The organism is Kitasatospora hibisci (assembly GCF_043950205.1).
Taxonomy (GTDB): Bacteria; Actinomycetota; Actinomycetes; order Streptomycetales; family Streptomycetaceae; genus Kitasatospora; species Kitasatospora hibisci.
In genome coordinates, this window is sequence record NZ_CP171642.1 from 7,637,774 (window position 1) to 7,693,855 (window position 56,082).

Consider the following 56,082-nt stretch of genomic DNA (forward strand, 5'->3'; position numbering starts at 1 on the left):
CCTTGAGGGCCTTCTCGGCGGCTTCGCGGACGCCGCGGCCGGTCTCCTTGTCGGCGAGGATGCGCTCGATCTCGGCGCGGTCCTGGTCCTCGGCGCGGGCGGTGTACTGGCCCTCCTTGAGGAAGCGGACGACATCCGCGTAGGTGCCGTCGAGCGCCTTGCTCGCCGCTCGCTGGACGGCAGGGCCGCCCTGGGCCATGATCCGGGAGAGCCTGACGCGGTCGTCGTCCTGCTGGGCCCTCTGCATCTCAACCGTCAGGAACTGCCGCAGGTCGGCGGCGGTGCCCTTGAGGGCCTTCTCGGCGGCTTCGCGGACGCCGCGGCCGGTCTCCTTGTCGGCGAGGATGCGCTCGATCTCGGCGCGATCGCTCTTCTCCTGGGCGGTGACGTGATCGTCGGCGGCGTCGGACATGGTGTCGGGGCCGGTGACGCCGGCGGGCTGCGGGTTGTCGGCGGCGGAGGCCGGCGACTGGAGCAGAACGGGCGCCAGCACGGCAGCCGCGATGACCGCCGAGACCTTGGGCAACTTCATGCGCGAAACCTGCTTCATGTGGAGCGATCGTGAACGCACGTCAGCATAGATCGTTTGACACTGTCGTCATACCGACGAGTTCTGTGACAGGCGGGCGCCGAGGAGCTCTTGGAGCGCGGCGGTTGCCCCCCGAGATCCGGCGGACGGAGTACGGCGTTCCGCACATCCGGGCGCGCGACTCCGGCGGCCGCGGGTACTTGAGAGGCGTTCGCGCAGGACAACCTGGGCCAGCCGGCCGACCCCGTGGTGTGGCTGCCGGACCACCTGCCCCGGCATCCCGCCCTCACAGGGATCCAGCACTGATAGGAGTCTGTGATCTTGGAAATGTGAAGGCGCTTGGCGCCGCGCGACTGGTGCGGAACCAGGCTTCGCCCTGGCCTCCGTCGCCGGGCTCCCGGCCCCCCTCGTCGGGTCGGGGTTGGGAACGGGGTTCTGAACTGACTGTTGACCACGACTGGCACTGGTGCGAGTCCGCTTCTGGCGCGAGGCCGGTTCGGCCTGAGGTGCTGGTGAGGTCGCGTATTCAACCGTCGCCAGTTCTCCGTGGAACGGACTTCGCCGGTGGTCGTGTGCGGTCGCCGGGGGCGTACGTCTCATGGGCGAGCTGAACCCGGCGGGGCCGCACCGGGGCTGCTGACCGCGGGCGTGGGCAGTCGGTTTCGTATTCTCGTGCCGCCGGAGAGGAATCCGGGGACCGGGAGGGGAAGCTGATGGCGTTCGGAAGGAACAGGCGGGACGAGCCTTTCGAGGCGGTGCACTGGGACGAGATCACCCAGTTCACGGTGGGCAGGATGACGAGACACACGGTCCGCAAGTCGAAGCGGGGCGAAGGCGCCCACGCGGTCCGGTTCATGAGGAAGCGCGGGGGCGACGAGTACATGGTCCCCGGCGTCTACATCGTCCCCGTGGAGCCTGCCGGACCGCTGTCAAAGGGTGGTTTCCGGCTCTTCGAGGGCGAGGGCAACCGGCAGCTGCTGTGCACGGTGCTCCCGGACCGCTCCGACCGCTACCCGGTGACGGATGCCACCGGCCGGGAGTTCGGCGCGGTCCGTCGCACCCCGGTCGCGAAGCGGCTCGCCCAGCACGGCCTGTGGATGGAACAGCATGGGCATCCGGCCGTCGTGGCGCCCCGCAACTGGGCGAGGGGCGGCCCGGGGGCGGCCTTGGGGCGCGGGGTGGGCCATGTCCTCGACGGGGTCGTCGACTCCCTGCTGTCCTTCGGGTCCGATGAAGCATCGGACTCCGGGGCGAACCTCAAGCCGGTCGTCTGGGCGGTGGGCGCCGAGGCGGAGGAGGCGGACAGGGAGTACGGGGAAGCGGTGCTGACCTTCCCGCGCAGCACCGACAGCCGGCGCTGGTACTTCGTCGAGCGGGATGGCTGGCTGGACAAGCGCCTCGCCTTCGCGCTGGCGGTACTGCGCGAGAGCGAGACCTTCGGTGCCGACCGCCGCTGAGCGGTACCCGGGCGTGGCCGGCGCGGTGGATGCGCGCGGGTAGCCTTGTCCGTATCACCGACGATCACCTGTTCCGAGCCTCCATGCAGGCCCCACACCGGATGCCGCGAAGACCTGCAGGCGTTAGCACAAGTCGCCCAGGCAGTGAGAACCGTTCTCGTAGCGTGGCTCGCCGTCGTGGACGAGGCCGCGGCCGACCAACGACCCGGTCGGCGATTGAGGTTGGGGCGTGCCGGCCACTCGGGTCGGCTGACGGGTGATCAGTAGGTCGCCTGTCGGGCGAGCGCCAGTTCGGTGCTCGGCCTGCGGCGGGTCGGCCCGGCGGGCTGCGCGGTCGGAGACCGGCGAGGCGATCGCGCGGTGGGTCATGCCGGGCCCGGTTCGAGCGTGAGCTGGCGCCCTCCGCGGCGGCCCCGGGCACGGGCGGCGGCGCGTCCGCCGCTCGCGGTGAGCGCGATCGGCTCACGCCGGAGTTCGGCAAGCACGGACAGGACTGCGGGCACGCTCGCGACTGACGCCGGTTGCCGTGCGGACGATCGCCGGATTTAATGAATGAACGGGCATTTATTAATGAGGGAGTGGCGGTGGCCGGACGTCCCCGAGGGGTCGAGGATGTAGTGATCTTGCGTGCGGCGGCCGAGGTGATCGGCCGGGTGGGTCCTGCAGGGCTGACGCTGGCTGCCGTGGCTCGCGAGGTCGGGCTGGTGCCCGGCACCCTCGTGCAGCGGTTCGGATCCAAGCGCGGCCTGCTGGTGGCACTCGCCGAGCAGTCCGCGAAGGATGCGGACGTGCTCCACGGGCGGGTGCGGGAGGAACACGAATCGGTGCTCGGGGCGCTGGCTGCGCTGGTGGTGGAGTCCATGGTTCCGATGGCCACGCCTGAGAGCTTCGCGAACCACCTGGCGTTCCTGTGTACGGACCTCGCGGATCCGCAGCTCCACGAGCACGCCTTGGCCGTTCACCAGGCCCAGGGCCGGGTGATCCGGTCACTGCTGGCGGAGGCCGTCTCCGCACGCGAGCTCCGACCCGGGACGGACGTCGCAGCGTTGGCCGGGTCCGTCCAGGCGATCACCGCCGGCGCGGGCCTCACGTGGGCGCTCGATCGCCAAGGCACCCTCGCGCGGCGGCTCCGGCAAGAGCTCGACAACGTACTGGCCCCGCACATCCCGCCCCGCCGCAGTCACGACCTGGAGGAATCATGATGACCGCCACACGGCCGTTGGCAGGGAAGGTGGCCCTGGTCGCCGGCGGTACCCGAGGCGGCGGGCGGGGTATCGCCGGTGAGCTCGGGGCAGCCGGCGCGACGGTGTACGTCACCGGCCGCAGCACCATGGCCGCACGCTCCGACCTGGACCGCCCGGAAACCATCGAGGAGACCGCCGAGAAGGTCACCGCTGCCGGCGGCCTCGGCATCCCCGTCCGCACCGACCACAGCCGCCCGGAGGAAGTCCGTGCCCTGGTCGACCGGATCGCGACCGAACAGGACGGGCGGCTCGACGTCCTGGTCAACTCCGTGTGGGGCGGGGACCGGCTGACGGACTGGACGCACCCGTTGTGGGAACAGGACCTCGATACCGGACTCCGGCTGCTGCGACGGGCGGTGGAGACCCACGTGATCACCAGCCGGTTCGCACTTCCGTTGATGGTCGCCCGCAGGAGCGGTCTGGTCGTGGAGGTCACCGACGGAAACACCGCCCGCTACCGGGGCTCGTTCTTCTACGACCTCGCGAAGTCCGCGGTGATCCGCCTCGCCGTCGCGCAGGCCGCCGAGTTGAAGGCGCACGAGATCGCGGCCGTTGCGATCACACCGGGCTTCCTGCGCTCGGAGGCCATGCTGGAGCACTTCGGAGTGACCGAGGCCAACTGGCGGGACGGTGCGGCCAAGGACCCGGACTTCGCCCATTCCGAGACCCCCGCCTACCTGGGCCGTGCGGTTGCCGCGCTGGCCGCCGACCCTGACGTCATGGCCAAGAGCGGGCGGGCCCTGGCCACCTGGGACCTTTACAAGGAATACGGGTTCACCGACGCCGACGGCACACAGCCGGACTTCGCCGCCCACTGGGCCGACTCCTTGGAGCAGGATCACGGGCCGCTGGGAGACCCTCTGTGACACCGCAGCGCAACGCGCCAGCGTGATCCTGTACCGAAGTCCCCTACCGGCGCCCGGCCGCTCTTCGCCGTCTTCTCCGCGCCGCGGCCGGCCACCACGCCCTCCGGCAGCTCCACGGCCCGCCGCACGAAGTCGACCACCGTCTCCGTGACCCCTCCCACCGCGGAACGCACCCCCATCCGTCGGCAGGACTTCAGCACCAGCAGCGCGAGCCGGTGCCCGTCCGAGTCCGTCCGGGCCGCCGCCCACTCCATCTCCTGCCGGTTCGTCGCGAAGAACAGGAGCTCACGCACGGTGATCAGCCGCTTGAATCGCGGATACGCGGTCCGCTCGACCGAGGCCATCCCGAAGCCCTGCAACCCGATACCGGGGACAGGTGGCGGCTGGCAGTGGTAGGTGTCCGGCGGGCCGGATCGGGGCTTCGAGATCACGTCATGGACCCCTTCTGCACGTACCTTGGCCGGACCCCTTACACCTCCGAGGGCCGCCTCCGCAGCTCGGCGGCGCGCTGTCCGGGGCAGCGGGTAACCTCGCTGGGTCGGACGGAGGGGCAGGCATGGGCACAGGGCAGCAGACGGGCGGCGGGTGGATCTCCACCGGGTTGCAGTGGCGGGACGGGCGGCCGCTGCTCGGCGCCGTGCACGGGCGCCGGGCGCACGAGCGGGTGGCTGAGCCGGGCACGGTGGTCGGCTGGCTGCTCGGCGGGCCCCGGCGCTGCACCGGGGCCTGGCTGTCCGGTGCGACGGAGCGCACACCCTGCCCGCACCATGCCGAGATCGAGCCCGACGGCGGCGCCGTCCAGTGCGCCGCCTGCCAGAGCGTGGACCGGGGCCTCGCGCTGGCCCGGGACCAGATCCTCGACGACGGGCGCACCTACCGCCTCTACCTCGCCTGGTTCGGCGACGGTCTGCTGAAGGTGGGCCTGACCGCCGAGCAGCGCGGCACCAGCCGGCTGCTCGAACAGGGCGCGCTGGCCTGGACGTTCGCCGCCCGTGGCGCGCTGCCCGCCGTCCGCCGGGCCGAACTCACGATCGCGGCCTCGGGGCTGGCCCGGGAGCGGTTCAACGCCCGGACGAAGCCGGACCACTGGTGGGCGCCCGGCGACGCCGCGCACCGCCGGACGCTGCTGCTGGACGCCCGTGACGCGGCGCACCGGCTGCTGGCCGGCCACGCGGTCGAGCTGCTGGCCGACCACCCGGTCACCGACCACGTCGTGCTCTTCGGCCTGGCCGACGGCGCGCCGGCCGCCTACGGGCGGATCGAGACGCTGGCCCCGGGCGCGGTGGTCGCCGGGGCGCTGCGCCCGCCGGTCGGCCGCCACCTGTTCCTCGACCAGCCGGACGGCGGTGCGCCGCTCCTGCTCGACACCCGGCTGCTGACCGGGTGGACGCTCATCCAGGCCGCCGGCCGTCCGGCGTCGGGGCTGGTCGTGCGCTCGCGGGTGCGTCCCGAGGTGCCGGACACCCAGGAGGCGCTGTTCTGACGGCGCGCGGCCGACCGCCGCCGCTCCGGCCCACCGCTCCGGCCCACCGCCCGGGCGGCCGGCAGCCACCCCGCTCACGCCAGCTTGCCGCGCACCCCGCCCGGGCCGGAGCGCGCGCGGCGCGACGCCGGGGGCCGGGACGGGCGGACGTCGCTGCGGGCGGCCGGCTCGGCCTCTGCCGCCCGTGCGAGCGCGGCCCGCGCGGCGGCCAGTGCCACCCGCGCGAGCAGCGGGTCCTCGCGCACGCCCGCCGCGCGCTTGGCCGCCTGGCAGTGCGCGCACCAGACGGGCGAGGCGGGCCCGTCCGGGTACACCATGCCCTCCGGCGGTAGGTAGTGGGCGCCGCACTCGGCGCACTCGAAGACCATCCTCAACCGACGATCACCGTCCCGGATCCGTGGCACCGACCGCATGGTGACCAGAAGGTGTCGACCCTCGGCACCATGCTCCCTTCCTCGTCCAGCTCGACCGAGGCTTCGGTCTTCTGGGTCCCCCCGGACCCGCCACACCCGGTGCAGGCCTGAACCTCAGGCATATGACCCTCCTTGGCGCGGGGACCCACCGTAGCGCGAATTGCCGCGAACGGCGCCGATCCTGACGAACGACCACCCAGGTGGGGAGCGCACGCCCCGCCGGCGCGCGCCGCCCGTGCGACCTGGCCCGGTGCGTGCCGGCCCCGGACGCACCGGTGGGCCCCTCCCGTGCGGAAGGGGCCCACCGATGAACTCCGGTTTCAGCCCAGGGAACTGCGGAGGAACTCGCGGTTCATCGCCGCGATGCTCGGCAGGGGGATGCCCTTCGGGCAGGCGGTGGCGCACTCGCCGGTGTTGGTGCAGCCGCCGAAGCCCTCGGCGTCCATCGCGGCGACCATGTCCCGCACCCGGGACTTCCGCTCCGGCGCGCCCTGCGGCAGGACGTTGAGGTGGACCACCTTGGCGGAGGTGAACAGCATCGCCGAGCCGTTCGGGCAGGCGGCCACGCAGGCACCGCAGCCGATGCACTCGGCGTGCTCGAAGGCCGTGTCGGCGGCCTCCTTGGGCACCGGAGTGGCGTGCGCGTCGGGCGCGCTGCCGGTCGGGGCGGTGATGTAGCCGCCGGAGCCGATGATCCGGTCGAACGCCGAACGGTCCACCACCAGGTCCTTGACCACCGGGAAGGCCGAGGCCCGCCACGGCTCGACGTCGATGGTGTCGCCGTCCTCGAAGTGCCGCATGTGCAGCTGGCAGGTCGTGGTCCGCTCGGGGCCGTGGGCCTGGCCGTTGATGACCATGCCGCAGGCGCCGCAGATGCCCTCGCGGCAGTCGTGGTCGAAGGCGACGGGCGTGTCGCCGCGGGTGATCAGCTCCTCGTTGAGGGTGTCGAGCATCTCCAGGAAGGACATGTCGGGGCTGATCCCGGAGACCTTGTAGGTGGTCATCGAGCCGGGTGCGTCCGGGCCCGCCTGGCGCCAGATACGCAGGGTGAGGTTCATCGGAGACCTCCAAGGAGACCCCGGTCTTTGGGCCGGGGAGGAATCGGATCGCCCGCGTGACGGGCCGGGGGGAGGCAGGCTGCCGGCAGGGCGGAGCGCCGGGCCGGCAGCAGGAAGTCGTCCCACCGCCGCGCACAGGCGCAGCGGCTCAGCCGCGAGGCTGAGGGGAGTGCCCGTTCTCGGGGGTGGGGAGACGTCAAGCGTAGCTCCGCTGGGTGGGTTGGACGTGCTCGAATCCGAGCTCTTCGCGGTGGAGGACCGGTGCCGTGCCGGTGCCGGTGAACTCCCAGGCGGCGGCGTAGCTGTAGTCCTCGTCGCGCCGGGCGGCCTCGCCGTCCTCGGTCTGGCTCTCGGTGCGGAAGTGGCCGCCGCAGGACTCGGCCCGGTGCAGGGCGTCCAGGCACATCAGCTCGGCCAGCTCGAAGTAGTCGACCAGCCGGTTGGCCTTCTCCAGCGACTGGTTGAGCTCCTGGCCGGTGCCGGGAACCCTGATCCGGCGCCAGAACTCGTCCCGCAGCTTCGGGATCCGGTCGAGGGCGCGGCGCAGTCCGGCCGCGTCGCGGGCCATCCCGCACTCGTCCCAGAGGAGTTCGCCCAGCTCGCGGTGGAAGGAGTCGGGTGTCCGGTCGCCGTTCACCGCGAGGATGAGGTCGAGCCGGTCGGTCACCTCGGCCTCGGCGGCGGCGATCTCCCCGTGGTCCGCGGGGACGGCCGGAAGCGGGTTGCGGGCCAGGTAGTCGTTCAGGGTCGGCGGGAGGACGAAGTAGCCGTCCGCCAGGCCCTGCATCAGCGCGCTGGCACCGAGCCGGTTGGCGCCGTGGTCGGAGAAGTTGGCCTCGCCGATCGCGAACAGGCCCGGCACCGTGGTCTGCAGGTCGTAGTCGACCCAGAGGCCGCCCATGGTGTAGTGGATCGCCGGGTAGATCCGCATCGGCACCCGGTACGGGTCCTCGGCGGTGATCCGCTCGTACATCTCGAACAGGTTGCCGTACTTGGCGGCGACGGCGTCCCGGCCCATCCGGCGGATCGCGTCGGCGAAGTCCAGGTAGACGCCCTGGCCGCCGGGGCCGACGCCGCGGCCCTCGTCGCAGACGTTCTTGGCGGCCCGGGAGGCGATGTCGCGCGGCACCAGGTTGCCGAAGGAGGGGTAGATCCGCTCCAGGTAGTAGTCCCGCTCGGCCTCGGGGATCTCGGCCGGCGGCCGGGTGTCGCCCTTGGCCTTCGGCACCCAGATCCGGCCGTCGTTGCGCAGCGACTCGCTCATCAGGGTGAGCTTGGACTGGTGGTCGCCGGAGCGCGGGATGCAGGTCGGGTGGATCTGGGTGAAGCACGGGTTGGCGAAGTACGCGCCGCGCCGGTGCGCCCGCCAGACGGCGGTGGCGTTGGAGTTCTTGGCGTTGGTGGAGAGGTAGAAGACGTTGCCGTAGCCGCCGGTGGCGAGCACCACGGCGTCGGCGGTGTAGGTGGAGATCTCCCCGGTCACCAGGTCGCGGGCGACGATACCGCGCGCCCGGCCGTCGACCACGAGCAGGTCCAGCATCTCGGTGCGCGGGTGCATCTCGACGTTGCCGGCGGCGATCTGGCGCGACAGTGCCTGGTAGGCGCCGAGCAGCAGCTGCTGGCCCGTCTGGCCGCGGGCGTAGAAGGTGCGGGAGACCTGGACGCCGCCGAAGGAGCGGGTGTCGAGCAGGCCGCCGTACTCGCGGGCGAACGGGACCCCCTGCGCCACGCACTGGTCGATGATCTCCACCGACACCTGGGCGAGGCGGTGCACGTTGGACTCGCGGGCGCGGAAGTCGCCGCCCTTGACCGTGTCGTAGAAGAGCCGGCGGATCGAGTCACCGTCGTTGCGGTAGTTCTTGGCCGCGTTGATGCCGCCCTGTGCGGCGATCGAGTGGGCGCGCCGCGGGGAGTCCTGGAAGCAGAACTGCACCACGTGGTAGCCCTGTTCGGCAAGCGTGGCACCGGCCGCGCCGCCCGCCAGGCCGGTGCCGACGACGATCACGGTGTGCTTGCGACGGTTGGCCGGGTTGACCAGCTTGGCCTCGAACCGCCGCTGGTCCCAGCGCTGTTCGATCGGCCCTGCGGGGGCCTTGGCGTCGGCGATCGGAGCGCCGACGCCGTACTCGGCGTAGGAGATCTCGGTGTGCACGGCGCTCTCGCCGCTCTGCGCGCTCGGGGTGTTCACGGTGCTCAACTCACCACTCCGGTCATCACGGCCACGGGGACGGACAGGAAGCCCACGGTCAGCACCAGGGCGAGGCCGTTGGCGGCCAGCTTCAGCGCCTTCTCCCGGCGGGCGTTGGAGGCGCCCAGGGTCTGCGCGGCGCTCCAGAACCCGTGCCGGATGTGCAGGCCGACGGCGAGCATCGCGACGACGTAGATCACGCAGCTGTACCAGTTCGAGAACGACGCCACGATGTTCTGGTACGGCTTGCCGTGCTCCGCGTTGGGGTTCACGGTGAGCGTGGTCAGGTCCAGGATGTGCCAGACGATGAACAGCCCCAGGATCACCCCGCCCCAGCGCATCGTCCGGGTCGCGTAGCTCGCCTGCCGCCGCTTGTGCACGTACTTGCTCGGCCGGGCCGCGATGTCGCGCCGGCTCAGCTGGTACGCGGACACGCCGTGCAGCACCACGGCGGCCAGCAGGCCGGCGCGGGCGATCCACAGGAACCACTCGTACCGCAGGAACGGCTCGCCGAGGGTGCGAAGCCAGTGCGCGTAGCCGTTCAGCTCGTCCGGACCGAAGAAGATCTTCAGGTTGCCCAGCATGTGGGCGACCAGGTACAGCAGCATGACCAGTCCGCTGACGGCCATGACGGCCTTCTTGCCGACGGTCGACCGCCACAGCGTCACCAGTGTGGACGGGTGCCGGGCCGTCCGAGTCGCGGTTGTCATGGCGTCAACGGTAGGGACGGCCCGTCCAGTGCGTCCAAGACATGATGCGGCTCGCCGCGATAGCCGACACCTATCGTCCACGCCTATCCTGGCCGGGTGCAGCTCCAGCAACTCCGCTACTTCGTCGCGGTCGCCGAGACCCGCCACTTCACCCGGGCCGCCGAGGCGGCCCATGTCGCCCAGCCCTCGCTCTCCCAGCAGATCCGCTCCCTGGAGCGCGAGTTGGGTGCCGAACTGTTCCACCGCACCCGGGGCAACATCGCCCTCACCGACGCCGGCGACGCGCTGCTGCCCCTCGCCCGGCGCATCCTCGCCGACACCGAGAGCGCCCGGCTGGCCGTTCAGGAGACGGTCCAGCTGCGCCGAGGCCGGGTCCGGCTCGGGGCGCCGCCGAGCCTGTGCACCAGCCTGGTGCCGGACGTGCTGCGGGTTTTCCGGGACCGCTACCCGGGTGTGGCGCTGCTGGTCCGCGAGGGCGGCTCGCGCGACCTGGTCCGCACCCTGGCGGCGGGCGAGCTGGACCTCGCACTGATCATCACACCGCCGAGCGGCGAGGCGGCACCCGCTCTGGACGTGACCGAGCTGCTGCACGAGGAGCTGGTGCTGGTCTCCCGGTCGGTCGAGGGGCGGCGCCGCAAGGTACGGGTGGCGGAGCTGCGCGGGCGGCCCCTGGTGATGTTCCGAGAGGGCTACGACGTCCGCGAGGCGACGCTGGAGGCCTGCCGGGCGGCCGGGTTCGAGCCGGAGTTCGCGGTGCAGGGCGGCGAGATGGACGCGGTGCTCGGCTTCGTCGGGGCCGGGCTGGGGCCGGCCGTCGTGCCGGGCATGGTGGCGGCCCGCTCAGGGCTGGCCGTCACCCCGTTCGCCGGGCCCGGCCTGGGGCGGACCATCGCCGTGGCGCACGGCCGAGAGGTGCCGCTCACCCGGGCCTCGGCCGCGCTGCGCGAGACCCTGCTGGCCCACCTGCGCGACGCCGCCCGGGACGGCGACCTTCCGCCGGGCACCCGGCTGCTGCTGGCCTGACCGGGGCGCCGGCCCCGCGCCGCCGGGTCCGCCCTACCGGGCCGCCGGGTCCGCCGTACCCGACCGTTCGTACGAATGGTTGGCATGGTATGCGAAGCACCCGAATCGTGATCCGGAACCGCCACCGGCCCGGAACCCCGTGTTCACGGGCGTGCGTCCCGTGCAGTGACCGCGGTGCCGTATGGTGCGTCGCCGCAGAGCCGAGCAGGCAGTGACGGGCGAGCAGGAAATCACGGGGAGTACGACGCGATGGGCGACGGGAACCAGCTGGACGGCAGACCGGTCGGGGGCGACGGCGCCCCCGCCGGCGGCGCGCCGGAGATCGAGGACGAGCGCCGCTGGGAGCTCCCCGACTACCTCCACGAGCGGGAGCTCGGCGCAGGCGCCAGCGGCCGGGTCGTGCTCGCCCGCCACCGGGAGACCGGCACCCCGGTGGCGATCAAGTACCTGCACGGCTCCGTCGGCACCTCCGGCCTGCGCGAGGAGGCCGAGGTCCTCGCGGCCGTCGACTCCCCGCACGTCACCCGGCTCTACGAGTACGTGGAGGGCGAGCGCGGCTCGGCCATCGTGATGGAGCTGGTGGACGGCATAGCGCTGCGCGACCTGCTCCGCGCCGAGGGCGCCACCACCCCGGAGGCCGCCCTGGTGGTCCTGAAGGGCTCGCTGCTGGGCCTGGCCGCCGCCCACGAGGCCGGGGTGGTGCACCGCGACTACAAGCCCGCCAACGTCCTGGTCGACACGGCCGGCACCTCCAAGCTGGTCGACTTCGGCATCGCGGTGGCCCGCGGGGAGGAGGGCGACGTCTCGGGGACGCCCGCCTACATGCCGCCCGAGCAGTGGGCGGGGCGCCCCGCCGCGCCCGCCGGCGACGTCTACGCCGCCACCGTCACGTTCTTCGAGTGCCTGACCGGCGCCCGCCCCTACGCCGGCACCACGATCGCCGAGCTCGCCGTCCAGCACACCGAGGCCCCGATCCCGGCCGAGCAGGCGCCGGACCCGGTCCGCCCGCTGATCCTCGCCGGCCTGGCCAAGGACCCGGCGGACCGCCCCGGCAGCGCGGCCGCCCTGGTCGAGGAGCTGGAGGCCGTCGCGACGGCTGCGTACGGGCCGGACTGGGAGGAGAGGGGCTGTCTCGACCTGGTCGCGCTGGTGGCCCTGCTCGCCCTGTTGCTGCCCGGTGCCGGCGGCGCCGCCGGCGGCACCGCGCTGGCCCACACCGCCCTGGGCGGCGGGGGCGCGGTCGGTACGGAGGCTGCCGGCACCGTGCTCACGGCGGGAGTGGACGCCGGGGCCGGCACCGCTCCGACGGCCCCGGTCCGGGAGACGCTGGTCCGCCGCGGCGTGCGTCTCGGCAGCCGCGGCAAGGCACTCGCCGGGGTCGTGGCCGGGACCCTGACCCTGGCCACCCTGGCAGGCATGGCGATGGCGGGTGCCGCCGACGGCGGTGCCCACACGGTCACCGGCGGCGCGGCCCCCGAAGCCACCACCACGCTCGGCACCACCGACCCGACCGGCGGACCGTCGCCGGCCGCGAGCAGCGCGACGGACACCCCGTCCACCTCCCCGTCCGCCTCCCCGTCCGCCTCGACGGGCACGCCGTCGGCCTCCGCGAGCCCGAGTGCCACCGCCACGGCGGGTTCCCCGACGGCCGGGCCCTCCGGGTTCTCACCGACCGCCGGGCCGCCGACCACCAAGGGCGCCCCGCCGGCCACCGGAGCCCCCGCGCCCGGGCAGTCGACCCCGCCGCCCGCCGGCCCGGACTCGCCGCCCCCGACCGCCCCGACCGCCGGCCCGACCGCCTCCACGACCGTCGTCGCACCGACGCCGGTCGTCACCCCCACGCCGACCCCGACCGTGGCGCCGGCCACCCTCGCGGTCAGTACGGTGAACGTGGACGCGCTGACCTGTAGCGGCCGTTGGAGCCTGAGCGCGACGGTCACGGTGGTCGCCCAGGGCACCGGACGCGGGACGCTGACGCTGAGCTGGTACCACACCTCCGGCGGACGGTCGGTCACCGTCGCGACCGACACGGTGGTGATCCAGGGCGGTCGTGCCACCGTCACCCGGGCGCACGACTTCGGCTCGGCCGACACCTTCCCGACCTGGGGCGTGCGGATCGGCACCAGCCCGGCGGCGGCCAAGCCGGGCAAGACGACGGCCGAGACGGCGGCCTACCTCTGCGACCCGCCCCGCTGAGCCCGTCCCGCTGAGCCGACGCCGGCACGCGCTTCACCGGTCCGGTCCGTCAGCGACCTTCCCCCGAACCACTCGTCCCCGCCCCGTTCTCCGGAGGAGCCATGTCCACGTCCCGCCCCGACTCCGCCGCGGCCCCGGCGCACGAACCGGACCGCACCGGGCGGCTCGGTGCGGCCCCGGAGGGCGCCGAGCAGACGGTCCGACTCGGGTCCGGCCCGGCGACGGAGGAGCTGACGGTGCGCCTGACCGGAGCCCCGGACGGCGCCGAGCCGGCGAACGGGCCCGTGTCGGAACCGGCGGAGGGGGAGCAGACCGTGCGGTTGGCCGGGGGCTCGGAAGCGGTCGGGGAGACGGTCCGGCCGGGGTCCGGTCCGCTGACGGGGGAGCAGACCGTCCAGCAGTCCCGGAAGACCGCGGCACCGGCCGCCGCCGGGCCGGACACCGAGGCCACCGTCCGGCTCGACTCCGACGACCCGGGGAGCGCGACCTTCCTCGACCCCCGGGTCTGGGGCGGAGCCCCGGAGACGGGGGAGACCGGCACGCTGGTGGACACCCGGACGGGCGGCAGGACGGTGCCCGCCCCGCCGTCGGCGAACGAGGCGGACGCGACCGGCACGCTGGAGAGCGGCGCCACCACCCCGACCGACTCCTCGTCCACCGGTGGTGCGAAGGGGGAACGTCCCTTCGCTCCGGGCGAGTTGCGACGATTCGGCCCCGGCGTCCCGCCGCGCGCCGCCGCCGTCTGGCACGGCGCCACCGTGCCGGACCGGCAGCAGCCGGGACGCCGCCGGGCGTCGCGATGGCTGGCGCCGCTGGCGGTGCTGCTGGCCGTCCTGGCCCTGCTGGCCTTCCTGTTCTGGCGCTTCGCCTCGCCCGCCCTGGCGGTCACGGGCGTCGGCGTGACCACCGACCCCGCGGGCCCCGGCTGTGACGGCACGGCGGTGATCACGGCCGCGGTGGAGACCAACGGCGGCGCCGGCACCATCCGCTACCGCTGGCTGCGCAGCGACGGCACCACCTCCGAAGAGATCCGCCAGGACGTCGAATCGGGCGCCCGCAAGGCCGACCTGGTGCTGCGCTGGAGCTTCGAGGGCCGCGGCGAGCTCCAGGCGACCGCGACCCTGCAGATCCTCGCCCCGGACACCCGCACCGCAGCCACCTCCTTCCCCTACCGCTGTTCCTGAGCGGCGCGGACGGACTGCTCGGGAGGCCCGCCTCCCCGGCCCCGGGACGATGAGGGGCTTCCACCGCCGCGGGACGGGCCCGGGACAGCAGTCCCGGGCCCGTCCGCCTCGTCGGTTGCGTCAGGCCGGGAGGACCGCCTCGATCGCGGCGATGACCTCGTCCGCCTCCGGCTCGGTGCGCGGGCGGATCCGGGCGGCCACGGTGCCGTCCGGGGAGACGAGGAACTTCTCGAAGTTCCAGGCGATGTCGCCCGCCTGGCCCTCGGCGTCGGCGGTGCGGGTCAGCACCTCGTAGAGCGGGTGCCGGTCGTCGCCGTTGACGTCCGTCTTCTCGAACAGCGGGAAGGAGACGCCGTAGGTGGTGGAGCAGAAGGTCTGGATCTCCTCGGCGCTGCCCGGCTCCTGCCCGGCGAACTGGTTGGACGGGAAGCCCAGCACGGTGAAGCCGCGCGCGGCGTACCGCTCCTGGAGCCGCTCCAGGCCGGCGTACTGCGGGGTGAGGCCGCACCTGGAGGCGACGTTGACGATCAGCAGCGCCTTGCCCTTGTAGTCGCCCAGCGAGGCGGCCTCGCCGGAGAGGGTGCGCAGCGGGATGTCGTACAGGCTCACGGAGATGCCCTTCGGTCGGTCGGACGGGCCGGTATCGGCACAGGGGTGTGCGGAGCGCGCCAGGGCGCGACTCACCGTGGCGCACAACTCCCGAGTGCGCCGGTCTGTTCCCGATCGTCATCCGACCAGGTCAGGCGGCCTGCCAGGGCGAACGCCGAGGGTGGTGTACGACCGGCCGCCGGCGGGGTTCGGACCGTGTCCGAAGTGGGGAACCCGTCGTCCCGTGGCCGCGTCGACGGCTGCGGGACGACGGCCGAGGGGGTTGGCGATGCGGGACCGGGAGCAGGACGGCACGGGGGCGGGGAGCGGCGGGTGGCAGCTGCCGGAGTACCGCCACGTCCGGAAGCTCGGTGCGGGAGCGGCCGGGGTCGTGGTGCTCGCCCACCACGACCCCACCGGCACCCCGGTCGCGATCAAGTACCTGCACGACGCGGCGGGCGGGGCCGAGTTGCGCCGGGAGGCGGCGGTCCTGGCCCGGGTGGACTCGCCCCACGTCACCCGGCTCTACGAGTACGTGGAGAGCGGGCCGCACGCGGCGATCGTCATGGAGCTGATCGACGGCATCTCGCTGCGCGCGCTGCTCCGGGAGGAGAGGGCGACCACCCCGGAGGCGGCGCTGGTGGTGCTCAAGGGCTCCTTGCTGGGGCTGGCCGCCGCCCACGCGGTCGGGCTGGTGCACCGCGACTACAAGCCCGCCAACGTGCTGGTCGCGGCGAACGGCACCACCAAGCTGGTCGACTTCGGCATCGCCGTGCCGAGCGGCGACGACAGGGACATCTCCGGCACCCCGGCCTACCTGGCGCCCGAGCAGTGGACGGGCGCGCCGGCCTCGCCCGCCGCCGACGTCTACGCGGCGACCGTCACGTTCTTCGAGTGCCTGACCGGTGCGCGGCCGTACACCGGCGGGACGCTCGCAGAGCTGGCGGTCCAGCACCAGGAGTCGCCGGTGCCGGACGGGCTGGTCCCGGAGGCCGTCAGGCCGCTGGTGCGCGCCGGTCTGGCGAAGCAGCCGGGGGACCGGCCGGCGGGCGCGGCTGAGTTCGTCCGGCTGCTGGAGGCGGCGGCCACGGCCGGGTACGGCCGGCGCTGGGAGGAGCGCGGCCGGTCCGACCTCGCGGCGCTGGTCGCCCTGCTGGCCGCGCTGCTGCCGTGGGGCGCGGCCGGCCCGCCGCCCGGGGGGACGACCGCGCTGGCGCACACGGAGCTCGTGGCCAACCGGGGTGCCGCGGCGAGCCGGGGTGAGCACGTGCGCGGCGGCGGCGCCACGGCGACGAGGGCCGAGCACTCGCGCGGGGGTGCCTCCGCGAGCCGGACGGTCCGGCGGCTGGGGCTGCACGGACGGGTCCGGGCCGAGCATCCGCGACGCCGGCGCGCCCGGGCGGTCGCCGGCGCGGTGGCGAGCACGCTGGCGGCGGCCACGCTGGCCGCGGTGGCGATCGCCGGGACCGGTGACCGCGGCGAGCGGGCCGGGCTGGGCAGTCCGGTGCCGCAGCTCACCACCACCCTGGACCCGGCGGGCGGGGGCGGCGGGGAGACGGCGGGGGGGCCGTCCGACCCGGCGACGTCCGCCGCGTCCTCCGGCGGCCGGACGCACACCGACCCGCCGTCCTCCTCGACCGGCGCACCGCCGTCCCCGCCCACGTCCCTCTCCGCGCCCCCGTCCCCGTCCCCGTCCGCGTCCCCGTCGCAGCCGCCCCGGCCCTCGCCGTCGACGCCGCCGACCGCCGGTCCGACGTCCGGCCGCTCGCCCGGTCCGACGCCGAGCCGTCCACCCGGCCCGCCGATCACTGCGGGCACCACCACGTCGTCCACGTCCAGGCTCACGGACGCGCCGCGGACCACCCCGCCGACCACGGCCACCCCGCCGGCGACGGTCGTCACCACGCCGCCGACCGTCACCACCCCGCCGCCGGTGACCCGGGTGACCTCGCTGAGCGTCGACTCGATCAACTGCCTCGACAGCAGCCTCTGGGGCACCCGGGCCAGGATCACCGTGGTGACGTCCGGGCCGCCCGGGGCCACGCTCACCGTCTCCTGGCAGCACCACTCCGGTGCGAACAGCACGCCGGTGACCGTCGCCACCGAGACCGTGCGGCTCGGCACCGGTTCCGTCACCCTCACCCCGTCCCACGTGTTCGGAAGCGACGACAGCACCTACTGGGGTGTCCGGGTCCTCAGCGATCCCAGGCCGGACAGCACGACGACGGGCTACCGGGAACTGACCGCCTTCGACTGCCGGCAGCCGGGGTGATCCGCGCACCGGCTCGGCCGGCCTGTCCCGCCGGCCTGCTCCGATCCCCCGTCGTCCGCCCCACCGTCCGTTCCCGTCGTCCGGCCCGTCGCGCGTCCTCGGAGGTTCCCATGTCCCTGCCCCGACCGGAGCCCGGCCCCGGGTCCGGCCCCGACCGGACCGTCCGACTCGGCGGCGGCCCGGCGGCAGAGCGGACGGTTCCGCTCGGCCGCGCCGCGCCCGCCGCCGAGGAGGCCGAGTGCGCCACCTACCTCGACCCGACCGTCTGGGGCACCGCGGCGCCGGCCCCGCCCCGGCCGGAGCCCGCACCGGCGCCGCCGCGCCACGAGCCGCCCCCGCCCGAACCGCCGCCGTACGAGGTGCACCGGTTCGGACCCGGCGTGCCGCCCGTGGCCGCGGCGGTCTGGCACGGACCGCCGTCCGCGCCGCCGCTGCCGCCCCGGCGGCGCCGGGGCGTGCGGTGGCTGGTCCCGGCGGTCGTCCTCGTCGTCCTGCTCGCCTTCCTCCTCGTCCGCTGCCGGTCCGAGCCGCCGCTGGCCCTGGGCGGCGTCACGGTCGGCGCCGAACCGGCGGGCGGCCCGTCGTGCGGCGGAACGGCCGTGATCACCGCGACGGTCGCCACCGACGGCCATGCCGGGACCATCCGCTACCGCTGGCTGCGCAGCGACGGCACGTCCTCCGGCGAGCTGGTGCAGCCGGTGCAGTCGGGCGAGCGCCGGGCGGACCTGGTGCTGCGCTGGACCTTCGACGGCCGCGGCACCATGCAGGCGACCGCGACCGTGGACATCCTCGCGCCCCGGCACCTGGGCGCGGCCGCCTCCTTCACCTACGCCTGCCAGGGCTGAGCCACCGGCCAGGCCCGAGCGCCGTCGCTGCCGCCCCGGCGGCAGGACGCGAACGGCTCCGGTGGTACCGCGGATGCGGCGCCACCGGAGCCGGCGGGACGCTCGGGCTCAGACCTTGAGGGCCTTGACCGCCGTCGGGGCGTGCTCCGGGAGCGAGGCCAGCTCCTCGAACTCGGTCACGTTGCTCATGTCGACCGTCCTGCTCATCGAGATGTTCGTGACGCGCTCCAGGATCGCCTCGACCACGACCGGGACCTGGTGTTCGACGGCGAGCTTCTTGGCCTCCTCGAAGGCGGCACCGAGCTCGTTCGGGTCCGTGACCCGGATCGCCTTGACGCCCAGGCCCTCGGCGACCTTGACGTGGTCGACGCCGTAGACGCCGATCTCCGGGGTGTTGATGTTCTCGAACTCCAGGTTGACCTGGAAGTTGATGTCCAGTCCGGCCTGCGCCTGGCGGATCAGGCCCAGGTAGGCGTTGTTGACCAGGACGTGGACGTAGGGGACCTTGTGCTGCGCGGCGACCGCCAGCTCCTCGATCATGAACTGGAAGTCGTAGTCGCCCGAGAGCGCGACGATCGGGGTCTCCGGGTCGGCGGTGGCGGCGCCGATCGCGGCCGGGATGGTCCAGCCGAGCGGGCCGGCCTGGCCGCAGTTGATCCAGTGGCGCGGCTTGTAGACGTGCAGGAACTGCGCGGCGGCGATCTGCGAGAGGCCGATGGTGGTGACGTAGCGGGTCTCCGGGCCGAACGCCTTGTTCATCTCCTCGTACACGCGCTGCGGCTTCATCGGGATGTTGTCGAAGTGCGTGCGCCGCTGCAGGGTGGCCTTGCGCTCCTGGGCGGAGGCGGCCCAGTCGCCGAAGTCGGGGAGCCGGCCCTCGGCCTTGAGCTCGCTGGCGACCGCGATGAAGAGCTCCAGCGCGGCCCTGGCGTCGGAGACGACCCCGTAGTCCGGGGCGAAGATCTTGCCGAGCTGGGTCGGCTCGATGTCGACGTGGACGAACGTGCGGCCCTTGGTGTAGGCCTCCAGGTTGTACCCGGTGTGGCGGTTGGCCCAGCGGTTGCCGATGCCCAGGACGAAGTCCGAGGCGAGGAACGTCTCGTTGCCGTAGCGGTGCGAGGTCTGGACGCCGACCATGCCGGCGGCCAGCTCGTGGTCGTCCGGGATGGTGCCCCAGCCCATCAGGGTGGAGATGACCGGGACGCCGGTGAGCTCGGCGAACTCGACCAGAAGGTCGGAGGCGTCGGCGTTGATGATGCCGCCGCCGGCGACGATCAGCGGACGCTCGGACTCCAGCAGGAAGCCGATGGCCTTCTCGATCTGGGCCCGGGTCGCCGACGGCTTGTAGACCGGCAGCGGCTCGTAGGTCTCCGGGTCGAACTCGATCTCGGTCAGCTGGACGTCGATCGGCAGGTCGATGAGGACCGGGCCGGGACGGCCGGAGCGCATCAGGTGGAAGGCCTGCTGGAAGACGCCGGGGACCTGCGCGGCCTCCAGGACGGTGGTGGCGGCCTTGGTGACCGGCTTGGCGATCGAGGCGATGTCGACGGCCTGGAAGTCCTCCTTGTGGAGCTTCGACACCGGCGCCTGGCCGGTGATGCAGAGGATCGGGATGGAGTCCGCGATCGCCGAGTACAGGCCGGTGATCATGTCGGTGCCGGCCGGGCCGGACGTACCGATGCAGACGCCGATGTTGCCGGCCTTGGCGCGGGTGTAGCCCTCGGCCATGTGCGAGGCGCCCTCGACGTGGCGGGCGAGCGTGTGCTTGATGCCGCCGACGTTCTTGAGCTCGCGGTAGAAGGGGTTGATCGCCGCGCCGGGCACGCCGAACGCTTGCTCAACACCCTCGCGCTTGAGGATCTCCACGGCCGCGGCGGCGGCGGTCATACGAGGCATCGGGTTTCTCCTGCGTCGGCCCGCTGTGGGTCGGAGGGCTCATCTCCAGAGTTCCACCATACGGAAGAATGGTTTCTTTATGCGGAAACAAGGTACGGCGGGGCCTGTCGGGGCGTCAAGGGGACTTTCAACGGAATGTAGAAGGTGGCCGGCTGTGGGGAACCCGCAGGTCGCGGGCGTGGGGCAGGGTGCGGGCGGGGTGCGGGGCGGGGGTCCCGGCGTGCGCGGTTCGGCCGCTCGGCCAGGCTGTCACGGGGGGTGCGGTCGGGTCATCGCCCGTTCCTCCAGTCCGGCGGGCCTCGGCGGGGGCGGCGCTCGTCCCTTCCTGCAAAGGCCCGGCCCGTGTGGCGGGGCGGGCTTCCGTTCGTGGTGGGACGGGGCCCCGGTGGGGGCTGCCGCGCTTCGTACGTATACGTGGTTGCCGAACGTGCGTACCCGCCAGACGGGGGGTTGTGGAGCCGGAAGTGGTGGCATCGTGCTGCCGGGGTGAAGAAATGGTGGGCAACGTTGGCGTCGCAGGGGCTCCTGGGTACCGTCGGTGGCACGCCGGGCCCGTCATGGTTCCCATGTTCAACACGGGCCGCGGCCGGGGGTTCGGGATCGACCGGAGAGCGGGGGAGCTCCGGCCGTCGAGTCCCCGCCTGGTCGTACCGCCGGGTCGCTCGGCCCGGTCGTTCCGTCCGAATCTCTCCGCACGTGCGCCGCGCTGCCCGCCTGCCGCCCGCCGCCCGTCGCGCGGCCCGTCGCCCGCCACCGTGACAGCCCCCCGTGACCGGCCTTCGTGATCCGCCTCCGCTCCCGTCTCGCGTCCGCCCCGCCGGCGGCCGCGCGGAAGGACGTACCCATGGCCCGTACCGTCCGCTCGCTCTCCGCCGTCCGCCCCCTGAACCGGCCGAGCCGCCCGAGCCGCGCCGGTCTCCTCGCCGGCCTCCTCGCCCCCGCCCCTGCTGCCGCCGCCCACGCCCCCGTCCGCCCTGCGCCCGCTCCGGCGGTGGCCGGGTGAACCCCCTGCCCCGGAGCCGGAAGAGCCCGCCGGGCGGCCCCCGGCGCAAGGCCCCGCCGGGCCGCGCCCGCCCGCGCCGCCTGCTGCGCGACCGCCGCCCCGTCCGCGCCCTGCGCGCCGTGCCCTGGCGCTTCGATCTGCCCGCCTCGCTGGTGGTCTTCCTGGTCGCGCTGCCGCTCTGCGTCGGGATCGCGGTCGCCTCGGGCGTGCCCGCCGAGCTCGGGCTGGTCACCGGCATCGTCGGCGGCCTGGTCGTGGGCTCCCTGCCCGGCAGCAGTCTGCAGGTCAGCGGCCCGGCCGCCGGCCTGGCCGTCCTGGTCTACGAGGCCGTGCAGGAGTACGGCGCCGGCGCGCTCGGCATCCTGGTCCTCGCCACCGGCCTGCTCCAGCTGACCATGGGCGCCCTGCGGGTGGGCCGCTGGTTCCGAGCGATGTCCGCGTCGGTCGTCCACGGCATGCTGGCCGGGATCGGCCTGACGCTGCTCTTCGGCCAGCTGTACGCGCTCGCGGACCGGCGCGCGCCCGCGACCGGGCCGGAGAAGATCGCCGGCCTGCCCGGGCTGCTGCGCGACGCCCTGACCGGCGCGGCCGCCCCGAGCGCGGTCGCTCTCGGCGCCGGCACGCTGCTGGTGCTGGTGTTCTGGAAGTACCTGCCGGCGAAAGCCGCCCGTGCGGTGCCGGCGCCGCTGGCCGCGGTCGGCCTGGCCGCCGCCGTGACCGCCGCCGTGGACCTCCCGGTGGCCCGGGTCCGGGTCGCCGGGCTGCTGCAGGTGGTGCAGCCGCCGGAGCACGCCGCCCTCGGCGCGCTGGCCGGCGCCGCCGGTGTCGGCACCATCATCGCGTTCACCCTGATCGCCTCCGCCGAGACGCTGTTCAGTGCGGCCGCCGTGGACCGGATGCACCACGGCCCGCGCACCGACTACGACCGCGAGCTGACCGCCCAGGGCATCGGCAACACGCTCTGCGGGCTGCTCGGCGCGCTGCCGATGACGGCGGTGATCGTGCGCAGCGCAGCCAACGTGCAGGCCGGGGCCCGAACCAGGGCCTCGCGGGTGCTGCACGGGTTCTGGCTGCTGCTGTTCACCGCGCTGCTCCCCGGCGTGCTCGGCCTGGTCCCGCTGACCGCACTGGCCGCCGTCCTGGTGCACGCGGGTGCGAAGCTCGTCCCGGTCCGGCGGATGGTCGGGCTCTGCCGGGAGCACCGGGGCGAGGCGGTGGTGCTCGCGGTCACGGCGGTGGCGATCATCACGACGGACCTGTTCCAGGGCGTGCTGATCGGGATCGGCCTGGCAGTGGTGAAGTCGGCCTGGCAGACCTCGCACCTGCAGATCGGCGTCGAGGAACTGCCCGGTCGGGGGCCCGGCTCGCCCGCCGGCGGCGACGCGCCCGGGTACGGACACCGCACGGCCTGCGGCCGCGCGGAAGCCCGGGATCAGGAGACGTCGGTCGGCCTCGGAGCGGGGCCGGTGCTGCGGGTCCGGCTGAGCGGCAACGCGACGTTCCTGCGGTTGCCCCGGCTGCTGGACGCGCTGGAGCGGCTGCCGGCCGACCGCCCGGTGGAGCTGGACTGGTCCGGCCTGCGCCACCTGGACCACGCCTGCACGGTGGCGCTCACCGCCTGGGCCGCCCAGCACCGCGCGCGCAGCTCGGCGCCGCTGGCCGTCGAGCCGCCCCTGCCGACGGTGGTCTGACGACCCGTCGGGGCGCGGCGCACGGATCCCGGCGCCGCGCTCCGACCGTCTCGGGTGGCATGTGCACCACCACCCTGAGAGTATCTACGGATGATCACCCTCACCGACGACCTCGGCCACCTCTCCTACGTCGTCTCGGGCGACGGACCGCCCGTCGTGCTCGTGCACGCCGGCGTCGCCGACCACCGCATGTGGGACGCGGTCGTACCCGCCCTCGCCGAGCGGCACACCGTCATCCGCTACGACCTGCGCGGCTTCGGCGAGTCCGCGCCGCCGGCCGGGCCGTTCAGCGAGACCGACGACCTGCGCCGCCTCGTGGACCACCTCGGCCACGAACGCGTCCGGCTCGTGGGTGCGTCCTGGGGCGGTCGCGTGGCCGTGGAGTTCACGCTCACCCACCCGGAGCGCGTGCACTCCCTCGTGCTGCTCGCCCCGCCGTGGCCGGGATACCACTGGTCCGCGGACATGGTCGCGTACGACGAGGCCGAGACCGCGGCCCTGGCCGCGGGCGACCTGGACACCGCGGTCCGGGTGAACCTGGACATGTGGCTGCGCGGGCCCGCTCGCGCCTGGGAGGACGTCGCCGCCGGACTCGCCGACCGACTCCGCGGCCCGGTACGGACGTCACTGGTCAACCAGGCCGTGGTGGGCGAGTACTCCCAGGGCGTCACGGCCCGCGACGTCTCCGCCGTCGCCGTGCCCACGCTGGTGGGGATCGGCCGGCTCGACGTCGCCGACTTCCGGGACATCGCCCGCCGGTACGCCGGCGAGATCCCCGGTGCCACACTGGTCGAGTTCGCCACCGCCGCTCACCTCGTCGCCCTGGACGCGCCGGCCGAACTCGCGGCGGCCCTCGGGACGTTCCTCGCGCCGGTCGGTCCGGGTGGTGGGGCGGTCGGCGTGACGGCGGGCGACGGGAGGAGCGAAGAGTCGTGATCGCAGCGTTTTCGGTGACCCCGCTGGGAATCGGCGAGGACGTGGGGGAGGCGGTGGCCGCCGCCGTCCGGGTGGTCCGGGCGAGCGGGCTGCCCAACCGGACCGACGCGATGTTCACCAGCATCGAGGGGGAGTGGGACGAGGTGATGCCGGTGATCAGGGAGGCGATCGAGGCGGTCAAGGCCTACAGCGGCCGGGTCAGTACCGTCATCAAGATCGACGACCGCCCCGGTGTCACCGACGGTCTCACCGCCAAGGTGGCCACCGTGGAGCGCTACCTGTCCGATTCCTGAGGGAGATGTCAAGCGGCCAGTGTGACGGGCGGTATCGGGTTGTAGCACCGTTGTCCCGTCGCATTGAATCGGCGGACTCTCACTCGGTCTCATCCGACCTGGCAGATTCTCAGTGAATCGTGTTCCGAACGCCGACCACCTCGGGAAACTCACTGGCGGCAGCGAGGCCCAGGCAGAACGCTCTCACCGTGACACTTCATGAGAACGAGATCCGTGTGGACGAGGTGGCAGTCCGGTCGCTGCTACAGGAGCAGCGACCGGAGTGGGCAGCGCTTCCCATATCGCAGGCCGGTGCGGGTACGGACAACCGGATGTACCGGCTCGGCGACCAGTTGCTCGTGCGGCTGCCGCGTACCCTGGGCAACGCGAAGGCTGTTCGGAAGGAGCAGACGTGGCTGCCGCGGCTGGCGCCCCATCTTCCCTGTCGCATCCCGGAGCCGGTGCACCGCGGCACTCCGAGCTCGGTCTTTCCGCTCGCCTGGTCGGTGTACCGGTGGATCGACGGCGATGAAGCCGGCCCTGCATCGGTCAGCGATTGGCCCGCCTTCGGGACCGATCTGGCCGTGATCGTGCAGAGCTTGCATGCCATCCCCCTCATGGGAGCCGCTCGGCAGGCTGAGCTCAGCTGGTACCGCGGAGGTGGCTTGCACGCTTGTGACCAGTGGGTCAGCGCGTGCTTCGACGACTGCGGAACGATCGAGGGCCTCGACCTCGACATCGAGCAGCTGCGGCACCTGTGGCAGAGCGCGCTCGCCCTGCCCGAGCCATCGGGCCGCCAGGTGTGGCTCCACGGCGATCTCAAACCCTCCAACCTTCTGGTCCAGCAGGGAAAGCTGCACGCGGTCATCGACTTCGGATGCCTCTCGGTCGGCTTCCCCGACGCCGAGCACTCCCCGCTATGGGATCTTCCACCCGGGGCCCGACAGGCATACTGGGACGCCATGAGTCTTGACGACGTGACGTGGCTGCGTGCCCGGGCGTGGGCCATCGCCGTCGCAGTCAGCGGGGTGTCGTACTACTGGCACACCTACCCCCGCTTCGTCGACGAGTGCCTGTCGCGTCTCCGCGCGATCCTGGGCACCGCCGGCGAACGGTGAACGGGTCCCGGACGGGTCCTCACCGCGAGTGCTGGTTCCGCGAGAGCCAACTCGTTTGAGAACGGCATCCGACTCCGTTCCCGAACCACCTGGCAACCGCACAGGTTGGAGAACGGCCGGCTGCCAACTCGAACGGGGCGGGACAACCGTCCGTCGCGCAGGAGGGCCCACATGACGTTGACCCGGCGGCGGGCGAGTGCCAGGACGGCTTGGACGTGTCGTTTGCCCTCGGAGCGCTTGCGGTCGTAGAAGCGGCGGGACTCCTCACAGCAGCGGATGCTGATCAACGCGGAAGTGTAGAAGACCCGTTGGAGACGTCGGTCGTATCACTTGGGGCGGTGCAGGTTGCCGCTGATCTTGGGGTCGCGGGGAGCCGGGGCGACGCCGGCGGATCCGGCGAGCCGGTCGGCACTGGCGAAGGCCTCCATGTCTCCGCCGGTGGCGGCGAGGAATTCGGCGCCGAGCAGGGGGCCGATGCCGGGCATGCTGGCGATCACTTCGGCGTGCCGGTGTTCGCGAAACCGGCCCTCGATGAGCTTGTCGGTCTCGGCGATCTTCTCGTTGAGGGCCATCACCTCCTTGGCGAGGGTGTGCACGACGTGCGCTGTGATCTTCTCGCCGGGGACGGACGTGTGCTGGCCCTCGGCGGCCCGGACTGCCTTGGCCGCGAGCTGGTCGGTGATGATCGCCGCGTCCTTGGCGTCGGTCTTGCCGCCGCCCCGGTAGCCTTCGGAGGTCCGGTTCACGGCCCGCCCGGGGATGTAAAGCAGGTGCTGGCCGTGGCCGGGCAGGACCGCGATGACGAGGGCGGCTCCGCCGTCCGCCAGGTCGATGCCCCAGGCGGTCATCTCGCCCAGGGCAAGGACGTCGGCAAGGAGCGGAGCAGTTCCGTCTCGTCGTTCGCCACCTTGCGGGACAGGAGCCGCTTGCCGGTGTCGTCGATCACCACGCAGTGGTGACGGGTCTTCCCGGCGTCGGTACCGACCCAGATCGCTGTCACTCGCTTCTCCACGGGTCGCTTGCTGACGGGTACCACGGACGACCTCGCTGTCGAGTCCCTTGTGAGCGATCAGCGCCGCAATTCCTGATGAGCAGTCGAGTCGTCGTGGGGGCCGGGCGGCGAATCGGGCGTATCCACGGACGGCAGAGGACTGAAAGCCACACCCGGACCCCCGGGGTGAGCCAACCCTACGAGTGGCTCGCTCATCCCGATCAACAAGGTAGGGAGGGCTGAGGGGGTGCCGGCGGGTTCGACGTGGACCGACCGGAGGCGTCGAATCCGCCTGATGGTGTCGAACCCGCCGACTTCGGAGACGTCATCCGCTCGTCTCCTGCCCCCCGGGCCTCTCCCGCCCCCGGTGCACCGCCGGTCGGCGGCCGGTCGCGGGCCGGTCCGGCTCCCGGCGGATTCCCGACCGCAGGTGAACGGGGTGCGGGGCCGGTGGTCCCACGTGCCGGGCCGCGCCGGCAGCGGAGTTGGCGGGGATGAGCGCTTGTGGGCCGGTGGTGTCCCTCCGCAGGCTGTGTCATGTCAATGACATGACCGCCGGCCGGACCGCACGCCCGCGGGGGGAGATCGGGGAGCGGCCGATGCACTACCACCAGCTGGACAGTTCCGCCGTCGAACCGGGGCACCGCTTCGAGTGGTGGTGCGAGATGGTCGCCCGGGACGTCGCGCCCACCCGGATCACCACCGAGCACGCCGACGACTTCCCCGCGACCGTGGGCACTCTGGCACTCGGTCCCGGGCAACAACTCACCACGATGTCCTTCCCGTCCATCCGCTCGGAGCGCACCCCCGCTCTCATCCGGCGCTCCGACCCGGAGGTGTACGAGCTGGCGCTGATCCGGGGCAGTGCGATGTGGATCGCGCAGGGCGACAACGAGACCCGGATGCGTTCCGGTGACCTCGTCCTGTGGAACACCTCCCGCCCGTTCGACGGCCGAGGGTTGCCCGGCGGCGTCTCCAGGGCCGTCATCCTGCACCTTCCGGTCGCCGAACTCCCTCTGCACCACCGCCGGTTGGACCGGCTGCTGGCCAGCTCCGCGCCGGCCCGCGGCGGGGTGGGCGGGGTGCTGGCCGCATTCCTGCGCGGCGTCGTGCGGGAGGCGCCGGCCCTCGCCGAGCACGAGGCCGTCCGGCTCGGCGTCGCGGCGCGCGAGCTGGCCATCGCCTTCCTCGCGCACCGGCTCGGTGTCGAGGACCGGCTGCCGCCGGAGCCGCGCCACCGGATGCTGCTCGCCCGCATCGACGCGTACATCGAGGAGAACCTCGGCGACCCGGACCTGTCGCCCGCCGCGATCGCGGCCCGGCACCACATCTCGCTGCGCACCCTGCACGGGCTCTTCCACCGCGAACAGCGCGGCGGTGTCGCGGCGGTGGTCCGCCGGCGCCGCCTGGAGCGGTGCCGGGCGGACCTCGCCGACCCGGCTCTCGCGGTGGTGCCGGTGCACGCGATCGCGGCGCGGTGGGGCTTCCGCGCCGCCGCCGCCTTCAGCCGGGCCTTCCGCGACGAGTACGGCACCACCGCGAGCGAATTCCGGTCCGCGGCGGGTTCAGCGGTGCTCTGAGCCCGGGTACGGTGGTGCTACGAGCCGCAGCGGACGTCGACCGAGGTCAGCCGGTCGTTGTGCGCGGAGGCGAGGTTGCCCCGCCACCAGCGCGCGACGGTGCCCATGTATCCGGAGCGGTCGTAGCCGGCGTAGATCTCGGCGGGGCCGCCGCCCCGGTTCCAGACCGAGCTGGCGCGGTCGTTGAACCAGCCCGGGACGTTGTTCAGCCCGCAGTAGGGCACGACCCAGATCCAGCCACCGGCGTTGGCGTTCTGCCAGAAGCAGGTCTGGCCGTCCTTGCAGAGGTCCCAGGCCGAGTTGAGCGCGTCCGGCCCGGTGACCCGGTACACCCCCTGCTCCCCGGCGACCGCAGTGACGGTGGTCTCGGCGCTCGCGGAAGGAGCGGCGGCGAGCGCCGAGGCGCCGGCCAGGACGGCGACGGCCGCGGCGGCGAGCCTGGTGCGGATGTGCGACATGGGGCATCTCTCCCGGGATCGGTGGCGGGCACCGCCGTGGTGCCCACCACCAACCCTGCGGCAGTGCGCGGCAGGAGTCGTTGGCTCTTCGCGCAAGGCCCGTTGACGCTGCGCGCAGACCGCCGACCGCCAGGTGTCGCCGCAGGTCCGGCGTTCGGGGGCGCAGACGCGAGGCCGGGCCGCTCAGACCTCCGGGCCCCGGGCCGCGCGGAGGATGTGATCGCGGGAGGCGGCGGCCTCCGCCCGCAGCGCCGGCAGGTCGACGTCGAGGACGCGGCCCGCCCACTTGCGGACCTGCCCGCCGATGAGGACGGTGTCGATGTTGCGGGCGTCGCTGCCGAGGACGACGGTGCCGGTGGCGTCGTTCAGCGGCAGGTTGTTGATCTCGTCGGTGGTGATGACCAGCAGGTCGGCCTGCTTGCCCGGGGTCAGGGAGCCGGTGACCCCGGCCAGGCCGCAGGCCTGCGCGCCGTGCAGGGTGGCGAAGCCCAGGACGTCATGGGTGCTGATGCGTGTCGGCTCGCGGCCGGTGCCGTGCGCTTCGTTGACGGCCCGCATCCGCTGGACGGTGTGCAGGGCACGCATCTGGGTGAACATGTCGCCGGCCAGGGCGACTTCGACGTCGATGCCCAGGCCGGGCCGGACACCGACGGCCAGTGCCTCGTCGATGGCGGGTACGGCGCTCTCCAGCCCGATCTGGGCGTCCGAGGTGGGCGCGAGGGACACCGTCGTACCGCTGTCCGCGATGGCGCGCCATGCGTCGGAGCTCAGTGCGGTGGCGTGGATCAGGGTCAGGTGTTCTCCGAGCAGCCCCTGCCGTTCCCAGGCGAGGACGGCCTCGGAGGACGCTCGTCCGAAGACCGCGTCGACGCTCACGCCGATGCCCAGCTCCGCCGCCGTGCGGGCGAGTTCCGGCCCGTAGGCCAGGCCGGGGCCCGCCACCCGGTCGGTGGCGAGGGCGGCGAGTCGGACGGTCGTCAGGCCGTCGTGGTACTGCTCGTGCAGGCGGGCCAGGTCGGCGGGCCACTGGTGGTCCCAGGTGCCGAAGTGCGGGCCCATGGCGGCGTGCACGCCTCGGATGCCGCTGTCGACCAGGGCCCGGACGGCGGCATCGGAGTGGGCGGCGCTGCGAGAGTTGTGGGAGAAGTCCAGCATCGTGGTGATGCCCGCGTCGACGGCGGCCAGGGCGGCCAGCCTGGTGCCGACGTACATGTCGTGGGGCCGGTAGGCGGGGGCGAACCCGGCGAGCGTGGTGGCGACGTAGCCCGCCAGGTCGTTCACGTCGGGCATGATCCGGCGCAACTGGGCCTGCCAGGCGTGGCGGTGGGTGTCGACGAAGCCGGGGGCGAGGACGGTCCCGGCAGCGTCGACCACGATCGCGTCCGCCGCTGCCCCGTGGGCGCGGAGGTCGGGGCCGACGGCGGCGATGGTGCGGCCGACCACGAGCAGGTCGCCGGCGTCGAGGATCCCCAGGGCGGGGTCCATGGTGAGGACGGTGGCGCCGGTGAACAGGATGCGGCGGCCGGGGTCGCCGGCGGTCCGGCGCAGCCGCTCCAGGAGGGGACGGCGTGCGGTGTCGGTGGGACGGTGGATCTGATCGCTGCTCATGACCGCCCAACCTGGCACCTGCCCGGCGGGGCTTCCAGGCCGCGCTGTTCCGGGGTGCAACGCACCATGGCTCAGCGCTTCGGCCCGTGGCAGGCGGACCCTAGTCTCGGGAGCATGCGCACTGACGAGACCGTGCCGCGAGGCAACCCCCTCGGGGAGTACCTGCGCGCCCGCCGTGAACAGCTGCCGCCCGGGCTCGCGGGCATCACCTCCGCGGGCCACCGAAGGGTGTCGGGCCTCCGGCGGGAGGAGGTCGCCCTGCTCGCCGGGGTGAGCACCGACTACTACACGCGTCTGGAGCAGGGGCGCGAGCGCAATCCCTCCCGCCAGTTGCTGCACGCCGTCGCCCGCGCGCTCCAGCTCGACGAGGACGCCCTGGCACACCTGCTCCACCTGACCGCCCCGCCCGGGCCCCGCCGCCGCAGGCGGGGCCCGGAGCAGGTGTCGCCCGCACTCCGGCAGTTGCTCGGATCGCTGGCCACTCCGGGCCTCGTGCTCGGTCGCTCGCTGGACGTCCTGGCGCTCAACCCGTGCGCGCGTGCCCTCTACGCACCGTTCGCGCGGACGGACAACCTGCTGCGGATGACGTTCCTCGATCCGGCTGCGCGGTCCTTCCACCGCGACTGGGACGAGGCGGCCCGGGCCTCGGTCGCCACTCTGCGCAGTGCCGCGGGCCGGGACCGGGACGAGCGCGGGCTGATTGAACTGGTCGGCGAACTCGCTCTGAAGAGTGACGAGTTCCGGGTGCTGTGGGCGCGGCACGAGGTGCACGGCAAGTCGGACGGTTCGAAGCGGTTCCGGCACCCGCAGCTCGGGGACCTCGACCTGCACTACGAGACGTTCACCGTCAACAGCTCCCCGGAGCAACAGCTGGTGGTGTACCAGGCCACCCCCGACACCGCCTCCGCCGAGGGCCTGGCCCTGCTTCGCGCGCTGGCTTCCTGAGGGCGCAGCCCTCAGCGGCCCTGCTGGTTCCCGGCCCACACCCGGGGAGTCCGGTCCGACCACGGGCTGGCCAGTTCGAGCTGTCCGGCGAGGCGGAAGAGGCGGCCTTCGCGCCCGTGTCCGGCGGCGAACTGCATGCCGACCGGAAGTCCCGTACCGGCGTCGGCCGTCACCGGCACGGACATGGCGGGCGTGCCCGCCACGTTGAACGCCGCGGTGAACGGTGAGAGGTCGAAGAGCCGGCGGAGCCAGCCGAGGCCGTCCAGTGCCGCTGCGCCCCGGCCGTGGGTGCCCAGCGGCACCGGCAGGTCCGGCACGGTCGGGGTGAGCAGTACGTCGTACGTGTCGAAGTACCGGGCCAGGTTCCGGGAGACCTGGTTGCGGACCGCCAGCGCGGTCACGAACTCGGTACCGCTGACGCGGTGCCCGTAGTGGTAGCCGGCGAGCGTCGGCGGTTCGAGGGTCGAGGAGTCGACGGGCCGTCCGGAGGCGGCGGCCAGCTCGTCGATCGAGGCCGTGAGGTTCGCCGTCCACAGCCGGGCGTTGGCGAGGACGAACTGCTCCCAGTCGACTCCGAGGTCGGGCTGGGCCTCCTCCACCCGGTGGCCGAGGGATTCCAACAGGCGTACGGTGCGGGACAGCGCGTCGGCGACGGGCGGTGCGGTGCGGCGCCCGCCCCAGGCGTGGGCGAGGACGCCGATCCGCAGGGAGCCCGGGTGCCGGGTGACCTCCTCCGCGTACGGCCGGGACGGCTCCGGGGCGACGTAGGGGTCCCCCGGCTCCGGTCCGCGGATCTGGTCGAGCAGTACGGCGCTGTCACGTACGGTGCGGCTGATGCTGCCGTGCACGGCCAGGCCGTTGAAGATCTCGTCGACGGCGGGGCCCACCGGTACGCGCCCGCGGGTCGGCTTCAGGCCGAACAGCCCGTTGTAGGCGGCGGGGATGCGGATCGAGCCCGCCGCGTCGGTGGCGTGCGCGACCGGGACGATCCCGGCGGCGACGGCCGCGCCCGCGCCGCCGCTGGACCCGCCGGAGCTCCGCGCGAGGTCCCACGGGTTGCGGGTGACGCCGTACAGCACGGGCTCCGTCGTGGTGTCGTAGGCCATCTCCGGGGTCGTGGTGCGCCCGAACGTGACCAGGCCCGCGCGGCGGAAGCGCGTCATCAGGGTGGAGTCGGCGCCGGCGACGTGGCCGGCCGTGAGGCGGCTGCCGAGCTCCGTCCGCCGCCCTGCCATGGTGACCCCGAGGTCCTTGATCAGGAAGGGGACCCCGGCCAGCGGGGTGCTGCCGGGGCGGGGCTCGTCGTCGGACGGCCACGTCTCCACGACGGCGTTGAGCTGCGGGCCGACCGCCCGTGCGGCCTCCCGTGCGGCCGCTTCCAGTTCGGCGGGGGTCACCTGCCTCCGGGCGACCAGTTCCGCGAGCCCGACCGCGTCGAAGCCCACGTACTCGCTGAGGTCCACTGCCACTCCTGGGGTCGAGAACGATACCGAACAGTCCTTGACGATACCGCTCGGTATCGTGTGGAACGGACTGGTACCGTAGCAGGAAGTGCAGGGACCGCAACCGACCGGAGGCCACGAGCAGCCATGACATCGCCCGCCAGACGACCGAGCCGGGTGGCGAAACTGCCACCGCGTGAGCGCATCCTCGACGCCGCGGAGGAGCTCTTCCAGAGCGAGGGGATCCGGCGGGTGGGCGTCCAGGCGATCGCCGACAAGGCCGAGACCACCAAGATGGCGATCTACCGTCACTTCGAGACCAAGGACGAGCTCGTCGCGGAGTGGCTGCGGATCGTCGCCGCCGATTACCGAGCGGCGTTCGACCGGGTGGAGGCCGAGTACCCCGGGCGGCCTCGGGAGCAGATCCTGGGCGTGGCCCGCTTCATCGCCGAGGGGTTGCCGGCGGTCTCGTACCGGGGCTGTCCCTTCATCAACTCGATCGCCGAACTGCCCGACCGCTCCCACCCCGCGCGCCAGGTGATCGAGCAGCACAAGGAGCGTCAGGCCCGCCGGCTGGTCGGCCTGTGCGCGCAGGCCGGACTCGCCGACCCCGAACAGGCTGCGGCCGAGATCACCTTCGTCCTCGAAGGCGCACAGGTCAGCACGCAGAACGGAAGCATCGACCGGGCGGGGGAGCGCCTGATGCGGACCGTCGAGGGGATCGTGGACCGGTACCGCCCGGCCGGGGGCGTGGGCTCCTGAGCGGATTCCCCCGAACGGCGGATGCGTGCCGTGGCGGATCCCGGCCCTGCGGTCAGCGGCCTGCGGAGCCGAACCGACACCACCCACCGGAACGAGGTCCCAGGGCGCACCCCGGCTCGTCCAGGCCGACCTCCACGACGGCACCGTGACCGACTGCCGTTCCGGCGCCACCACTTCGCGATGCCGTTCGCGGCCTCGGACTCCGCGGGCGCCGTCCCCGTCGGCGTGGTCTGCGCGGACGCCGACCCGTTCCTCCGGTCCACCCGACCGGCACCCCGAGCACCTGCGGGGCGACCCTCCTGGAGGGCGCCGTCACCAGGGCGCGCAGCACCTTCGTCCTGGCCCGGTCCGTGAGCGCGGCCATGTGGGCGCTCGCCCTGGCGGGCCGGTCGGTTGCCGGGCGACCGGTTGCGGGGGAGGGCGCGCCGCCCTGACGCTCCGTCGGCCGGTCGGCGCCCCGCCTGCCGGGTGCTTCAGTCGAGGGCCGGGTAGTCGGTGTAGCCCGTCTCGCCGCCCACGTACATCAGGTGCGCGTCCCGGATCGGGTTGAGCGGCGCCCCGGTGCGCAGCCGGGCGACCAGGTCGGGGTTGGCCAGGAAGGCCCGGCCGAGGGAGACCAGGTCGGCGCCCGCCGCCAGCAGGCGCTCGGCGGCGGCGCGGCCGCCGTCGGCGGGCAGGGGGCCGGGCCAGGGCAGGGACGGGTTCGCGATCAGCGTGCCGGACCAGGCCTTGCGCAGGGTGCGGAACAGCGGCTGGTCCGGGTCGGCGAAGACGACGTGCAGGTAGGCCGGGCCCAGGTCGTCCAGAGCACTCAGGAGCGCGGGGTAGACGTCGTCGACGTCGTCCTCCGCCATGGCGTTGGCGGTGACGCCGGGGGCGATGCGCACCCCGACGCGTTCGGCACCGACCGCCTCGACGACCGCGCGGACCACCTCGACGGTGAGGCGGATGCGGTTGGCGACCGTCCCGCCGTACCCGTCGGTGCGGTGGTTGGTGTGGTTGGAGAGGAACTGGTGGAGCAGGTAGCCGTTCGCGGCGTGGACCTCGACCCCCGCGAAGCCCGCGTCCACCGCCCCGCGCGCGGCGGCGGCGAAGTCGGCCACGGTGGTGCGGATCTCCTGCTCGGTCATCTCGCGCGGCACGACGTTGTCCCGGTGCCCGGACGGGGTGACGATCGTGCCGGGCAGCGGCACCGGTGACGGGGCGAGCGGGTGGAGCCCGCTGGTTTCGGGGTGCCCGACCCGGCCGCCGTGCTGCAGCTGGAGGAACATCTGCCCGCCCGCCGCCCGGACGGCGTCGGTGACGCGACGCCACCCGGCCACGTGCGACTCGTCGTGGATCGCCGGGATGTTGGGGTAGGTGGCGCCCACCGCGTTCGGTGTCGTGGCCTCCGCGATGATCAGTCCGGCCGATGCGCGCTGGGCGTAGTACACGGCCATGATCGGTTCCGGTACGCCCGCGGCGCTCGCACGGTTGCGCGTCATCGGGGCCATCACCAGGCGGTTCGCGAGCCGCAGGGCGCCGAGCCGGGTGGGCCGGAAGAGCGCGGAGTCCGTGCCGGCGGCCTCGGTGTCCGCGGCCGCCACCGGAACCGTGGTGTTCGTGCTCATGATCGTGCTCCTTCGTCGTCCGTCGTGGTGCCGGCCGGGCGCTCCGGCCTGCTGGTCGGACGATCCCGCAGCGCGCTTCGGCTCTGCTGATGCTCCGCTGACGGTCCGTCGGCAGTCCGGCACGACCAGCTGATGATCATCCTGTGTAGGGTGTGTCCCATGAGGTTCGGGGTGCTCGGCCCGTTGGCGGTGTGGGACGGTGACGGTGCGCCCGTGCGGGTGCCCGAGACCAAGGTGCGGGCCCTGCTGGCCGACCTGTTGCTGCACGAGGGCCGACCGGTGTCGCCTGACCGCCTGGTGGACGACATCTGGGGGGACTCCGCGCCCGCCAACCCCGCCAACGCGCTCCAGGCCAAGGTCTCCCAGCTGCGCCGGGCGATCGGCCGTGACCGGGTGACCCACCACCCGGCCGGATACCGGCTCCGCCTCGACGACGGCACCGCCCAGGTCGACGCCGCCTGCTTCCGGGCACTGGCCGAACAGGCCCGCAGCGAGACCGACGCGCGTGCGCGGGCCGCCGCCCTCACCCGGGCGCTGGACCTGTGGCGCGGACGCCCGTACGCCGACTTCGCCGACGAGGAGTTCGTCCGCCCGGCCGCCCAGCGGCTGGCCGAGGAACGGCTCGCCGTCGTAGAGGAACTGGCTGAGGCCCGCCTGGGGTTCGACGATCCGCTGCTGCTCGGCGAGGTGGCCGAGCTGGTGGACCGTCACCCTCTGCGCGAGCGGCTGCGCGCCGTCCAGCTGCGGGCCCTGTACCGGGCCGGTCGGCAGAGCGAGGCGGTCGCCGCGTACGGTGAACTGCGGGCGCTGCTCGTCGACGAGCTGGGCCTCGACCCGAGCCCCGAGCTGGCGGCGCTGCACGAGGCGATCCTGCGACAGGACGCGGCCCTCCTGCCCGCCGCCGTGCCGCAGGCCCGGCCGGTCCCGGCCCGCTCGCCCGCCGGGGCCCCGGACGCGGCCCGCACGGCGGACCCGGGTGCGTTCCACCGCTCGAAGCTGCCCGTCCCGCGGACCGCGCTCGTCGGGCGCGGCCCCGCGCTGGACGCCCTCGCCCGGCTCGTCCGCACCGAGCGCCTGGTCACGTTGACCGGCCCCGGCGGGGTGGGCAAGACCCGGCTCGCCCTGGCCCTCGCGCGCCGCCTCGCGGACGATCCCGAAGGCGGCGCACCGGACGGGGTGCAGCTCGTCGAGCTCGCGGCCCTGCCGGCCGACGCCGCCGACCTCGCCCAGACGGTGGCCGCGGCCCTCGGCATCCGCCAGACCGCCGTCCCGGCTGTGCCCCCGGGCTCCCTCTGCCCCGCGCTGGCCGCCGCCCTGCGCGACCGCCGGGCCCTGCTCGTCCTCGACAACTGCGAGCACGTGATCGAGCCGGCCGCCGAGCTCGTCACCGTGCTCCTGGACGCCGCGCCCGAGCTGCGCATCCTCGTCACCAGCCGGGAGTCGCTGCGGCTTGCCGGTGAGGTGGTGTTCCCCGTCGCTCCGCTCGACCCGGACGCGGCCGCGCAGCTGTTCACCGAACGGGCCGCCGCGGCCGCGCCGGGGTTCGCTCCTCCTGCCCGGGGCGCCGGGACGGGGGACGACGGAACGGAGGAAGGCGGAACCGGGGCCGCCGGGACGCGGGCCGCCGTCGCGGAGATCTGTCACCGCCTGGACGGCATCCCCCTCGCCCTGGAGCTCGCGGCCACCCGTGTGCGGGCCATGGGCGTCCGGGAGCTGGCGGCGCGGATCGGCGACCGCTTCCGGGTGCTCGGTTCCGGGCAGCGCGGCCTCCCGGCGCGGCAGCAGACCCTGCGCGCGGTGATCGACTGGAGTTGGGACCTGCTCACCGCACCCGAGCAGACCGTCCTGCAGCGGCTGGCCGTTCCCTCCGGCGGCTGCTCCCTGCAGGCGGCCGAGGCGGTGTGCGCCGGAGGCGGCATCGCCGGTGACGACGTCCTCGACCTGGTCGGCCGCCTGGTCGACCGCTCGCTCGTGCAGGCCGCGCACACCGGTGACGGCCCGCGCTACGTCCTGCTCGAATCGATCGCCGCCTACGCCCGCGACCGGCTCCACGAGGCGGGCGAGTTCCCGGCCACCGCGGCTCGCCACGCCGCCTACTTCCGCGACCTGGCCGAACGGGCCGAAGCCGACCTGCGCGGGCCGCGGCAGCGGCTGCGACTCGCCCTTCTGGACGCCGAGTCCGCCAACCTCCGCGCCGCGCTCGACCACCTCCTGCGCACCGGCGACCAGGACGGCGCCGCCCGCCTGGCAGCCGCCCTCTGCCCCTGGTGGCTGCTGCGCGGCCGCCTCCACGAGGCCGGACGCGCTCTCGCCGCCGTCCTGGAAGCGGTCACCCGCACTCCGGCCACCGCGCCCGTGCCCGCACCAGCCACGCCGCCGCCGTCGGCCTCGGTTTCCGCGGAACTCCACGTCCTGGAGAGCGCGTTCGCCATGCTCACCGGCCGCCGGCCGCCCGGGCGGGACTGCCCCGAGGCGGACATCGCCGATCCCGTCCGGCGCGGCCGGGCGCTGTGGCTGTTCGCCCACGGCCTCCACCACGCGGGGGACCCGGTGGCGGCGCACGCCGTCGGCACCCGCGCCCTGAGCCACTGCGTCGCCGCGGGCGACCGCTGGGGCGCCGCGGCCGCCCGGGCCCTGCTGGCCCGGACCGCGCTGGCCACCGGCGACCTGGTGCAGGCCCGTCGGGAAGGCCGTGCCGCCGCCGCAGAGTTTCGCGAACTCCAAGACGGGTGGGGCGAGTTGCAGATCGTGCCGACCCTCGCGGCACTCGCCGAGATCGAGGGCGACTACGCCGACGCAGAGTCCCGCCACGCCGTCGGGCTGCGCCTCGCCGAGCAGCTCGGCCTGGCCGTGGAGGCCTCCGCCTGTCTCGCGGGCCTGGGCCGGCTCGCGCTCCTCGCCGGCGCATGGGAACGGGCCCGGCTGCTCCACGAGCAGGCCCGTCGCGCAGCCGTCGAGCAGGGCCACCTCTTCGGCGAGGTGTTCGCCGTCATGGGCCTCGCCCTGGGCGCGCGTCGTGCCGGTGACCTCGACGACGCGGAACACCACCTCAAGGCGATGCGTGACGACTACCCGTCGTCGCTCGGGGGGAAGCACCTGATCGAGGTGGAACTCGGCTTCGTCGCCGAACTGCGCGGCCTGCCCGCCCGGGCCGCCGCCCACCAGGCACGCGGTCTGGCCCACGCCCGGCAGCTGGCCGAGCCACGCGCCCTCGCCCTCTCCCTGGAAGGCACCGCCGGCGCGGCCGCGGCCTCCGGCGGCACCGAGGGATACGTCCGGGCCGCGCTGCTCCTCGGCGCCGCCGACGCCGCCCGTCGGGGCGCCGGTGCTCCCCTGCCGCCCGGCGAACGCGCGGACGTGGACCGGATCACGACCGCGGCCCGCACGGCCCTCGGCGCGGATCGCTTCGCCACCGTCTTCGACCAGGGGGCGTCCCTCTCACTCCCGGTCGCCGTCCGCACCGCCACCGAAGCCTGACCCGACGGCGGTCGGTTCGCACGGCGCGGCGGGTTCGGGGCGCCGGGGGAGGCCGACTCCGGCCGGATCCGGTGCCCCGCGCATGCCGCGAAGCGGTGAGGCGAAGGCCGGGACGAAGCTCAGTGTCATGCCGACCGCCCCGATCGTCATCGTGGCCCTCGCCCCCAGCGCGGCGCCCGCGGCTGCGCCCAGCACTCCACCCAGGGCCAGGCCGCAGCCGGACAGGAACCGGGTGGTGGCGCTCATCCGGCCGAGCATGCCGACCGGGGTGAACGCCTGTTGGACGCTCGACTGGGCGACGAGGCGGACGGCTCCGCCGAGGGAGAGGGCCGCGAGTCCGACGGCCGCCACGGGGACGGTCCACCCGGGGCGGGCCCACGGCATCAGGACTGTCGGCGGACAGGTCACGAGGGGCGCCAGCCAGATGACCGGGCCGGGGCCGAATCGCGCGGTCAGGCGTCCCGCCCAGAGCGCACCCACCAGGGCGCCGCAGCCCATCCCCGCCAGGACGAGGCCGATGCCGGTGGAGTCGAGGCGCATCTCCCTGGACAGCAGGACCAGCAGCATGGCCTGGTACCCGGCCAGGAAGAGGGTGAAGCAAGCGTCCCCCAGGACGGTCGCGCGGAGCACGGGGCCCGTGAGAACGAATGCCAGGCCTTCCCCGATGCCGCGGAGCAGTGGGGGCCGGTCGGCGGGTGCCGGTCTCCGTTCGCGCTTCCGGATGCCGATCGCGAGGAGTCCGGACGCCGCCATGGCCAGCGAACTCGCCAGGAGCGCGGCCGGGGCGCCCGTCCAACCTGCCAGCGGGCCGGCCACCGCCGGACCGCCGATGCTGGTCACCGAGCGCACCGCCGAGAGCTTCGCGTTCCCTTCGACGAGCTCGTCGCGCTCCACCAGGTGCGGGAGGCAGCTGACGTAGGCGGCGTCGAAGACGGCGGTCAGCGCGCCGTGGACCGCGGCCGCCGCGAGGAGCCGGTCCATGGTGAGGAGGCCGGCCCACCACGCGATCGGTGTCGCCGCGAGCGCCAGCGCCCGCACGAGGTCGGCGCCGATCATGACCGTCCGCTTCGGCAGGCGGTCGACCCACGCGCCGGCCGGCAGCCCGGCCAGGAGCGAGCCCGTGGTGACCACGGCGGTCAGCAGTCCGACGTGGAGCTCGTCGGCGTCCAGGGCTGTCACGGCGACCAGCGGAAGTGCCAGGAACATGATGCGGTCGCCCAGTTGACCGGGCCGCGGTCGCGGCGAACAGGCGGCGGAAGTCGTGGTCGCGCAGGAGTCCGGGGTGCGGGGCCGAGGGCATGCGGTCACCGGCCCCCGGTCGTGGTCCGGCGTCCGGCCGGATCCGACGGCGCGGGGTGGTCGACTCCGAACTCGTAGACCACCTGGCGTCGTCCGTCCGGAACGACGATGTCGGCGGTCTCGACGGGGCGTCCGCCGGTGTCGTGGATGGTCCGCTCGATCCGGAGCACCAGGTCCCCGGGGCTGATGCCGAGGAGATGCGCCTGTTCCCGGGTGGCATGAGCGGGGCGGGGCCGCTCGACGACGGTGTGGACCACCACACCGATGGAGCGCATGCGGTGGACCACGCCCCTGCCGGCGAGCGGTCCGGCCTCGGGGAGCACGATCGGCGTGCCGCCCGTGACGGCCATCGGCTCCCAGGACCGCGAGAGTTGGACGGGCCGGCCGTCGGCGAGGAACTCGTAGTGGGTGGTGACGCAGGGATCGCCGGGACTGATGGCGAGCCGCTCGGCCACGGCCGCGGTGGCGGGGACGCGTAGCAGGCTGTGCGCGTCCCAGGAGGTGGCGCGGCCCCGCTCCTCCGCCGGGTCGGGGAGGGGGGAGCCGGCCAGGTGTTCCCGGTACCGGGAGCGGATCACCGGCAGGCGCTCGCGCGGGACGCCGACGTAGGTCCCCGACCCCGCGCGTCCCTCCAACAGGCCATCGCCGATCAGGATTTCGACCGCCCGCTGTGTGACGTTCCGCCCGACCCCGTACTCCTCGGCCAGCCTCAGCCGCGACGGCAGGCGCGCTCCGACCTCCCACTCGCCCGCACGGATGCGGGCGCGCAGCGCGTCGCTGACGGCAAGGTACGGCGCCTCCCTGGGCAATGTGGCTCCTCCGGTCGTCGTCCCGCGCGGCCGCCGGGTCCGCCGGACGGCATCCACAAGCTATTCGACGGACCGAAAGCTGCTGGAGTAGCTGTCGGCGGCCGGACCGCGCCCCGGTGCGGCGGCGTCGAGTTCGTCGAGCATCTCGCGGGTGAAGCCGAACCAGTAGGTGGCCAGGAGGCCGGTGGTGTAGCCGGTCGCCAGGCCGGCGGCGTAGACGGCCGCGCCGACCGCGAAGCCGCGGGAGCCGGTCAGCAGGGGGAAGAGCGCCCAGCCGGAGGGGCCGATGGCGGTCGAGCCGACGCCGGCGCCGAGCTGGCCCAGCAGCCCGACGACGGCCCCGCCGCAGGCTCCGCCGAGGCAGGCTGTGACGAACGGGCGGCCGAGGGGGAGCGAGACCCCGTAGATGAGCGGCTCGCCGATGCCGAGGAACCCCGCGGGGAGCGCGGACCTGATGGTCGCCCTGATCGAGGCGTTGCCACGCAGCCGCAGGTAGACGGCGACGGCGCAGCCGACCTGCCCGGCCCCGGCCATGGCGAGGATCGGCAGCAGCACGGTGGAGCCCTGTTGCTCGATCAGGGTGGTGTGGATCGGGATCAGCGCCTGGTGCAGGCCGAGCATGACCAGGGGGAGGAACAGGCCGCCGAGGAGCAGCCCGGCGAGGGCACCGCCGTGGGACAGCAGCCAGGTGGCGACCTCGCCGATCGCCGTGGCGGCCTCCCCGGCCAGGAACATCAGGCCGTACAGGGTGACCAGGCCGGTGACGAGCACGGTGACCGTGGGGGTGAGGAGGACGTCGAGGGCGTCGGGCACCACCCGGCGGGTCCACCGTTCGACCTGGACCGCGAGCAGTGCGGCGGCGAGTGCGCCGATCACCCCGCCCTGGCCCGGCGCGAGGTGGTGGCCGAAGACCTCCACCTTGGCGACGCCCGCGTAGACGATCACACTGGCCACGGCGCCGCCCAGTACGGGTGTGCCGCCGAACTCCTTGGCGGTGTTGTAGCCGACGAACACGGCGAGCAGGGACATGAACCCCGCGGAGACGGCGGTGAGGGCGGGTACCAGTCCGGGCGCCCGGCCGAGGTTGGTGAGCGCGCCGTTGAGACCGGCCACGATGCCGCACCCGATCAGTGCGGGGATCAGCGGCACGAAGACGTTGGCGATGCGGCGGAGCACGAGCCTGACCGGGGTCGCGTTCCTGGCCCGGGCCTGCGCTCTGATCGCCGCGCCGCGCCGGGCCAGGTCCTGGGCTCCGGCGGCGGCACCGGTGGCCTGGCCGGGCGCGGCGGTGGTGGTCTCCCGAGCGGCGCCGCCGTCCTGCCGCACCCCCGGCTCCGGCGGCCCGTCGAGGAGCGCCCGGAATGCGGCGGTCACCCGGGTGACGACGCCCGGGCCGAGGACGATCTGACAGGTGTCGTCGTCGACGACGCCCAGGACGGCGGGAAGCGCGCGGAGCCGCTCCTCGTCCACCCGGGACCGGTCGTGCAGGCCGAGCCGCAGCCGGGTCATGCAGTGGGCGACGGAGTGGACGTTGGCGGGCCCCCCGACGAGCGGGAGGACGGCTTCGGCGGTGGCACGGTGTTCGTCGTCGGGCATGACGGGCCTTCCGTGGGCTCGGTGCGGAACGTCGGAGCTGCCGGGGCGCGTCGCGCGGGCGACCGTCGGCGCGGCGGGGCGACGCGGCGGCGGTCGGCGCGTGAGCGAGCCGAGGACCACCAGGATGGCGCGCCCGGCCCCGCAGGCGGCGCGGGCGGCGTCCGAGCCGCGGTCGTGTCGTTGCGGGCCGTACGCCGGGCCGGGCCACGCGGGGCGGGACGGGCGGAAGTCCGGCCTCGCCGACTATTGGTAGGTAACTTTACTTTCGATTACGCTGTCGGACGGCGGCTCGGCGCGGCGCCCGGTCCTGACGGGGCGTGACGCGCTCAGTGAGAGCTCTGACCCGGCCGCTGCGGTGTTGCGGTCGCCGCGTGCCCGGTGAGTTCGTGTGCTGTGAACCGGGGTCCAGCTCTCGCCGTCTCTCAAGGTCATGGAGTCCAGGGATGCGTCTGGGTGTCTCGGCAAGGCCTGTTCGTGTCGGAGTGTTCGCCGCCGTGCTCGCGCTGCTCGGCGGCCTGTTGCTCGGCTGGTCCGGGCGGGCGGGAGCGGCGGGCGATCCGCTGCTCTCGCAAGGGAAGGCCGCGACGGCCTCGTCCACCGAGGGGCCGTCGTACGCGGCGGGGAAGGCGTTCGACGGGAGTACCTCCACGCGGTGGGCGAGCGCGGAGGGGAAGGACCCGCAGTGGCTGCGGGTGGACCTCGGGGGGAACGCCACCGTCTCCCGGGTGAAGCTGAGTTGGGAGTCCGCCTACGCGAAGGCGTACCGTTTGGAGGTGTCGGCGGACGGGGTGACCTGGACGACGGTGGCTCAGGAGAAGGCCGGGAACGGCGGGACGGACGACTGGGCGGGCCTGGCCGGCAGGGGCCGCTACGTCCGGATGTACGGGACGGCGCGCGGGACGTCCTACGGGTACTCGCTGTTCGAGATGCGGGTGTACGGGGTGCCGGACGGCGGCCCGTCGCCGACCGGCCCGTCGCCGACCGGCCCGTCCCCGACCGGGACCACGCCGGCCGGGGCGTTCACCGTGGTGGCGGCGGGCGACATCGCGGCGCAGTGCACCGCCTCGGACAGCGGGTGCGCGCACCCGAAGACGGCCGCGCTGGCCCAGCGGATCAACCCCCGGTTCTACCTGACGATGGGTGACAACCAGTACGACGACGCCCGGCTGACGGACTTCCGGAAGTACTACGACAAGACCTGGGGGGCGTTCAAGGCGAAGACCCACCCGGTGCCGGGAAACCACGAGACCTACGACCCGGCCGGGCCGCTCGCCGGGTACAAGGCGTACTTCGGCAGCATCGCCTACCCGCAGGGGAAGAGCTGGTACAGCTTCGACGAGGGCAACTGGCACTTCGTCGCACTGGACTCCAACGCGTTCGACCAGAGCGCCCAGATCGACTGGCTGAAGGCCGACCTGGCGGCCAACGCGAAGAAGTGCATCGCCGCGTACTGGCACCACCCGCTGTACTCCTCGGGCGGGCACGGCAACGACCCGGTCTCCCGGCCGGTCTGGAAGATCCTCTACGGCGCCAGGGCCGACCTGGTGCTGAACGGGCACGACCACCACTACGAGCGGTTCGCCCCGCAGGACCCGGACGGGAAGGCCACCGCGGACGGGATCGTCGAGATCGTCGGCGGGATGGGCGGCGCCGAGCCGTACCCGATCGAGCAGGTCCAGCCGAACAGCCAGAAGCGGATCAGCGGCGACTACGGCGTGCTGAAGCTGGACTTCACCGACTCCGGCTACGGGTGGACCTACGTCGGAACGGACGGCCGGGTCAAGGACACCGGCCCGACGTACAGCTGCCACTGATATGTACCTGGCCACCACCGGCCGCCGTACGGACTCGCCGCGCCGCCCCGCCGGGACGGGGCGGCGCGTCCCCGGCACGGTCGTCGCGCTCGGCGCGGTCAGCCTGGTCACCGACGTCTCCTCGGAGATGGTCACCGCCGTGCTGCCGCTCTACCTGGTGCTGGGGCTCGGCCTCTCGCCCCTGCAGTTCGGCTTCCTCGACGGGCTGTTCAACGGCGCCACCGCGCTGGTCCGGCTGCTCGGCGGCAGGCTCGCCGACCGCGGCGGCGGCCGGCACCGGACGGTCGCCGGGGCCGGCTACCTGCTCTCGGCACTCTCGCGGCTCGGGCTGCTGCTGGCCGGCGGGGCGGCCGGCGGGATCGCCGCCGCGCTGGCCGCCGACCGGCTCGGCAAGGGCGTGCGGACCGCGCCGCGGGACGCGCTGATCACGCTCAGCGCACCGCCTGACGCACTCGGCCGGGCGTTCGGCGTGCACCGGGCGATGGACACCACGGGGGCGCTGCTCGGACCGCTGGTCGCGTTCGCGGTGCTGTGGGCGACGGCGGACGCGTACGACGCGGTCTTCGTGGTCAGCTTCGCCACCGGGCTGCTCGGCGTGCTGGTGCTGGTGCTGTACGTCCCGGCCGGTCCGGCGCCGCCCGCCCGGGCGGAGCCGACGACAGCGCCGGTGTCCGGGCCCCGACCGGCCGGGCGGCCGCGGAACCGGGCACTCGCCGACCCGGTGTTCCGCAGGGTCGTCACCGCCGCCGCACTGCTGGGCGCCGCGACGATCGGCGACTCCTTCCTCTACCTGCTGCTCCAGCGCGGCCTGGACCTGCCGGCCCTGCTCTTCCCGTTGCTGCCGCTCGGCGCCGCGGCCGGCTACCTGCTGCTGGCCGTGCCGGCGGGGCGGCTCGCCGACCGCTCCGGCAGGCGCGTTCCGTTCCTCTGCGGGCACGGTGCGCTGCTCGCGGCCTACCTCACCCTGCTGGCCCCGCCGGCGTGGCCGGTCGCCGTGCTCGTCCTGCTGCTCCTGGGTGTCTTCTACGCCGCCACGGACGGCGTGCTGATGGCCCTCGCCGGCCCGGTGCTGCCGCTCGACGGCCGGGCGAGCGGGCTCGCGGTGCTGCAGACCGGCCAGGCGCTGGCCCGGCTGGCCGGTGCGGCCGGCTTCGGTGCGGCCTGGACGTGGTGGGGGCCGCGCGCCGCCCTGGCGGTGGCCGCACTCGCGCTGGCCGCCGCACTCGCCGCCGCCTGGCGGATCCTGCCGAAGGGGGAGGTCTCGTGAAGGCGCGTCCGGTGGTGCTGATCGCCGCCGCCCTGGTGCTGCTGGGCGGATCGCTGGGCTACGTGCTGCACGCCCGGCAGCGCGGCGGCGGGCCTCGGCTCGCCGCCGCGGAGAGCTCGTTCACCCTGGACGAGGCCGGGCTCTACTACCGGGACGGCGCCACCGGGCGGGTCGCGCGCAGCCCGGGGGTGCCGGACGGGCCGTCCTGCGTCCGCTTCTACGCCGCGGGGGACCGGGCCCTGTGCCTGCGGGCGCTGTCCGGCACCCCGGCCCGTACCCAGGCGGTGGTGTACGACCGGCGGTTCACCGAGCTCCAGACGGTGACGGTGCCCGGCATCCCGAACCGGGCCCGGGTGTCGGCGTCCGGGCACCTGCTCTCCTGGACCACCTTCGCGGTGGGGGACTCCTACGCGGCGGGGACGTTCTCCACCCGGACGTCGATCCTGGACCTGCGCACCGGCTACCTGGTCAAGTCGATCGAGTCCATCCCGCTGACCGTCGACGGCAGCCGGTACCACGCCGCCGACGTCAACTTCTGGGGCGTCGGCTTCGCCGCCGACGACAACCGCTTCTACGCCACCGTCTCGACCGGCGGTCGGACCCACCTGGTCGAGGGCGACCTCAAGGCGTGGTCGGCCCGCACGCTGCGGGAGAACGTGGAGTGCCCCTCGCTCTCGCCGGACGGCACCCGCATCGCCTTCAAGAAGAAGGTCTCGGCCGACCCGGCGGCGCCCTGGCGGCTCCACGTCCTGGAACTGGACGGCATGCGCGAGCATCCGCTGGCCGAGTCGCGCAGCGTGGACGACCAGGCGGCCTGGCTCGACGGCGGGACGCTCGGTTACGCGCTGCCGGCCCGGGAAGGCAGGGGTACCGACGTCTGGAGCGTGCCGGCGGACGGCGGCGGGACGCCGCACCTCCTGGTGGCCGGCGCCTCGTCGCCGGTGGCCGTCGCGGCGGCGCCGGACTGACCGGTCCGGCCGGGCGGCCACCGGCGTGCCCGGGAGGTCATTGAGGGGGCTGCCGGACTTCGCGAGGTGTCCGGCGGCCCGGCCGGGTGCCAGACTAATCATGAGGGCTGGAGGTCGTGATGGGGTTCTACGCCGATCAGGTCGTGCCGCGGATCTTCAACGTCGTCTGCGGGACGAAGGAGGCCGCGCACCTTCGGCGACGGGTCTGTGAGGGCCTGGAGGGCGATGTCCTGGAGATCGGGTTCGGCTCGGGGCTGAACGTCCCGTTCTACCCGAGGGCCGTGACCCGGGTCGCCGCGGTTGATCCCTCCGAGGTGGGCTGGAAGCTGGCGGCCGAGCGCGTGGCGACGACATCCGTCCGGGTGGAGCGCGGGGGCCTGGACGGTCAGGTGCTGTCCTTCCCGGACCACAGCTTCGACGCGGCGCTGTCGACCTGGACGCTGTGCACCGTCCCGGACGTGGAGGCCGCCCTCCGTGAGGTGCGGCGAGTCCTCAAGCCCGGTGGGACGCTGCACTTCGTCGAGCACGGCCTGGCGCCGGAGGGCGACGAGGGCGTGCGTCGCTGGCAGCGGCGCCTCGACCCGCTGGAGCAGCGGCTGTTCGCCGGGTGCCACCTGACCCGTCCGGTCACCGAGTTGCTGACGGGGGCGGGCTTCGTCATCACCGATCTCGACGTCTTCTACGAGAAGGGCGCCCCGAAGCCGCTGGGGGCCGACTCCCTCGGCGTGGCCGTTTCGCCCGCCTGAAGCGGGACCCGGCGGGCGCGCCCGCGGCCTTCCGCGGGTCCTCGGCGCGCCGACGCGGCGGTGCGCCGAGGTGCGGCGCGGCCGCAGGCCCCGTGGTGGGGCCGTCGGCCGCGCCGTGGCGGCCGCAGGCTCAGCCCGCCGCGGTCGCCCGCGGGCTCTGGCCGGCATGGTCGGCGTGGGCCGACCGCGCCGCGCTCCGACCGGGGAGCAGCCGGTCCAACGCGTACGGGCCGCCGCCGATCGCCGCGATGGCGAGGAACGCCCAGCAGAACATCACCGACGGTTCGCCGTTGTTCTGCAGCGGCAGCAGGGCGTGTTCCTGATGGACCGTGAAGTACGCGTAGGCCATCGAACCGGAGCAGATCAGCGCCGCGATGCGGGTGCCGAGGCCGACCACGACCAGGCTGCCGCCGACGAGCTGGATCAGTGCCGCCCACCAGCCGGGCCACTGTCCGACGGGTATGGTGCCGCCGCCCTTGGCGCCGCCGAACACGCCGAACATCGACGCTGCGCCGTGGCAGGCGAAGAGCAGCCCGACCACGACCCGGAACGCGGTGAGGACGATCGGGCGTGCGACGTCGAGCGCCTGGGTCTGGGTTCTTGCCATGGGGAATTTGCCTCCTGTGGGGAGGGAACAAGGGGACGAGCGGCGGTAAGGGTACCCTTAGCGATCTTGAGTTGACAATACGTCAGTCATTCGGCCGTGCTCGAAGGGTTTGGTTCGGGGGCGGTTGGACCCGCCCCCTGATTCTTGACCGATCGATCTCGATATGACTATGGTTCAGATATGGCGCGAACCAAGGAATTCGACCCGGACGCGGCGCTCCAGTCGGCGCTGGAGCTGTTCTGGCGGCGCGGCTACGAGGCGACGTCGATGGCCGACCTGGTCGACGAGCTGGGGATCGCCCGGGCCAGTGTCTACGCCACCTTCGGCAGCAAGCGGGAGCTCTACCTGCGCGCGCTGGAGCGGTACGGCGAGCAGTGCGATCCGGGGCTGCTCGCCGAGCTGTCCCAGCCCGGTCCGGTGCTGCCGGCCGTCCGCGCGGTGGTTCGGCGGTATGCCCGGGAGTCCTGTGAGGACGGCGAGAGCGGCCTCCGGCGCGGATGCTTCGTCACCAACGCGGCGGTTGAACTCGCCCCGCACGACCCGGACGCGGCCCGCCGGGTCGCGGCCAGCCTCGGCCACCTGGAGACGGTGCTCACCGCCGCGCTGGTCCGCGCCGAGGCGCAGCACGAGCTGCCCGAGGGGCGTGACCCGCGCGCGCTGGCGCGGATGCTGCTGGTGCTGCTGCAGGGCATGCGTGTGATCGGCAAGGCCGGCGACGGGTCGGCCCGCCTGAACGACGCCGCCGAGCAGGCGCTCGCCCTGTTGGACTGAGCCCGTCCGGCCGGCCGCCCGTTCGGGCGTCGGCGGTCGCCCGGGCCTGCGCACTCGGCTGCCCTCTTTCTGGATCGAACGGTCAATACAGGTGGCGACCGCTGAGAGAGGGCGTCAATTCGATGCGTCCACGACCGGGGTTCGCCCCGACCGCGGCCGCGGTCGCCCGCCCCGTCCCGAGACACGGATCCGACCCCCAACCCCTGACCCAGACCGCACAGAGGAGTGCTCCGCATGACCACGCGTTTCGCCGACCGTTCCGTCCTCGTCACCGGCGCCGGCAGCGGCATCGGCCGCGCCACGGCCCTGGCCTTCGCCCGCGAGGGCGCCCGGGTCGCCGTGGCCGGCCGCACCGGGTCCTCGCTCGCCGAGACCGTCCGGCTGATCGAGGCGGCGGGCGGCAAGGCCCTGGCCGTCGTCGGGGACGTCGCCGACGGTACGGATGCCGCCCGGCTGGTCCGCACGACCGTAGAGCAGTTCGGCGGTCTCGACGTCGCCGTCAACAACGCGGGCATCCTCGGCACGCCCGGCCCGATCGCCGACACCGACGAGCAGGACTGGCAGCGCCTGATCGACACCAACCTCACCGGTACCTGGCTCGCCATGAAGCACCAGATCACCCACATGCGGGCGAACGGCGGCGGCGCCATCGTCAACATCTCCTCCAACCTCGGCACCCACATGCGCCTGGCCGACCTGGGCGTCTACGCGGTCACCAAGGCGGCGGTCGCCACCCTGACCCGCGCCGCCGCCCGCGACCACATCGCCGACGGGGTCCGGATCAACTCGGTCAGCCCCGGCCCGGTCGACACCACGATGTCCAGCCGCCCCGGCGAGAACGCCGCCGAGAAGGCCGACCGCATGAGGGCTCAGGTCCCGGCCGGCCGTGCCGGCACGGTCGAGGAGATCGCCGCCGCGGTGCTCCACCTCGCCTCCCCGGAGTCGGCCTTCACCGTCGGCGCCGACCTCGTCCTCGACGGCGGCATCACGGCCTGACGGCCTGACGGCCTGACGGCCTGACGGCCGGAGCACCGGCGGTACCGTGCGGCCGGTTCGGGGGTCCGGCCGCACGGTACCCGGCCGCGGCCTCCGGCGCCGCGGCCGCGCCGCGGCGTCTGCCCGTTCACGGGCGCCCTCGCTCCGGCGGCCCGCCGGGGCCGTCCGGGTCCCGTCCGGGTGCCCCGCCCACCGGGAGGCGGGGCAGGGCGTAGGGGTGGTGGTCGCGCAGGTGGCCGACGAGGTGTTCGCGCAGCCGGCAGCGGAGCTCGAACGCGTCGTCGGCGTTCGCCGCCGTGGCCAGCGCCCGGACGACGATGGTGGTGGGGGTGGTGTCGACCACCTGGAGGGCGCTGCCCTCGCCGTCCCACAGCTCGCTCTTGGCCAGGAAGTCCTCGAACTCCTCCCGCAGCAGCCCCACCGGGGCGTGGTGGTCGAGGTGGAGCAGCGCCGTGCCGGTGATCCGGCTGGAGCGACGGGACCAGTTCTCGAACGGGCGGCCCACGAAGTACGACATCGGCATCACCAGCCGCCGCTGGTCCCAGGTCGCGATCACCACGGCCGTCAGGGTGATCTCCTCCACCGTCCCCCACTCGCCGGCCACCACGACGACGTCGCCGATCCGGGCCAGATCGCCGAAGGCCATCTGCACCCCGGCGAAGACGTTGGCGAGCGTGCTCTGCGCCGCCACGCCCGCCGCCACGCCGACCAGCCCGGCGGAGGCCAGCAGGCTCGTCCCGATGCCGCGGACCGTCGGGAAGGTCATCAGGACGGCACCCAGGGTCGCGACGGCGATGAACGCCTGGCCGATCCGGCCGATCAGGCTGGCCTGGGTCCGGGCGCGGCCGGCCCACGCAGGGTCACGGCGGTACACGGCGAGTCGGACGGCGCCGTCCACGAGCAGCGCCACCAGGCGGGCGCACAGCCAGCCGCCGGAGGCGATCGCGAGGACCACGGCCAGGTGCCGCAGCCCGTCGCGGGCGGCGGGCGGCGCGTCGACCCACGGCTGCGCGGCGGCGAGCAGGAGGCACGCCGTCAGCGCCAGGACCGGGCGGCGGCACCTGTGCACGAGGTCCGGGACGCCGGTACCGCTCCCGGGGGCCGTCAGTCGCCGCGCCACCACCTGCGCCGTCCGGTCGAGGCCGTAGGTGAAGAGGGCGGCTGCCGCGCCGACGGTGGCGAGGCGGAGCAGACTCCACCACATGTCCGGCTCTCCTCTCTGCTTCGTGTGGGGGGTGTGGGGGCGGGGCAGGACGGCGTCCAGCGGCTCGGCCCCGCCGCTCGGGCGGCGGGTGACCGGCCGTCGGCGCGTGTCGCCGAGGGCGGCGGGCCCGGGCCCGGTCAGGCGGCCAGCAGGTCCTTCAGAGCCTGGTCCCAGTCGATCCGGGTGTGTTCGAGGCCGGGCGGGACGAGGCGGGTGGTGCCGGCGAGGAACCGGGTGACCGCCTCGGCGGGGGCGGCGAGCAGTGCGATGCCGTCGCTGCCGCCGAGGGCGATCAGCACGTGCGTGTCCTCGAACAGCGTGATGTGGACGTCTCCTTCGCCCGCGGGCGCGTGCAGTCCGGCGATGAGCAGGTCGCGCGAGAGCGTCCAGACCGCGTCCGCCTGGTAGGAGTCGAAGTCCAGTGTGATCGCGTGGGGATCGTCGGTCCGGTAGGACCAGTCGACGTGCAGGACCTGGCTGTGCTCGTCGCCGGTCACCAGGCGCATGGCGATCCGGGTGGTGAGATGTTCCATGGTGTGGGTTCCCCTTTCCCGGGGTTGTCGGTCGGGCCGGTCGGGTTCTTCGGTTGGGCAGAAGCCCGTTCAGGCGGCGGCCGGTCCGTCGTCCTGCTCGACGTGGCGCTTGAAGTCGTTCAGGTCGTCGATGACGCGGCGGTCCACGAAGCCGAGCGCCTCGGCGAGGTGTTCCCAGAACCCCTGCGGCTCGGTCTCCAGCTGGAGCATCACCCGGGTCGTCCGGTCGTCCACGGAGTGGAAGGTGACCACGCCGCTGTGCCGCACCGGGCCGCCTCCGCCGTCCCAGGCCACCCGTTCGCCCTCCACGACCTCCGTCGTCACGGCCTCGAAGCGGCGCCGCCCGCCCGCGGTTTCGATCACCCAGCTGCTGCCCTCGGGTCCGGACACGTCGACGCTCACCACGCCGCGCATGAAGCGCGGGAAGTCCTCGCACCGGACCCACTGCTGGTAGACCTCGCCGAGCGGCGCCGCCACCTCGACCGACTCCTCGATCCGTCCCATCGTCTCCTCCTCGACGTCCGGTAGCTGCTTCCGATGCCCCGATGTCCCCCGACGTCCCCGATGCCGCCGCCCGCGCGGCGGTCTGGCTGTCCGCGTGCCCCGATCCCCGCCGGGCATGCACGGAGGGGATCGCCGACACCCACCCCGCACCTCCGCGGCGCACGCCCGACCGCCCGTCGGCGCGGCCGTTCACACAACCCTCACAGTGGGAGTGGACATGGAGCCGGCCCCGGCGGGTAACCGGGGACGGACCGTACGCCGAGGGGAAAGGACCGACATGGCCACGACCAGTGACGAACTCCTCCACCGCGCGACAGCCCAGGCCCCGGACGAGGCCATGGCGGCCGACACTCCGGGCATCCTCCATGCCGTCGCCCCGGAGCTCGACGGCATGGAGGATGCCCGGAGTGTCGCCCCCGGCGACGCGCGCGAGCTGACCCGTGTCCTGCTGGCCCGGCTCGCGACGCTGGAGGAGGGCACCCGCGAGTACTCCTACGTGCGGGCCACGCTCATCGAGCTCAACCTGTCCCTGGTGCGGTTCGTGATCCGCCGGGTGGGCAACCGTCAGGAGCCCGAGGAGGACCTGATACAGGTCGGCTCGCTGGGCCTGATCAAGGCGATCGACCGCTTCGACCCCGACCGCGGGGTGGAGTTCACCACCTTCGCCGTGCCGACCATCCTGGGCGAGGTCCGCCGCCACTTCCGCGACACCACGTGGGCCGTCCACGTCCCGCGGCGCCTCCAGGAGCTGCGCATCACCCTCGCCAAGGCCCGTGACGTGCTGTTCCAGCACCTGGGCCGTGCGCCGACCGTCGGCGAGCTCGCCGAGCACCTCGCGTTGTCGCAGGAGGAGGTGATCGAAGGGCTGGCGGCCGCCAACGGCCACACCGCCGGTTCCCTGGACGCCCCGTCCGCCGACGGCCAGGACGACGGCCCGAGCCCGCTCGCCCAGCGCCTCGGCCGGGAGGACCCGAGGTTCGCCGCGATCGAGAACCTGATCGCCCTCAAGCCGCTCATCGCCGAGCTGCCCGAACGCGACCGGCTCATCCTGTCCATGCGCTTCGGCGAGGACCTGACCCAGTCCCAGATCGGCGACCGCCTCGGGCTGTCCCAGATGCACGTCTCCCGTCTGCTCGGCCGCATGCTGACGACGCTGCGCGAAGGGCTCAGCGCCACCTGAACCGGTACCGGGGCAGAGGATTTCACGCGACGCGACGCGACGCGGCAGCCCGGCACCGACGCGGCGCCCGGCGCCCCGGCGCCGTGGCGCGTCGACGGGAACGGCGCGGCTCGGCGCCGGGCCGGGACCACATGCCACGCCACGCACGCCGCCCGGGGGCTGGCCGCACCCCGGGCGGCGTGCGTAGGCTCGTGGCGCAGACCCGTGGAGGGGAACACGACGACGATGCCAGCCGAGAAGACGATGCCCGCAGAGAACGAGCCCGCCACCGTGCCACCGACCACCGGCCCCGTCGAGCCCGCCTGGCTGCCGAGCGCCCGGCCCGTGCCCGACCTGGTCGTCCGCACCCGGCACACCGACACCCGGGCGGCCGTCTGCACGCTGGCCGGCGACCTCGACATCGAGACCCTCGAACCCGCCAGGAGCACGCTGGACGACCTGGTGGAGCAGCATCCGTCGCTGCTCGTCGTCGACCTCGGCCGCATCGCCTTCTGCGATTCCTCAGGCCTGAACCTGCTGTTGCGGACCCGGATGGCGGCCGCGGCGGCGGACGTGGAGTTCCGCCTCGCGGCGCCCTCCGCCATGGTGCAGCGCCTGCTGGAACTGACCTGCGCCGACACCGTGTTCTCGATCCACCCGTCCGTGGACGCCGCGCTCGCCGCACCGCTCTGACCACCGCCGCCGGGCGGCGGGCAGAAGCGGGTACGCATACTCCGGCGACGGCCGGGAAACCGAGCAGGCGAAGCGGAACCAGAGCTGCCGACACCGAAGGGGACCCCGCACATGACGACCAGCCGGGCAACCCTGGACGACGACCGGCCGGGCACCGGTCCCACACTGCCACCCGGCGGACAGCGCCGGCGCCTGCACCTGGCCGGGCTGCCGAAGCCCGTCGCCCGCGCCCGGGCGTACACCGTGCAGGCCGTCGCCGACTGGTCGTGGCCGGTGAGCGCCGCCGGCGCCGACGACATCGTGCTCCTCGTCGCCGAACTGGTCGCCAACGCCATGCTGCATGCCGGCGGCCCGGTGGACCTGGTCCTCGACGCCTCGCAGGCGCGCCTGCGGATCGAGGTCAGTGACCGGTCGACCGCCCTGCCCGAGCCGCGCCGGCCGCACCGCCCGGGTCTGCCCGGCGGGCACGGGCTCTTCATCGTCCAGCGGGCGGCGAACCGCTGGGGCGCGGTGCCCGAGGGCGACGGCAAGACGGTCTGGGCCGAGATCGACGCGCTGCCCCCGCACCCCGGTGGCTGACGCGAGACCCCGGCTGCGCCCGACCGCCGCTACGGGGCCGGGTCTCCCGAAACCGTCACGGGCTCCAGCCGCAGGCGCTGGCTGGGCCACGGCGGCGGCGTGGCCGGGCCGAACCAGACCCGGAGGTCCTCGCCCGTGCGGACGGGCAGCTGCGGATAGTCGTTCTCCGCGTGCTCGGTCCTGTGCAGCGCATGCTCCGGACCGAGATGGCGGGCGGCGTACGCGTCGAAGGCGGCCGCGCCGGACGGCCGGCAGATCGTCGCGACCACCTCGCGGGCGCCCGCCTCCGGTGCGAAGCCCGGGCCGCGCAGCAGCAGGACGTCGTCGCTGTCGACCATGGTCGCGTTGGCCGCGTCGCGGTGCCGCCGCCAGAGCGGGCCGGTGTAGAACGTCTCCAGCGCACGCCGGCGGTGCACCATGTCGGGGAACGCGCGCAGCCAGACGAAGCGGTCGGGGTCGTCGAGGTCGCGGAACCGGCCACCGACGGTGATGCCGACCGCGCGCTGGCCGGCGACGAACTCGCGCTCGAACAGCTCGATCAGCGTCTCCCGGGCGCCGGGGTGCAGGGTGTACTGCCGCAGTTCGACGATGGTCATGCGCCGGCCTCCCCGGCGTGGGTCGGGTCCGTGGCCCGGTGGGGGACCGGTGGTGCGGCGGGAGCACGGTCGGCCACGTCGCAGGGGCCGGGCAGGAAGTCGAAGTCGTCCATGGGCCACAGGTTAGGGGCGCTCCACTGACATCCCCCGTCAGTGGATACTGGGCGGCATGCGCGCGAGCCGGCTGGTCACCCTGCTTCTGCTGCTCCAGAACCGGGGCCGGATGACGGCCCGGGAGCTGGCCGGGGAGCTTGAGGTCTCGGTCCGGACGGTCTACCGGGACGTCGACGCGCTCGCGGCGGCCGGGATCCCGCTCTACGGCGCCGCCGGCCACGCGGGCGGCTACCGGCTGGTCGCCGGCTACCGGACCCGCCTCACCGGGCTGACCGCGGACGAGGCGCAGGCCGCGTTCCTCGCCGCCCTCCCCGGCACCGCCGCCGAGCTCGGCCTCGGCGAGGCGCTCGCCACCGCCCAGCTCAAACTCCGGGCGGCCCTCCCGGCGGAGCTGCGCGAGCACGCGGGCCGGATCCAGGAGCGCTTCCTGCTCGACGCCCCCGGCTGGTACGGCGATGCGGCCCGGCCGCCGCACCTCGCCGCCGTCGCCGCCGCGGTGTGGTCGCGCCGGGCGCTGGTACTGCAGTACCGGCGCTGGCGCGCGCCGGAGGAGATCGAGCGGCGGGTCGAGCCGTACGGGATCGTGCTCAAGGCCGGCCGCTGGTACCTGGTCGCCGGCGGGCCGTCCGGAATCCGCACCTACCGGGTCGACCAGATCATCGGACTCCGCTCCCTGGAGGAGGAGTTCGTCGTCCCGGACGGCTTCGGGCTGGCCGCGCACTGGCGCCGCCACCTGTCCGACTTCCGGGCCCGGCTGCACACCGGGGAGGCCCTGGTCAGGCTCACCCCGGAGGGCGCCCGCCGCCTCGGCGTCACACCCGGGGGCGACGGCTGGACGGAGGTCCGGGTGCCCATAGAATCCATCGACCACGCCCACGGCGAGTTCCTGCGGCTCGGCACCGACATCGAGGTCGTGGCACCGGCCGAACTCCGCGCCCGCATCGCCGGGACGGTACGGACCCTGGCCGCGCGCTACGAAGGGTGACGCCCGCCGGCCCAGCGGTGCCCGCCACCCGCACCGCACCGGCCCGGACGGCTGGACCCTGTGCACCGCCGACGGAAGCCGGGCCGTGCAGGTGGCGCCCACGGTGGCGATCACCGAGGACGGCCCGCGCATCCTCGCCCTGCCCCGGCGGCGGAGTCCGCCGCTCCGAGCCCGGGTCTCCCGGGCGAGACCGTGATCGACGCCACGCGCCGCCGGTCGGCGGCCCGGAGTAGCGTGCGAGCCATGGACAAGGACTTCGCGGTGCGTGTCACCGTCCGCGGTTACGAGACCGACGCGCAGGGCCACCTCAACCAGGCGGTGTACCTCCAGTACGCCGAGCACGCCCGGTGGGAGCTGCTCCAGGCGGCCGGCGTGCGCCAGGCGGACCTGCTGGCCAGGGGGGTCGGACCGGTGGTGCTGGAGACCACCGTCAGGTACCTGCGGGAGCTGCGCGCGGGTGACGAGGTGGACGTGAGCTGCCGGTTCATCTGGGCCGGCGGCAAGACCTTCCGGGTCGCGCAGACCGTCACCCGGGCCGACGGCGTCGTCGCCGCCGAGGTGACCTGCGTGGGCGGGTTCCTGGACCTGGCGCAGCGGCGGCTGGTCGCGGACTCACGGGAGCCGATGACCGCGCTGGCGTCGGACCCGGGGCTGCTCGGTCTCTGAACCTCCGGCCGCCCTCGCCGACGGCCCCGCCCGGACGCCGCCCCTGCCGGCCGGGGAACGGTGCCGTCCGGGCGGATGACCCGGCGGATGGGTACCGCCCGGACGCCGCCGCGTGCGGGAGCAAGCGTCCCGGCGGGCCGGTGCACGCCGACGGGAGGCGGACGGGCCGCGGCCGCTTGGCGTCCCTGACGCCGCGTCCGGCGTGGCGGCGCGGATGCGACGTCAGGGTCCTGCCAGGCCTGGGCCCGATGCCGGCGGCCTAGGAGAGCAGGCCGTCGTAGTCGGGGAGCTTGAAGGCCCGCTCGGCGTGGCCGCCCGTCAGGTCGGTGGT

General features: G+C 74.0%; 50 protein-coding genes and 1 pseudogene (2 of these 51 only partly in view). 29 read left to right on the top strand and 22 right to left on the bottom strand.

All coding sequences use genetic code 11. The features are described from left to right. On the bottom strand, positions 1-532 hold the beginning of the coding sequence (locus ACF9IK_RS33225) for an ALF repeat-containing protein (RefSeq protein WP_395297774.1). The gene continues 806 nt to the left of window position 1, outside the view; only the first 532 of its 1,338 coding nucleotides appear in the window; the start codon lies at positions 530-532; the stop codon falls past the left edge of the window. A gap of 710 nt (positions 533-1,242) precedes the next feature. Between ACF9IK_RS33225 and ACF9IK_RS33230 the strand changes: the two genes are divergently transcribed. The 3 genes from ACF9IK_RS33230 (at position 1,243) to ACF9IK_RS33240 (ending at position 4,096) form a co-directional block, all read left to right on the top strand. Then, positions 1,243-1,986: a hypothetical protein gene (locus ACF9IK_RS33230; RefSeq protein WP_395297775.1), complete on the top strand. Its 744-nt coding sequence runs from the start codon at positions 1,243-1,245 to the stop codon at positions 1,984-1,986. A 584-nt stretch (positions 1,987-2,570) separates the two neighbouring features. After that, entirely contained in the window at positions 2,571-3,188 is a 618-nt protein-coding gene (locus tag ACF9IK_RS33235; protein ID WP_395297776.1) for a TetR/AcrR family transcriptional regulator, read from the top strand. Continuing rightward, complete coding sequence (locus ACF9IK_RS33240) at positions 3,185-4,096, top strand: SDR family oxidoreductase (RefSeq protein WP_395297777.1); 912 nt, start codon at positions 3,185-3,187, stop codon at positions 4,094-4,096. The genes ACF9IK_RS33235 and ACF9IK_RS33240 overlap by 4 nt, the downstream gene beginning before the upstream one ends. Here ACF9IK_RS33240 and ACF9IK_RS33245 read toward each other — a convergent pair. Next, positions 4,069-4,527 (bottom strand): DUF4158 domain-containing protein, encoded by a 459-nt coding sequence (locus ACF9IK_RS33245; RefSeq protein WP_395297778.1) that lies wholly within the window; start codon positions 4,525-4,527, stop codon positions 4,069-4,071. The two genes, ACF9IK_RS33240 and ACF9IK_RS33245, sit on opposite strands and share 28 nt — an antisense overlap. A gap of 125 nt (positions 4,528-4,652) precedes the next feature. On the opposite strand from ACF9IK_RS33245, the gene ACF9IK_RS33250 reads away from it, so the two are divergent. Then, positions 4,653-5,579, top strand: a complete 927-nt coding sequence (locus ACF9IK_RS33250) for a DUF2797 domain-containing protein (protein WP_395297779.1) — start codon at positions 4,653-4,655, stop codon at positions 5,577-5,579. A gap of 74 nt (positions 5,580-5,653) precedes the next feature. Here the strand turns inward: ACF9IK_RS33250 and ACF9IK_RS33255 are convergent, their stop codons facing one another. From ACF9IK_RS33255 to ACF9IK_RS33270, 4 genes are all read right to left on the bottom strand, one after another. Next, positions 5,654-5,983 (bottom strand): hypothetical protein, encoded by a 330-nt coding sequence (locus ACF9IK_RS33255; protein ID WP_395297780.1) that lies wholly within the window; start codon positions 5,981-5,983, stop codon positions 5,654-5,656. A gap of 329 nt (positions 5,984-6,312) precedes the next feature. Further along, positions 6,313-7,050, bottom strand: a complete 738-nt coding sequence (locus tag ACF9IK_RS33260) for a succinate dehydrogenase/fumarate reductase iron-sulfur subunit (protein ID WP_395297781.1) — start codon at positions 7,048-7,050, stop codon at positions 6,313-6,315. 196 nt (positions 7,051-7,246) lie between these two features. Then, positions 7,247-9,190 carry a fumarate reductase/succinate dehydrogenase flavoprotein subunit gene (locus ACF9IK_RS33265; protein WP_395298752.1) on the bottom strand — a complete coding sequence of 648 codons (1,944 nt, stop codon included), beginning with the start codon at positions 9,188-9,190 and terminating at the stop codon, positions 7,247-7,249. Positions 9,191-9,243: 53 nt separating this feature from the next. Beyond that, on the bottom strand, positions 9,244-9,948 hold the full coding sequence (locus ACF9IK_RS33270) for a succinate dehydrogenase cytochrome b subunit (RefSeq protein WP_395297782.1): 705 nt from the start codon (positions 9,946-9,948) through the stop codon (positions 9,244-9,246). Between the two features lie 96 nt (positions 9,949-10,044). Here ACF9IK_RS33270 and ACF9IK_RS33275 point away from each other — a divergent pair, with 96 nt between their 5' ends. The 3 genes from ACF9IK_RS33275 (at position 10,045) to ACF9IK_RS33285 (ending at position 14,351) form a co-directional block, all read left to right on the top strand. After that, positions 10,045-10,971 carry a LysR family transcriptional regulator gene (locus tag ACF9IK_RS33275; RefSeq protein WP_395297783.1) on the top strand — a complete coding sequence of 309 codons (927 nt, stop codon included), beginning with the start codon at positions 10,045-10,047 and terminating at the stop codon, positions 10,969-10,971. Between the two features lie 249 nt (positions 10,972-11,220). After that, entirely contained in the window at positions 11,221-13,167 is a 1,947-nt protein-coding gene (locus ACF9IK_RS33280) for a serine/threonine-protein kinase (protein WP_395297784.1), read from the top strand. 101 nt (positions 13,168-13,268) lie between these two features. Then, on the top strand, positions 13,269-14,351 hold the full coding sequence (locus ACF9IK_RS33285; protein ID WP_395297785.1) for a hypothetical protein: 1,083 nt from the start codon (positions 13,269-13,271) through the stop codon (positions 14,349-14,351). Positions 14,352-14,471: 120 nt separating this feature from the next. Here ACF9IK_RS33285 and ACF9IK_RS33290 read toward each other — a convergent pair whose 3' ends face one another. Next, complete coding sequence (locus ACF9IK_RS33290) at positions 14,472-14,960, bottom strand: glutathione peroxidase (RefSeq protein ID WP_395297786.1); 489 nt, start codon at positions 14,958-14,960, stop codon at positions 14,472-14,474. Positions 14,961-15,228: 268 nt separating this feature from the next. Between ACF9IK_RS33290 and ACF9IK_RS33295 the strand changes: the two genes are divergently transcribed. Both ACF9IK_RS33295 and ACF9IK_RS33300 read left to right on the top strand, forming a co-directional pair. Beyond that, complete coding sequence (locus ACF9IK_RS33295) at positions 15,229-17,211, top strand: protein kinase domain-containing protein (RefSeq protein WP_395297787.1); 1,983 nt, start codon at positions 15,229-15,231, stop codon at positions 17,209-17,211. A gap of 110 nt (positions 17,212-17,321) precedes the next feature. Further along, positions 17,322-18,056, top strand: a complete 735-nt coding sequence (locus tag ACF9IK_RS33300) for a hypothetical protein (protein ID WP_395297788.1) — start codon at positions 17,322-17,324, stop codon at positions 18,054-18,056. Between the two features lie 108 nt (positions 18,057-18,164). Here the strand turns inward: ACF9IK_RS33300 and gcl are convergent, their stop codons facing one another. Further along, entirely contained in the window at positions 18,165-19,952 is a 1,788-nt protein-coding gene (gene gcl, locus ACF9IK_RS33305) for a glyoxylate carboligase (protein ID WP_395297789.1), read from the bottom strand. Between the two features lie 844 nt (positions 19,953-20,796). Between gcl and ACF9IK_RS33310 the strand changes: the two genes are divergently transcribed. The 5 genes from ACF9IK_RS33310 (at position 20,797) to ACF9IK_RS33330 (ending at position 24,972) form a co-directional block, all read left to right on the top strand. Continuing rightward, on the top strand, positions 20,797-20,955 hold the full coding sequence (locus ACF9IK_RS33310) for a hypothetical protein (protein WP_395297790.1): 159 nt from the start codon (positions 20,797-20,799) through the stop codon (positions 20,953-20,955). Between the two features lie 119 nt (positions 20,956-21,074). Then, positions 21,075-22,646: a SulP family inorganic anion transporter gene (locus tag ACF9IK_RS33315; RefSeq protein WP_428846389.1), complete on the top strand. Its 1,572-nt coding sequence runs from the start codon at positions 21,075-21,077 to the stop codon at positions 22,644-22,646. A gap of 90 nt (positions 22,647-22,736) precedes the next feature. Further along, positions 22,737-23,582 (top strand): alpha/beta fold hydrolase, encoded by an 846-nt coding sequence (locus tag ACF9IK_RS33320; RefSeq protein WP_395297791.1) that lies wholly within the window; start codon positions 22,737-22,739, stop codon positions 23,580-23,582. Further along, entirely contained in the window at positions 23,579-23,875 is a 297-nt protein-coding gene (locus ACF9IK_RS33325) for an MTH1187 family thiamine-binding protein (protein WP_395297792.1), read from the top strand. Before ACF9IK_RS33320 ends, ACF9IK_RS33325 begins: the two co-directional genes overlap by 4 nt. 188 nt (positions 23,876-24,063) lie before the next feature. Next, positions 24,064-24,972 (top strand): aminoglycoside phosphotransferase family protein, encoded by a 909-nt coding sequence (locus ACF9IK_RS33330; protein WP_395297793.1) that lies wholly within the window; start codon positions 24,064-24,066, stop codon positions 24,970-24,972. A gap of 134 nt (positions 24,973-25,106) precedes the next feature. On the opposite strand, the pseudogene ACF9IK_RS33335 reads toward ACF9IK_RS33330, so the two are convergent. Further along, positions 25,107-25,972: pseudogene (locus ACF9IK_RS33335) on the bottom strand (IS110 family transposase); the annotation flags it as partial. 590 nt (positions 25,973-26,562) lie between these two features. Between ACF9IK_RS33335 and ACF9IK_RS33340 the strand changes: the two are divergent. Next, the gene (locus ACF9IK_RS33340) at positions 26,563-27,543 is read left to right on the top strand and encodes a cupin domain-containing protein (RefSeq protein ID WP_395297794.1); all 981 of its coding nucleotides are present in this window, start codon (positions 26,563-26,565) and stop codon (positions 27,541-27,543) included. A 17-nt stretch (positions 27,544-27,560) separates the two neighbouring features. Here ACF9IK_RS33340 and ACF9IK_RS33345 read toward each other — a convergent pair whose 3' ends face one another. Together ACF9IK_RS33345 and ACF9IK_RS33350 are read right to left on the bottom strand one after the other, a co-directional pair. Next, positions 27,561-28,001: a peptidase inhibitor family I36 protein gene (locus ACF9IK_RS33345; RefSeq protein WP_395297795.1), complete on the bottom strand. Its 441-nt coding sequence runs from the start codon at positions 27,999-28,001 to the stop codon at positions 27,561-27,563. Positions 28,002-28,184: 183 nt separating this feature from the next. Further along, positions 28,185-29,609, bottom strand: coding sequence for an amidohydrolase family protein (locus ACF9IK_RS33350; protein ID WP_395297796.1), 1,425 nt, complete (start codon positions 29,607-29,609; stop codon positions 28,185-28,187). 114 nt (positions 29,610-29,723) lie between these two features. Between ACF9IK_RS33350 and ACF9IK_RS33355 the strand changes: the two genes are divergently transcribed. Then, positions 29,724-30,554: a helix-turn-helix domain-containing protein gene (locus ACF9IK_RS33355; RefSeq protein ID WP_395297797.1), complete on the top strand. Its 831-nt coding sequence runs from the start codon at positions 29,724-29,726 to the stop codon at positions 30,552-30,554. Between the two features lie 11 nt (positions 30,555-30,565). Here the strand turns inward: ACF9IK_RS33355 and ACF9IK_RS33360 are convergent, their stop codons facing one another. Beyond that, positions 30,566-32,017, bottom strand: a complete 1,452-nt coding sequence (locus ACF9IK_RS33360; RefSeq protein ID WP_395297798.1) for an amidase — start codon at positions 32,015-32,017, stop codon at positions 30,566-30,568. A 126-nt stretch (positions 32,018-32,143) separates the two neighbouring features. Between ACF9IK_RS33360 and ACF9IK_RS33365 the strand changes: the two genes are divergently transcribed. After that, positions 32,144-32,758, top strand: a complete 615-nt coding sequence (locus ACF9IK_RS33365; RefSeq protein ID WP_395297799.1) for a TetR/AcrR family transcriptional regulator — start codon at positions 32,144-32,146, stop codon at positions 32,756-32,758. A 473-nt stretch (positions 32,759-33,231) separates the two neighbouring features. Here the strand turns inward: ACF9IK_RS33365 and ACF9IK_RS33370 are convergent, their stop codons facing one another. Then, the gene (locus ACF9IK_RS33370) at positions 33,232-34,251 is read right to left on the bottom strand and encodes an alkene reductase (protein ID WP_395298754.1); all 1,020 of its coding nucleotides are present in this window, start codon (positions 34,249-34,251) and stop codon (positions 33,232-33,234) included. Between the two features lie 276 nt (positions 34,252-34,527). Between ACF9IK_RS33370 and ACF9IK_RS33375 the strand changes: the two genes are divergently transcribed. Beyond that, complete coding sequence (locus ACF9IK_RS33375) at positions 34,528-37,845, top strand: AfsR/SARP family transcriptional regulator (RefSeq protein WP_395297800.1); 3,318 nt, start codon at positions 34,528-34,530, stop codon at positions 37,843-37,845. Here the strand turns inward: ACF9IK_RS33375 and ACF9IK_RS33380 are convergent. The 3 genes from ACF9IK_RS33380 to ACF9IK_RS33390 form a co-directional block, all read right to left on the bottom strand. Continuing rightward, a complete protein-coding gene (locus tag ACF9IK_RS33380) occupies positions 37,807-39,051 on the bottom strand; it encodes an MFS transporter (protein WP_395297801.1) in 1,245 nt (414 codons plus the stop codon). The genes ACF9IK_RS33375 and ACF9IK_RS33380 overlap by 39 nt on opposite strands. Before the next feature lie 98 nt (positions 39,052-39,149). Then, positions 39,150-39,953: a GntR family transcriptional regulator gene (locus ACF9IK_RS33385; RefSeq protein ID WP_395297802.1), complete on the bottom strand. Its 804-nt coding sequence runs from the start codon at positions 39,951-39,953 to the stop codon at positions 39,150-39,152. 60 nt (positions 39,954-40,013) lie between these two features. Continuing rightward, positions 40,014-41,549, bottom strand: a complete 1,536-nt coding sequence (locus ACF9IK_RS33390) for a PTS transporter subunit EIIC (protein ID WP_395297803.1) — start codon at positions 41,547-41,549, stop codon at positions 40,014-40,016. A 482-nt stretch (positions 41,550-42,031) separates the two neighbouring features. Here ACF9IK_RS33390 and ACF9IK_RS33395 point away from each other — a divergent pair, with 482 nt between their 5' ends. The 4 genes from ACF9IK_RS33395 to ACF9IK_RS33410 all read left to right on the top strand — a co-directional run bounded on the left by ACF9IK_RS33395 (position 42,032) and on the right by ACF9IK_RS33410 (position 46,344). Then, positions 42,032-43,363, top strand: coding sequence for a discoidin domain-containing protein (locus ACF9IK_RS33395; protein WP_395297804.1), 1,332 nt, complete (start codon positions 42,032-42,034; stop codon positions 43,361-43,363). 1 nt (position 43,364) lies between these two features. Beyond that, the gene (locus tag ACF9IK_RS33400; RefSeq protein WP_395297805.1) at positions 43,365-44,630 is read left to right on the top strand and encodes an MFS transporter; all 1,266 of its coding nucleotides are present in this window, start codon (positions 43,365-43,367) and stop codon (positions 44,628-44,630) included. Beyond that, entirely contained in the window at positions 44,627-45,598 is a 972-nt protein-coding gene (locus tag ACF9IK_RS33405) for a TolB family protein (RefSeq protein ID WP_395297806.1), read from the top strand. Before ACF9IK_RS33400 ends, ACF9IK_RS33405 begins: the two co-directional genes overlap by 4 nt. Before the next feature lie 119 nt (positions 45,599-45,717). Next, positions 45,718-46,344, top strand: coding sequence for a class I SAM-dependent methyltransferase (locus tag ACF9IK_RS33410; protein WP_395297807.1), 627 nt, complete (start codon positions 45,718-45,720; stop codon positions 46,342-46,344). Between the two features lie 130 nt (positions 46,345-46,474). On the opposite strand, the gene ACF9IK_RS33415 is transcribed toward ACF9IK_RS33410, so the two are convergent. Continuing rightward, positions 46,475-46,951 (bottom strand): DoxX family protein, encoded by a 477-nt coding sequence (locus ACF9IK_RS33415; protein WP_395297808.1) that lies wholly within the window; start codon positions 46,949-46,951, stop codon positions 46,475-46,477. Positions 46,952-47,131: 180 nt separating this feature from the next. On the opposite strand from ACF9IK_RS33415, the gene ACF9IK_RS33420 reads away from it, so the two are divergent. Beyond that, positions 47,132-47,722 carry a TetR/AcrR family transcriptional regulator gene (locus ACF9IK_RS33420; protein ID WP_395297809.1) on the top strand — a complete coding sequence of 197 codons (591 nt, stop codon included), beginning with the start codon at positions 47,132-47,134 and terminating at the stop codon, positions 47,720-47,722. A gap of 234 nt (positions 47,723-47,956) precedes the next feature. After that, positions 47,957-48,718: an SDR family NAD(P)-dependent oxidoreductase gene (locus ACF9IK_RS33425; RefSeq protein WP_395297810.1), complete on the top strand. Its 762-nt coding sequence runs from the start codon at positions 47,957-47,959 to the stop codon at positions 48,716-48,718. 127 nt (positions 48,719-48,845) lie between these two features. On the opposite strand, the gene ACF9IK_RS33430 is transcribed toward ACF9IK_RS33425, so the two are convergent. The 3 genes from ACF9IK_RS33430 to ACF9IK_RS33440 form a co-directional block, all read right to left on the bottom strand. Beyond that, the gene (locus tag ACF9IK_RS33430) at positions 48,846-49,922 is read right to left on the bottom strand and encodes a mechanosensitive ion channel family protein (RefSeq protein ID WP_395297811.1); all 1,077 of its coding nucleotides are present in this window, start codon (positions 49,920-49,922) and stop codon (positions 48,846-48,848) included. Between the two features lie 137 nt (positions 49,923-50,059). Then, positions 50,060-50,455, bottom strand: a complete 396-nt coding sequence (locus ACF9IK_RS33435) for an SsgA family sporulation/cell division regulator (RefSeq protein WP_395297812.1) — start codon at positions 50,453-50,455, stop codon at positions 50,060-50,062. Positions 50,456-50,524: 69 nt separating this feature from the next. Further along, positions 50,525-50,959: an SRPBCC family protein gene (locus ACF9IK_RS33440; RefSeq protein WP_395297813.1), complete on the bottom strand. Its 435-nt coding sequence runs from the start codon at positions 50,957-50,959 to the stop codon at positions 50,525-50,527. Between the two features lie 277 nt (positions 50,960-51,236). On the opposite strand from ACF9IK_RS33440, the gene ACF9IK_RS33445 reads away from it, so the two are divergent. The 3 genes from ACF9IK_RS33445 to ACF9IK_RS33455 all read left to right on the top strand — a co-directional run bounded on the left by ACF9IK_RS33445 (position 51,237) and on the right by ACF9IK_RS33455 (position 53,390). Further along, on the top strand, positions 51,237-52,139 hold the full coding sequence (locus tag ACF9IK_RS33445) for an RNA polymerase sigma factor SigF (RefSeq protein WP_395297814.1): 903 nt from the start codon (positions 51,237-51,239) through the stop codon (positions 52,137-52,139). A 225-nt stretch (positions 52,140-52,364) separates the two neighbouring features. After that, positions 52,365-52,811 (top strand): STAS domain-containing protein, encoded by a 447-nt coding sequence (locus tag ACF9IK_RS33450; protein ID WP_395297815.1) that lies wholly within the window; start codon positions 52,365-52,367, stop codon positions 52,809-52,811. Positions 52,812-52,922: 111 nt separating this feature from the next. Beyond that, on the top strand, positions 52,923-53,390 hold the full coding sequence (locus ACF9IK_RS33455; protein WP_395297816.1) for an ATP-binding protein: 468 nt from the start codon (positions 52,923-52,925) through the stop codon (positions 53,388-53,390). A gap of 29 nt (positions 53,391-53,419) precedes the next feature. On the opposite strand, the gene ACF9IK_RS33460 is transcribed toward ACF9IK_RS33455, so the two are convergent. Beyond that, positions 53,420-53,986, bottom strand: a complete 567-nt coding sequence (locus ACF9IK_RS33460; protein ID WP_395297817.1) for an NIPSNAP family protein — start codon at positions 53,984-53,986, stop codon at positions 53,420-53,422. Positions 53,987-54,155: 169 nt separating this feature from the next. On the opposite strand from ACF9IK_RS33460, the gene ACF9IK_RS33465 reads away from it, so the two are divergent. Both ACF9IK_RS33465 and ACF9IK_RS33470 read left to right on the top strand, forming a co-directional pair. Next, entirely contained in the window at positions 54,156-55,085 is a 930-nt protein-coding gene (locus tag ACF9IK_RS33465; RefSeq protein WP_395297818.1) for a helix-turn-helix transcriptional regulator, read from the top strand. Between the two features lie 243 nt (positions 55,086-55,328). After that, the gene (locus ACF9IK_RS33470; protein ID WP_395297819.1) at positions 55,329-55,751 is read left to right on the top strand and encodes an acyl-CoA thioesterase; all 423 of its coding nucleotides are present in this window, start codon (positions 55,329-55,331) and stop codon (positions 55,749-55,751) included. Between the two features lie 259 nt (positions 55,752-56,010). On the opposite strand, the gene ACF9IK_RS33475 is transcribed toward ACF9IK_RS33470, so the two are convergent. Continuing rightward, positions 56,011-56,082: the final stretch of an HAD family acid phosphatase gene (locus ACF9IK_RS33475; protein ID WP_395297820.1), read on the bottom strand. 558 nt of this gene lie beyond the right edge of the window; 72 of the gene's 630 nt are visible here — the last part of the coding sequence; its start codon lies off the right edge, out of view — the gene reads right to left on this strand; the stop codon is at positions 56,011-56,013.

Coding starts and splice junctions, on each gene's coding strand:
- ACF9IK_RS33230 (WP_395297775.1), top strand. CDS start 1,243: ATGGCGTTCGGAAGGAACAGGCGGGACGAGCCTTTCGAGGCGGTGCAC.
- ACF9IK_RS33240 (WP_395297777.1), top strand. CDS start 3,185: ATGATGACCGCCACACGGCCGTTGGCAGGGAAGGTGGCCCTGGTCGCC.
- ACF9IK_RS33250 (WP_395297779.1), top strand. CDS start 4,653: ATGGGCACAGGGCAGCAGACGGGCGGCGGGTGGATCTCCACCGGGTTG.
- ACF9IK_RS33260 (WP_395297781.1), bottom strand. CDS start 7,050: ATGAACCTCACCCTGCGTATCTGGCGCCAGGCGGGCCCGGACGCACCC.
- ACF9IK_RS33270 (WP_395297782.1), bottom strand. CDS start 9,948: ATGACAACCGCGACTCGGACGGCCCGGCACCCGTCCACACTGGTGACG.
- ACF9IK_RS33280 (WP_395297784.1), top strand. CDS start 11,221: ATGGGCGACGGGAACCAGCTGGACGGCAGACCGGTCGGGGGCGACGGC.
- ACF9IK_RS33285 (WP_395297785.1), top strand. CDS start 13,269: ATGTCCACGTCCCGCCCCGACTCCGCCGCGGCCCCGGCGCACGAACCG.
- ACF9IK_RS33295 (WP_395297787.1), top strand. CDS start 15,229: ATGCGGGACCGGGAGCAGGACGGCACGGGGGCGGGGAGCGGCGGGTGG.
- ACF9IK_RS33300 (WP_395297788.1), top strand. CDS start 17,322: ATGTCCCTGCCCCGACCGGAGCCCGGCCCCGGGTCCGGCCCCGACCGG.
- gcl (WP_395297789.1), bottom strand. CDS start 19,952: ATGCCTCGTATGACCGCCGCCGCCGCGGCCGTGGAGATCCTCAAGCGC.
- ACF9IK_RS33310 (WP_395297790.1), top strand. CDS start 20,797: ATGGCCCGTACCGTCCGCTCGCTCTCCGCCGTCCGCCCCCTGAACCGG.
- ACF9IK_RS33320 (WP_395297791.1), top strand. CDS start 22,737: ATGATCACCCTCACCGACGACCTCGGCCACCTCTCCTACGTCGTCTCG.
- ACF9IK_RS33340 (WP_395297794.1), top strand. CDS start 26,563: ATGCACTACCACCAGCTGGACAGTTCCGCCGTCGAACCGGGGCACCGC.
- ACF9IK_RS33345 (WP_395297795.1), bottom strand. CDS start 28,001: ATGTCGCACATCCGCACCAGGCTCGCCGCCGCGGCCGTCGCCGTCCTG.
- ACF9IK_RS33350 (WP_395297796.1), bottom strand. CDS start 29,609: ATGAGCAGCGATCAGATCCACCGTCCCACCGACACCGCACGCCGTCCC.
- ACF9IK_RS33355 (WP_395297797.1), top strand. CDS start 29,724: ATGCGCACTGACGAGACCGTGCCGCGAGGCAACCCCCTCGGGGAGTAC.
- ACF9IK_RS33365 (WP_395297799.1), top strand. CDS start 32,144: ATGACATCGCCCGCCAGACGACCGAGCCGGGTGGCGAAACTGCCACCG.
- ACF9IK_RS33370 (WP_395298754.1), bottom strand. CDS start 34,251: ATGGCCCCGATGACGCGCAACCGTGCGAGCGCCGCGGGCGTACCGGAA.
- ACF9IK_RS33375 (WP_395297800.1), top strand. CDS start 34,528: ATGAGGTTCGGGGTGCTCGGCCCGTTGGCGGTGTGGGACGGTGACGGT.
- ACF9IK_RS33380 (WP_395297801.1), bottom strand. CDS start 39,051: ATGTTCCTGGCACTTCCGCTGGTCGCCGTGACAGCCCTGGACGCCGAC.
- ACF9IK_RS33390 (WP_395297803.1), bottom strand. CDS start 41,549: ATGCCCGACGACGAACACCGTGCCACCGCCGAAGCCGTCCTCCCGCTC.
- ACF9IK_RS33400 (WP_395297805.1), top strand. CDS start 43,365: ATGTACCTGGCCACCACCGGCCGCCGTACGGACTCGCCGCGCCGCCCC.
- ACF9IK_RS33410 (WP_395297807.1), top strand. CDS start 45,718: ATGGGGTTCTACGCCGATCAGGTCGTGCCGCGGATCTTCAACGTCGTC.
- ACF9IK_RS33415 (WP_395297808.1), bottom strand. CDS start 46,951: ATGGCAAGAACCCAGACCCAGGCGCTCGACGTCGCACGCCCGATCGTC.
- ACF9IK_RS33420 (WP_395297809.1), top strand. CDS start 47,132: ATGGCGCGAACCAAGGAATTCGACCCGGACGCGGCGCTCCAGTCGGCG.
- ACF9IK_RS33425 (WP_395297810.1), top strand. CDS start 47,957: ATGACCACGCGTTTCGCCGACCGTTCCGTCCTCGTCACCGGCGCCGGC.
- ACF9IK_RS33430 (WP_395297811.1), bottom strand. CDS start 49,922: ATGTGGTGGAGTCTGCTCCGCCTCGCCACCGTCGGCGCGGCAGCCGCC.
- ACF9IK_RS33435 (WP_395297812.1), bottom strand. CDS start 50,455: ATGGAACATCTCACCACCCGGATCGCCATGCGCCTGGTGACCGGCGAC.
- ACF9IK_RS33440 (WP_395297813.1), bottom strand. CDS start 50,959: ATGGGACGGATCGAGGAGTCGGTCGAGGTGGCGGCGCCGCTCGGCGAG.
- ACF9IK_RS33445 (WP_395297814.1), top strand. CDS start 51,237: ATGGCCACGACCAGTGACGAACTCCTCCACCGCGCGACAGCCCAGGCC.
- ACF9IK_RS33450 (WP_395297815.1), top strand. CDS start 52,365: ATGCCAGCCGAGAAGACGATGCCCGCAGAGAACGAGCCCGCCACCGTG.
- ACF9IK_RS33455 (WP_395297816.1), top strand. CDS start 52,923: ATGACGACCAGCCGGGCAACCCTGGACGACGACCGGCCGGGCACCGGT.
- ACF9IK_RS33460 (WP_395297817.1), bottom strand. CDS start 53,986: ATGACCATCGTCGAACTGCGGCAGTACACCCTGCACCCCGGCGCCCGG.
- ACF9IK_RS33465 (WP_395297818.1), top strand. CDS start 54,156: ATGCGCGCGAGCCGGCTGGTCACCCTGCTTCTGCTGCTCCAGAACCGG.
- ACF9IK_RS33470 (WP_395297819.1), top strand. CDS start 55,329: ATGGACAAGGACTTCGCGGTGCGTGTCACCGTCCGCGGTTACGAGACC.